We start from the raw sequence: 53613 nt of genomic DNA, 5'->3' as shown, positions 1-53613 counted from the left end.
TGCTGCTGGTGCCGTCCAACGTCGCGCCCTGGCTGTGGGGCTGGCCTCACCGCTTCGTCGCCCGGATGGAGGCGGCGGGCACGCCGGTCTTCCTGATCGCGCCTTGGGGCGGCGGCTTCTCCGAAGGCATCGACGATCCGGCGCTGATCGCAGACCTGGTCGCCGACGGCTACGCCGGCGGCATCGAGACCGACCGGATCGACCGCTTCGGCTCCGCGCTGAAGAAGTGAATCGAGGCAATCCATCCTTGCCGCCTGCGGACTCCAGTCGATTCCATGTTTTCATCGTACAAATAATCGATTCAGTTTTAGGTATTATTGCCGAACTATCCTTCGCGATGCTGCGGATAATTCGACACGAAATTATGTAACAACGGAGGTGCGTTTTTTCCTTTCCCTCCTAAGATGCCGGCCGACGGGCTTCAGGCCCGAAGAAACCAGGAGGAAGCGCGATGGGCCCTATGAGCCAATCGTCCGGTACCGGAGCGGAGGGCGGCGATCTCGCCCGCCGGCTGAAGAGCCGCCACATCCACATGATCGCGATCGGCGGCGCCATCGGCGTCGGCCTGTTCCTCGGCTCCGGCAAGGCGATCGCCAAGGCCGGGCCGGGGCTGCTGCTGAGCTATGCCATCGGCGGCATCGCCATCTTCTTCATCATGCGGGCGCTGGGCGAGCTTCTGCTGCACAAGCCGGTGGCCGGGTCCTTCGCCACTTATGCCGAGGAGTTCGTCGGCCCCTTCGCCGGCTTCGCCACCGGCTGGTCCTACTGGTTCATGTGGGTGGTGATCGGCATGGCCGAGATCACCGCGGTCGGCGTCTATGTCCACTACTGGCTGCCGGACGTGCCGCAATGGATCCCGGCGCTGGTGACGCTGGCGGTGCTGACCGTGGTCAACATCGTGGCGGTGCGGCTGTTCGGCGAGCTGGAATTCTGGTTCGCGTTGATCAAGGTCGTGACCATCGTCGCGCTGATCCTGGGCGGCCTGGCCGTGATCATCTTCGGCATCGGCGACCTGGGGCAGGGGGCCAGCGTCACCAACCTGTGGTCGCATGGCGGCTTCCTGCCCTTCGGCGTGCTCGGCGCCGTGCTGGCGCTGCAGATGGTGATGTTCGCCTATCAGGGGGTCGAGCTGATCGGCGTCACCGCCGGCGAGGCCGAGGATCCGGCGAAGGTGCTGCCGCGCGCCACCAACGGCATCATCTGGCGCATCCTGATCTTCTACCTGGGCGCGCTGGCGGTGATCATGTCGCTGCTGCCCTGGACCCAGCTGGACCCGAATGCCAGCCCCTTCGTCTTCGTGTTCGACAAGCTGGGGCTGTCCGCCGCGGCCGACGTGATCAACCTCGTGGTCATCACCGCCGCCGCCTCGTCCTGCAACAGCGGGCTGTTCAGCAACGGCCGCATGCTGTTCACCCTGGCCCGGTCCGGCCAGGCGCCGCGCGCCTTCGGCCGGGTCAGTCGCAACCACGTGCCGGTGGCGGGCATCGCCGCCTCGGCCGCGGTGATGCTGATCGGCGTCGGGCTGAACTATGTGGTGCCGGAGGAGGCGTTCATCTGGGTCACCAGCATCTCGCTGGTCGGCAGCCTGTGGACCTGGGGCATCATCATGATCGCCCATCTCGGCTACCGCCGCGCCGTGGCCGAGGGCCGGTCGGCACCGGTCGCCTTCCGCATGCCGGGCGCGCCGGTCGCCAACTGGCTGGTGGTGGCCTTCCTGGTGCTGGTTGCGGTGTTCCTTGGCTTCGACCCGTCGACCCGGGTGGCGCTCTATGTCGCCCCGGTGTGGTTCGGGCTGCTGATCGTCGGCTACCTGCTGACCGGCGGCCGTCGCCGGCCGGCGCTCGGCCTGTCCTGAGCGTCGCACCCCTTTGCGCCGGCCCGACAGCCGGCGCATAAGGGGCGGCGACACGAAGGGAGACTGTGATGCGCGCGGACGGACCGATCGGGCTGATGGCGGCGATTCCGCAGGAGCTGGCGGCGCATGCCGACCTGGTGGTGCGCACCGAGCGGGAGATCGCCGGCTGCCGCTTCCGCCTTGGCCGCCTCGGCACCCGCGACCTGGTGGCCGTCGAGGCCGGCATCGGCAAGAGCCATGCCGCCATGGTCGCGACCCTGCTGCTGCAGGAGTTCGGCTGCGCCTCGCTGCTGTTCTCCGGCGTCGCCGGCGGCCTCGACCCGGACCTCGCCATCGGCGACGTGGTGGTGGCGGACCGGCTGGTGATGCACGATTACGGTGCCCGGGTCGACGGCCGGCTGAAGCCGTATCAGCCCGGCGTGCCGCCGCTGCCCGGCTTCCCCGAGGAGACCGGCTACGGTCTGGATCCAATGCTCAGAGAGAAGATCAAGGACGCTCTCGAAGGCCTTGATATCGGTGGATTCGACGCCACCGCGACCGGTGGCGAGTCGCACCGGTCGCGGTTGATCTTCGGCACTGTCCTGACCGGCGACATCTTCCTCAACGACGCGCAGGAGCGGGAGCGGCTGCACCGCGAATTCGGCGGCGTCGCCATCGAGATGGAGGGTGCGGCGGTGGCGGCGGTGGCCGAGCGCTTCGGCGTGCCCACGGTGGTGGTCCGGGCGCTCAGCGACCTCGCCGGCAGCGAAAGCCACATGGATTTCCCCGCCTTCCTCGACGCCGCCGCCCGCATCGCCGCCCGCGTCGTCGGGCGCATCTCGACAGTGCTGTAGCCGCCCCTCACAGGGTCATCAGCCGCTGCGTCAGGTCGCGGACCAGCCCGGTGAAGCCCGGGTCGTCCGGCCCGGAGGCCTGGCCGAGAGTGCCGGTGGCGGCGGATTGAGCCTGCCCGTCCAGGCAGGTCGCGGCCCGCACCACGATCGGCCTCATCGCCGGCTCGGTGGCGATCGTATCGCCGCTGCACAGCGCATCCGGCAGCAGGCCGTGCGCCGGGTTGAGGACCACGGAATAATAGGGCGTATGCGCCGGTCCGGCAGTCGGCGTTGCGACGGGCACGAAGCGGGTGTGCCCGCCGCCGAAGCCTTGGGTCATGATCCGTGTCACCGCATCGGCGATGCCCGACGCCATGAACGGATTGCCCTGCACCGAGACGGGCAGTTCGGCCCTGCCCGAGGCGACGCTGAACGGGATCAGCGTGACCGGGTCGATCTCGTCTGTCACCACGCGTGGCACCGCGGCGAGGGTGGGCAGGGCGCCGCCGGCCAGCGCGAGGATTGCGGCCACCAGGATGCGGGCCGGCCGGCGCGGGTGAAGCGGGGAGAGCAGGAAGCGGGTCATGGAGAGGTCCATGGCTGGTGGGGAGACGATGCCTTATGGACCTCGCCCGGCCCGGCCTTATTCCGGCCTGCCGCATGAAGTCTTTGTCATCTCCGCCACGTGGATTTCGACTCTCTCCCTAACCTTCTTGATGGTTATAGTGCCGGATGGGGCCGGCGACACGGCCCGAAGCAACAGCCAGGAGGAACGCCATGAAGTCGGGTCTCTTGCTCACCACCCTCGCGCTCGGCATCGCCCTGTCGCTCGGAGCCGCCGCGGCGACGCCGGAACAGGACCTGGCCTCGGCCAGGCCCGAGATCGACAAGGCCAATGCCGACTGGGTGCCGGCGCTGCAGGCGGGCGATGTCCGGAAGGCCGCCGAGCCGTTCGCCGACGACGCCATGTTCATCCTCGGCAGCGGCAAGACATATGTCGGCCGGGCGGCGATCGAGGCCTTTCTCAAGGAGCGTCTGATCCCCGGCACCAAGATCACCGGCGGCACCATCCAGCAGGAGGGGATCCAGGTCATCCGCGACGGTCTGATCTATGAATGGGGTCATGGCGACAGCACCAAAGTCGACGCCAGCGGCAAGAGCCAGACCTCCTCGGGCCTCTACCTGACGGTGTGGCAGCGCGGCGCTTCCGGGCACTGGCAGATCATCCGCAACCTGAACTTCTGACCGGGAGGTCCCGTTTCCTTCCGGAGGCGGCGCCGCCGGCGACGGTCGGTGCCGCCAGCAAGCCGGTGGAGACGGAGCATGCTCCAGACCCTGCAGGTGGTGAGCCTTTGCCTGGTTGCGCTGGCGCTGACCCCGGCGCTGGCGCATGCGCTCGAGTGGCCGGGAAAGATGCGCCTCGACCGGGACGCGTATCTGGCCGTGCAGCCGATCTACTACCCCGGCTTCACCGTGGTGGGTGGCTTCGGCGAGGTCATCAGCATCCTTGCCGTGCTGGTCCTGCTGGTGATGACCCCGGCCGGCGATGCCGGGTTCTGGTGGATGGCGGCAGCGCTGGTCGCCCTGGCGGCGATGCATGCCGTTTACTGGCTGCTGACGCATCCGGTGAACCGCTACTGGCTGCGGAACCGGGCGATGGGGCGGGCAGGCACCGGGTTCTTCGCCCAGGATCCGCTGCACCGCGAGAGAGCCGCGGATGCCGGCGAGGAGAGCTGGACGAGCCACCGTGATCGATGGGAGCGGTCGCACGCCGTCCGGGCGGTCCTCGCCGCGATCGGCTTCGTCGCCTTGGCCATCGGCGTGGCCGGGTAGAAAAGGCCGTGCGGTTTCGTGAGATGCGGCTCGACAGGCGCATTGCGGATGACAACATCATGGCTGAGACCGTCGGCCCCGCGGGCCGGCACGGAGGAGGCCATGGACGCAGCGATCATCGAGGAATACGCCCAGAAGCTCCGGACCGCCGGCGCCGGCGCGTCGCTGGTGCTGTTGACCCGCGGCGGGCACGAGCTGCCGGCCCGCGACGCCCGCACGGCGCGCGACCTTGTCCACCTGACACATGACGGCGGCGAGACCGTCGTCCTGCGGTCGGAGATCGTCGGGATCCGCCTCCTGGGCGCCGGGGGCGTGGCGTCGAAGATGGGGTTCTGACCGCCAAGGTGCATGGCAGGGCCCGGCCGGGCTCATGGATCGGACGAGATCCGGCTTTGCCAAGCCTGCGGACGGGCCCGAGGATATCCGGCAACGACCGGAGCGCCGATGAAACCCCGCCACATCCTCCTCGCCCTGCTGGTGGCTGCCATCTGGGGCTTCAACTTCGTGGTCATCCGCATCGGCCTCGGCAGCTTCCCGCCGCTGCTGCTGGCCGCGCTGCGCTTCATCCTGGCGGCGCTGCCGGCGGTCCTGCTGCCGCGTCCGCAGGTGCCGTGGCCGCGCATGCTGGCGATCGGCCTGACGCTGTTCGTCGGCCAGTTCGCCTTCCTGTTCCCGGCCATGCAGGTTGGCATGCCGCCCGGCCTGGCCTCGATCGTGCTGCAGTCCCAGGCCTTCTTCACCATGCTGGTGGCGGCGATGGCGCTGCGCGAGCGGCCGACCGGCCGCCAGATCGGCGGCGCGGCCGTCGCCTTCGCCGGGCTCGCCGTGATCGCGACCACCGCGGGGGGCGGCGACGTCACCGCCCTCGGCCTGGCGCTCTCCCTGGCCGCCGCGCTCAGCTGGGCTTGCGGCAATGTCCTGCTGCGCGGCGCCGGCAAGGTCGACATGCTGCCGATGATCGTCTGGCTCAGCCTGATCCCGCCGCTGCCGCTGCTGGCCCTGTCCGTCGCGATCGAGGGGCCGGCGGCGATCGGCCAGGCCCTGGCCTCGGTCAGCTGGACCGGTGTCGGCACCGTGCTCTATCTCGCCGTGCCGACCACGCTGCTCGGCTTCGGCCTCTGGGGCCATCTGCTGAAGCTGTATCCGGCGGCGACGGTGGCGCCGTTCTCGCTGCTGGTGCCGATCTTCGGCGCCGGCTCCGCCGCCCTGGTGCTGGGCGAGCATTTCGGCCCGGCCCGGCTGCTCGGCATGGTGCTGATCCTGCTCGGCCTCGCCACGGTCGCCTTGCCGGTGGCCCGGCTGCTGCGATTGCGCTTGGCGGCGGGACGCTAGGCCGGATCTGGCGGGCTGGGGCCGCGCTGGCTTATCGTCCACGGGAGCATGTTTTCGGCCGGGGCCACGCCGTATTTCGAGGCCCTGCATGGCATATCGGAGGGGGAGATTATGCGCTGTCTGGCATTGGCGGTTCTGTGCCTGGTCGCGGCGGGTTGTGCGCCGAAGGTGATACGGCCGCAGGCGCCGTTCGTCGAATCAGAGTATGCCGCCTACCGCGGCAGCGGCACGGGCACGATCGAGGGGCAGGGCTTCTTGCGCCAGAACGGCGGCGGCGTCGTCACTTGCGCCGGGTCGAAGGTCTGGGCGGCGCCGGCCACCGCCTACAGCCGGGAAATGACCGGGATCTTCGAGGCGGGGTGGAGCCAGCTCACGGCCGACTTCGTGACCATCGACAATCCGAACCAGGGTCGGCTGTTTCGCGAAGGCATCGAGCGCGAGACGCAATGCGATGCCCAGGGCAATTTCGTGTTCCGGAATCTCCCCGCCGGCCAATGGATCGTCTCGACCGCGGTGACCTGGCAGGTGGGGTACGAGGCTCAGGGCGGCTATGTCCGTCAGGAGACCGCTCTCGCCGACGGGCAGACCGTGAGGCTTCTGCTCACCCGGTGAGGTCGATGCGGATCGGGGTTCGGTCCACGCCAGCTTGATCCGCCGGCGCGGGCCGCCCAGCTATCAAGTCTTCGGAACCACGAGACCGGTCCATGGATTACGAACCCCGGCTGCGCAACCACGGCCTGCCGCACGACCCGTTCAAGGCGCTGGTGGTGCCGCGGCCGATCGGCTGGATCAGCACGCTCAGCCCCGAGGGCGTGGTCAACCTGGCGCCCTACAGCTTCTTCAACGCGGTGTGCGACCGCCCGCCGATGGTGATGTTCGCGCCCAGCGGGCCGAAGGATTCCCAAGCCAATGCCGAGGCCACCGGCGAGTTCGTGGCCAGCCTCGCCACCTGGGACCTGCGCGAACAGATGAACGCGACCTCGGCCGCGGTCGGGCCGGAGGTCAGCGAGCCCGAGCTGGCCGGGCTGGCGATGACGCCGTCGCGGCTGGTGAAGCCGCCGCGGGTGGCGGCCGCCGCCGCGGCGCTGGAATGCCGCTGGGTCAAGTCGGTGCCGATGACCACCGCTTCCGGCGAGACCGTGCCGGGCGCCATCGTGATCGGTGAGGTGGTGTCGATCCATATCGACGAGTCGGTGATCGTCGACGGGCGCGTCGACCTGTCGACCCGGCGCGCGATTTCGCGGCTCGGCTACATGGAGTACGGCGTGCTCGACACCGTGTTCAGCATGCAGCGCCCGCGCTGAATCGCTTCCGACCGATCCTGCCGGCTGTCATCCGTGCTATCGTCTCCAAGCTGTCGGGGAACCCATCGCGCTTTCGTACCGTTCCGTCTGTCGGGACGCCTGCCGTGCCAGGGCGAAAGGGAAGGGGGACAGCATGGGTCTGCGCACCGGGTTGTGGTGGTCTTCGGTTTCAGTCGCGGCCGGCCTCACGCTGCCGATCGCTGCTCCGGCCCAGGACGTGCCGGCCGAGCCGAAGCGGCCGGCTGTGATCACCTCGACGCCGCAGGCGCCGCGGCCGTTGCACGAGGATCCCGGGGCCTTCATCAGCTTCGAGCTCGACAACGACGTCTTCGCCAACACCGATCGCGGCTACACCAACGGCTTCCGCTTCGCCTATACGAGCTCGGAGACCGGGACGCCGGACTGGCTGGCCGACGCGGCCCGCGCCTTTCCGCTGTTCCCCGACGCCGCGCCGATCCGGTCGACCCTCTCCTTCGGCCAGAGCCTGTACACGCCGAAGGACCTGACGCTGCGCGACCCCAACCCGGATGACCGGCCCTACGCCGCCTGGCTCTACGGCAGCGCCGCGGTGCTGGCGGATTCCGGCGACCGGCTGGACCGGCTCGAACTGCAGATCGGCGTCGTCGGCCCCTATGCGATCGGCGAGCAGGTGCAGAACACGGTGCACAGCCTCATCGGCTCGCAGAAGGCCCGCGGCTGGAAGCACCAGCTGCACAACGAGCCCGGCGTGATCCTCAGCTACGAGCGGACGTGGCGCAGCCTCTACGCCGCGGCGCCGCTGGGCATCGGCTTCGACCTGTCACCCTATGTCGGCGCCAGCCTGGGCAATGTGCTGACCCAGGCCTCGGTTGGTGCCACGGCGCGGCTCGGCTTCGACCTGCCGGCCGATTACGGCCCGCCGCGGATCCGGCCCAGCGTGCCGGGGTCGGACTTCTTCATCCCGACCAGCGGCTTCAGCTGGTACCTGTTCGCCAGCATCGAGGGCCGGGCCGTCGCCCGCAACATCTTCCTCGACGGCAACACCTTCGAGGACAGTCCGCACGTCACCAAGAACCCGCTGGTCGGCGACCTGCAGATCGGCCTCGCGGTGCAGGTCTACGACCTTCGCGTCGCCTACACCCATGTGTACCGGACGCAGGAGTTCGAGGAACAGAACGACCATTTCAGCCAGTACGGGATGTTCACCGCGTCCTGGCGGTTCTGAAGGCCACTCCTCTTGTGTCATTGCCGGGCTTGACCCGGCAATCCAGAAGATGTTGACGCTCTCTGGATGCCCGGGGCGAGCCCGGGCATGACAAAAATGGGTGCTCAGCCGAGCGCGGCCAATGCCTTCGCGATCCGGGCGCCGACCCGGGCGTTGTTCTCGACCAGGGCGATGTTGGCGGTCAGGCTGCGGCCTTCGGTCAGGGCGACGATCCGGGCCAGCAGATAGGGCGTCACCGCCTTGCCGGCGATGCCATCGCGATCGGCATCGGCCAGGGCGCTGGCGATGGCGGCGTCGATCTCCGCCTCCGGCAGGGCATGCGCCTCCGGGATCGGGTTGGCGATCACGGCCCCGGCCGGGAAACCCAGCGCCGCCTGGGCCGCCAGCACGGCGGCCACCTCCTCCGGCGTGTCGCGGCGCAGGGCCAGGGCCAGGCCGCTCGACCGGCAGAAGAAGGCGGGCAGGGTGTCGGTGCCGTAGCCGATCACCGGCACGCCACGGGTCTCCAGATATTCCAGCGTCTTCGGCAGGTCGAGGATCGACTTGGCGCCGGCGCAGACCACCGCCACCGGGGTGCGCGCCAGCTCCTCCAGATCGGCGGAGATGTCGAAGCTGATCTCGGCGCCGCGATGCACGCCGCCGATGCCGCCGGTGGCGAAGACGCGGATGCCGGCGAGATTGGCGGCGATCATGGTCGCCGCCACGGTGGTGGCGCCCAGCCCGCCCGAGGCCAGGATCGCGCCCATGTCCCGGCGCGACAGCTTGGCCACGTCCTTGGCCGTCGCCAGCCGTTCGAGCAGCGCGTCGTCCAGGCCGACATGGATGCGGTTGTCGGCCACGGCGATGGTCGCCGGCACCGCGCCCTCCTCGCGGATGATGGCCTCGACCCGGCGCGCCATCTCCAGATTCTGCGGATAGGGCATGCCGTGCGAGATGATGGTGCTCTCCAGCGCCACCACCGGGCGCCCGGCGGCCAGGGCGGCGGAGACCTCGGGGGCGATCGACAGCAGGCTGTTCATCTGGATCCTCACGTGGAAAGCAGGGCGCGCCGGCGCAGCGCGTCGGCGGTCAGGGTTACGGGCACGGCGCTCGGCGCCTCCAGCGCCAGCGCCGCGGCGGCGCGGCCGAGCCGGGCGGCCTCGGCCAGCGGCAGGCCGGTGACCAGGCCGTAGAGCGTCCCGGCCATGGCGGCATCGCCGGCGCCGGTGACGTCGACCACTTGGGCCGGGCAGGCGGGGACGGTCGCCTCGCCCGCGGAGTCGGCGATCAGGGCGCCGGCGTCGCCGCGGTTCAGCACCACACGGCCTACGCCCTCGGCGCGCAGCCGGCGCAGCGCCGCCCAGGCGGTCGTCTCGTCGGTCACCGGTTGGCCGGTGATCGCCTCGGCCTCGTCGCGGTTGAGGCACAGCAGGTCGATGCGGCCCAGCAGGCCGCACAGCTTCTCGGCTTTCGGCGAGGATACGGCGTCGACCGCCACCAGCCCCGGCCGGCCCGGATGGGACAGCACGGCCGCCAGCCCCTCGGCCGGCAGGTTGGCGTCGACGAACCACGCCGAGGCCGGCCGCGCCGCCGTCAGGGCAGGGGCGAGGGCCCCAGGTCCCATCTCGTCATAGATGCCCATGTCGGCGATCGCGACCGCCATGTCGCCGTCCGGCTCCAGCACCGCGGTGTAGCTCGCGGTGCCGCTGGTCTCAGACCGGCCGACCAGGGACAGGTCGAGCCCCAGCCGTGCCATCTCCGCCAGGATCCGGTCGGCCGACGGGTCGGACCCCAAGCGGCTGACCAGGCCGACCGGCAGGCCCAGCCGGGCCAGGGTCTCGGCCACGTTGCGGGCGACGCCGCCCAGGCTGGTGCGGATCGTCACCGGGTTCGAGGTGCCCAGGCGCACGCCGCGATGGGCGCGGGCCTGGCGGTCGATATGGGCGGCGCCGAAGCACCAGACGGGCAGGGGCATGCGGTCTCTCTCGCGAACGGCCGCACCCTGCTTCGGCCGCCGCCGAAAGGCAAGATCCGGGGTTGCGAAGCGGCGCCGCAGCCGGCAGCATCCGGGGCCATGCGACGCATCGCCCTCCTGGTCGTCCTGCTGCTCGGCTGCGCGGTCCCCGTCCTGGCGGCGGACCCGCCGGCCCCGGCCGGTACCTATCGCGGGCAGGTCACCTCGGGCGGCGTGCTGGCGCCGGCAGTGCTGACCTTCCTGCCGGACCGGCATGGCGGCTGCTATCACGTCGTCGATGCCTCGGCCGGACCCTATGACGGCACGCTCAGCGACGGCCAGGCCCTGGGCGGCGGCCTCTACCGCTTCACCTGGAGCGACAAGTTCGGCATCGGCACCGTGACCTTCGCCTTCCAGGACGGCGCCGCCGCCTTCAGCGGCAAATGGTACTTCGCCGACCAGTTCGCCGGCGTCTGGCTGGCCAAGCGGGCCGAGGGCGACGATCTCTCGTGCAAGCCGGTGCCTGTGGCATCGCAGGACTGACGGCCGATTTGGCGCCGCCTCGATCCGTCCCATATCCTTGAGGCCATGCCGAGCCTTCGCCCCGACCAGTGGATCCGAGTCCAGCCCGAAGGCCTGCTGGTGGTGCCCGGGGGCTTCCATGTCGACCCGGTGCGGCCGGTCGAGCGGGCGCTGGTCACCCATGGCCATTCCGACCACGCCCGGCCGAACAACCGCGCGGTGCTGGCGACGGCGGAGACGCTGGCGATCATGCGCGCCCGCTATGGCGAGGAGGCCGGCCGCAGCCTGGAGCCGGCGACGCTCGGCGAGACCCGGCGGATCGGCGAGGTCGATGTCACCTTCGTGCCGGCTGGGCACGTCCTGGGCTCGGCCCAGATCGTGCTGGAGCATGCCGGCAGCCGCGTGGTGGTCTCCGGCGACTACAAGCGCCGGCCGGACCAGACCTGCCTGCCGTTCCAGCCGGTGATCTGCGACGTCTTCGTCACCGAGGCGACCTTCGGCCTGCCGGTGTTCCGCCACCCGCCGGACGGGGAGGAGATCGGCAAGCTGCTGCACTCCGTCGCCCTGTTCCCGGAACGCTCCCATCTCGTCGGCGTCTATGCCCTCGGCAAGGCCCAGCGGGTGATCCGGCTGCTGCGCCAGGCCGGCTGGGACCGGCCGATCTACGTCCACGGCGCGCTGCAGGCCTTGTGCGATCTCTACGAATCGCTTGGTGTTCCGCTCGGACCGCTGCGGCCGGCCACCGAGGCGTCGAAGGCCGAGCTGGCCGGGCAGATCGTGCTGGCGCCGCCCTCGGCGAGCGCCGACCGCTGGTCGCGGCGCCTGCCGGACCCGGTGGTGGCCGCCGCCTCGGGCTGGATGCGGGTGCGCCAGCGCGCCCGGCAGGGCGGGGTCGAGCTGCCGCTGATCATTTCCGACCACGCGGACTGGGACGAGCTCTGCGCCACCATTGAGGAGGTCGAGGCCGGCGAGGTCTGGGTGACCCATGGCCGGGAGGAGGCGCTGATCCATCAGGTCCGCAAATCGGGCCGCGCCGCCCGGGCCCTGGCGCTGATCGGCTTCGAGGAGGACGACGCCGCATGAAGGCGTTCGCCGCGCTGATCGAGGGGCTGGTCTATCGGCCGTCGCGCAACGGCAAGATCCGGCTGCTCACCGACTATTTCGAGCACACGCCGGACCCGGACCGCGGCTGGGCTCTGGCGGCGCTGACCGGCAATCTGAGCTTCGCCGCCGCCAAGGCCTCGACCATCCGCAACCTGACCATCGAACGGGTCGACGAGGCGCTGTTCGGCTGGTCCTACGACTTCGTCGGTGACCTGGCGGAGACCGTCGCCCTGATCTGGCCGTGGAAGCCGGGCGCCAACCGGGAGCCGAGCATCACCGAGGTGGTGGAGGAACTGCGCGCCACATCCCGCGCCGCGGCGCCGCTGCTGATCGAGCGCTGGCTCGATTCGCTGGAGGCGTCGGAGCGCTTTGCCCTCCTCAAGCTCATCACCGGCGCGCTGCGGGTCGGCGTCTCGGCCCGCCTGGCCAAGGTGGCGCTGGCGGAATGGGGCGGCCAGCCGGTCGATGACATCGAGGAGCTGTGGCACGCGCTGGAGCCGCCCTATGAGGAGCTGTTCGTCTGGCTGTCGGGGCAGGGGCCGAAGCCGGAGATCGGCGACCGCGCCACCTTCCGGCCGCTGATGCTGGCGCATCCGCTGGAGGCCGAGGATATCGCCGGGCTGGACCCCGCCGCCTACCGGGCCGAGTGGAAATGGGACGGCATCCGGGTGCAGGTGGTCGGCCGCGGCGACCGGCCGCCGCGAATCTATTCGCGCAGCGGCGACGACGTCACCGGCGCCTTTCCGGACCTGGCCGACACCGTCCGCTTCCACGCCGTGCTGGACGGCGAGCTGCTGGTGGCGCGCGATGGGGCGGTGGCGCCGTTCAACGACCTGCAGCAGCGGCTGAACCGCAAGGCGATCACCGCGCGGATGATGGAGGACTATCCGGCCTGGGTGCGGCTCTATGACATCCTGTTCGAGGGCGACGAGGATCTGCGGCCGCTGCCGCTCGACGCCCGGCGCGTCCGGCTGGAGTCCTGGATCGCGCGGGAGCGCCCGGCGCGCATGGACCTGTCGCCGCTGATCCCGTTCGAGAGCTGGGACGAGCTGGCGGCGCTGCGGGATGGCGCCCGGGCCCAGGCGATCGAGGGGCTGATGCTGAAGCGCGGCGACAGCGACTACGTCGCCGGCCGGCCAAAGGGGCCATGGTTCAAGTGGAAGCGCGGGGCGCTGACCCTCGACACCGTGCTGATGTACGTCCAGCGCGGCCACGGCAAGCGCTCCTCCTTCTACTCCGACTACACCTTTGGCACCTGGCGGACCGAGCCGGAGGGCGAGCGGCTGGTGCCGGTGGGCAAGGCCTATTTCGGCTTCACCGACGAGGAGCTGGCCCAACTCGACCGCTGGGTGCGCAACCACACGGTCAAGCGCTTCGGCCCGGTGCGCGAGGTCGAGCCGCGTCTGGTGCTGGAGGTCGCCTTCGACAGCGTCCACCGCTCCACCCGGCACAAATCCGGAGTCGCGATGCGATTCCCCCGGATCCACCGCATCCGCTGGGACAAGCCGGCGGCGGAGGCCGACCGGCTGGAAACGCTGGAGCGAATGATCGTCGAGTAATACTTCGATTTAACAACACTTTCATTTGACAAGAAATTTTATTCACATTGCCCGCGTATTCAGCGTTGACAGTCATGGCCCTCTGCGCGAGGGTCGTCTCCAAGAGTGGCCCCTCATGAAGGCCGCCGAGCACTTGATGCCAGCAGACGAGTCGCGCCCCGAAGAGGGCGAGGAGCCGTGCGCTTTCCTTGGGGAGCCTCGGCAAGGACACGGAAGGATGACATGTTGGCGAGAGACCCCAGACCGACCTCCGATCGTTCGGCCGGGCGGTGGCGGAACTGACGGCATGGCCGTCCTGTTCCCCCATCGCTTCCGTCACCGTCCGGCGCTTGTCACGCCGTCTCCCCAGAGGTCCATCATGGTTCGTTCCGAAGCGTTCACGATCGAGGTCGCGGGCGAGGCGATTGGTATCGTCGTCGCCCAGAAGCGCGGCTTCCGCTTCTACGCTTCCGATTCCCGCTTCCAGCATCTCGAGGGCCAGGAGTTCCGCTCCGTCCCGGACGCGGAGCGCGCAGCCCGGGATCTCGGGCGCACAGCACCTCTGCCGCGGGCTGTAGGCCTCGCCAGCTGAGGTCTGCCGGCCCCCCTCAGCGGGCCGGGTCGAGGACGGTGCGCAGGATCGGCGAGGCGAGGAACCGCCGGCCCAGGGCGCGCCCGGGCATCTCGATCGCGGTATAGGCCAGCCAGGTCACGGCGGCGACGATGGGGATGGTGACCGCCATCGTCAGGGCGAAGCGGATCGGCGCAGGCGTCGAGGCGCCCAGCGTCGTCGCCGCGAAGCCGGCAGCGGGCAGCAGCACCAACAGATGCGACAGGTAGATGCCGTAGGACGCCTCGCCCAGCAGGTGGAACGGGCGGCTGCCCAGCAGCGCCGACAGCCGCGACAGCACCCGGGCGAGGATGCCGCCGAGCGCGGCATGGTGGATCAGGCCGAACATCCCGAACGCGATCATCGCCCGCGCCGGCAGGGCGATCGGTCCGATCCGCCCGCCGATCGGCAGGGCGGCGAGCAGGCCGGCCAGCAGGGCGAAGAGCAGCACGGTCCGGCGCGACCGCCCGATGGCTGCGGCGCACAGCATCCCGGCCAGGAAGACGTGCAGCTTCAGCACCAGCACGGACGGCATCTCGTAGGTGGCGAAGAAGGCCGGGCTGATGCTGAACAGCAGGATGCCGGCGGCGGCGATGGCCAGGGCGCCGGCCAGCCAGCCGATGCGGCCGATGACCAGCATCAGGAATGGCAGGGCTAGGTAGTACTGCATCTCCAGCCCGATGCTCCAATCCGGCAGTGCCGTGCGGAAGCCGTAATCGGGCAGCGCGCCGAACACGAGGGAGAGGTGCAGCAGGATGTTCTGCAGGCTCTGGTCGGTGTACCGCTCCATGCTGGTCATCGAGCCCGGGACGACGGAGGCGATGTCCACCCGCGCCTCGCCGAGCCAGGGGCCGATGGCTATGGCCACCGCCAGCGCGGCGTAATAGAGCGGCGCGATCCGGAAGAATCGCCGGATCCAGAAGGCGATCCAGGTCGACGGCGCCTCCCACGGCTCGCGCGACCGGCGCTGCACGTAGTGGAACGCCATCAGGAAGCCGGAGATCATGATGAACAGGTCGACCCCGAAATCCGGGGAGGCGACCAGCGGGATGTGCCATCCGGTCAGCAGCAGCCCGTGCCCGACCAGCACCCAGAGCGACGCCAGACCGCGCAGCCCGTCCAGGCATCCGATCCGGCTGTTGTCGCCGCGGTCGGCGTTCTGCATGTGGTTCACCTGAATGCGGGCCGGTTGCCGAAATACAACGCCGCCCTACCAAATGGCTGCCGAATTCGTTGAGAGTGTGGCGGCTCAGGGGAAAACAGCGAGCCCGGCCGAGGCCGAGCGGACATTCAGGGATGTCCGGGGATCGCTGGTGCTGCCGCTGAGGATTGAACTCAGGACCTCTCCCTTACCAAGGGAGTGCTCTACCACTGAGCTACGGCAGCCCGCCCGTTCAAGGCGGCGCGGAACCTGCCATAGCGTCGGGGGTGGTGCAAGCGCTTTTCCGAGGGTGATGTCGATTACGACGCTTCCATGTCTCCCACCCTTGCGCTCCGGTTGCGAAACGGCGTCGCATCGGCCATACCAAAGCCGAAATGACCGATCAGCGTCGTCCCCCGAACGCCAAGCCCGCATCGCCGTCGCGCCAGGAGCGCGAGGCGGCGGCGCTGCGCGCCAACCTGGCGCGGCGCAAGGCGCAGAGCCGGGGGCGGGCGGCGGTCGAGGACGAGGCGGGCGCGCCGGGCGGGGAGTCCGGCCGCGACGATCGAGAGACGAGGGGTTAAGGCCGTGGCGATCATGTCCGATATCTGGATCCGCGAACGGGCGCTCCAGGACAAGATGATCGAGCCCTTCGTCGAGCAGCAGAAGCGCGAGGGCACCATCTCCTTCGGCCTGTCGAGCTACGGCTACGACGCCCGCGTCTCCGACGAGTTCCTGGTCTTCACCAATGTCGACAGCGCCCTGGTCGACCCGAAGAACTTCGACCCGAAGAGCTTCGTCGAGCGCAAGGGGCCGGTCTGCATCATCCCGCCGAACAGCTTCGCCCTGGCGCGGACGGTCGAATATTTCCGCATCCCGCGCGACGTGCTGGTGATCTGCCTGGGCAAGTCGACCTATGCCCGCTGCGGCATCATCGTCAACGTCACGCCGCTGGAGCCGGAGTGGGAGGGCCATGTGACGCTGGAGTTCTCCAACACCACGCCGCTGCCGGCGAAGATCTACGCCAATGAGGGCGCCTGCCAGTTCCTGTTCCTCAAGGGCGACCAGCCCTGCGAGGTCTCCTATGCCGACCGGGCCGGCAAGTATATGGGCCAGCGCGGCGTGACGTTGCCGAAGCTGTAGCCGCACCGCATTCCAGGGCCCGGGGGAGCCAGTATGGACAAGATTCGTATCCGGGGCGGGCAGCCCCTGCGGGGCCGGCTTCCGATCAGCGGGGCGAAGAACGCGGCGCTGCCGCTGATGACGGCGGCGCTGCTGTCGGACGAGCCGCTGACCCTGACCAACCTGCCGCATCTGGTCGACATCTCCACCCTGGCGACGCTGCTGGCCCAGCATGGCGTCGAGATCGCGCTGAACGGCGCCGATTCCGACGGCGCCCAGGGCCGGGTGATCGAGCTGACGGCGCGGCGCATCCGCAGCACCACCGCCCCCTACGACCTGGTGCGCAAGATGCGCGCCAGCGTGCTGGTGCTGGGGCCGCTGGTGGCGCGCGAGGGCCATGCCAAGGTGTCGCTGCCCGGCGGCTGCGCCATCGGCACCCGGCCGGTCGACCTGCACATCATGGGGCTGGAGCAGCTCGGCGCCGAGATCGAGGTGACCGAGGGCTACATCAACGCCCGCGCCCCGAACGGGCTGCAGGGCGCCCGAATCGTGTTCCCCAAGGTCTCGGTCGGCGCCACCGAGAACCTGATGATGGCGGCGTCGCTGGCCCGCGGCGAGACCGTGCTGGTCAACGCCGCGCGCGAGCCGGAGATCGTCGACCTGGCCGCCTGCCTGACGGCCATGGGCGCCGAGATCGAGGGCGCGGGCACCGACACCATCCGAATCCAGGGCCGGGAACGGCTGCACCGGGCGACGCACCGCATCGTCGCCGACCGGATCGAGACAGGCACCTACGTCATGGCCGCCGCCGCGACCGGCGGCGAGGTCGAGCTGGTCGGCACCAGCCTGCACCTGATCGAGGCGGCGGCGGATTCGCTGCGCGGCGCCGGGGTCGAGTTCGAGCCGACGGCGGACGGCTTCAAGGTCCGCCGCAGCGGCGACCTGATCGGCGTCGACGTGATGACCGAGCCCTATCCCGGCTTCCCGACCGACCTGCAGGCCCAGATGATGGGGCTGATGACGGTGGCCAAGGGCGCGTCGATGATCACCGAGACGATCTTCGAGAACCGCTTCATGCATGTGCCGGAGCTGGCGCGGATGGGCGCCAACGTCACCATCCACGGCGCCTCGGCCCTGGTGCGCGGCGTGCCGAAGCTGACCGGCGCCCCGGTGATGGCGACCGACCTGCGGGCCAGCGTCTCGCTGGTCATCGCCGGCCTCGTCGCCCAGGGCGAGACCGTGCTGAACCGGGTCTACCACCTCGACCGCGGCTATGAGCGGCTGGAGGAGAAGCTGGCCGGCTGCGGCGCCGACATCACCCGGCTCAAGGGCGACTGAGATGGCCGCCGACACGACCGTTCCCCTGCGCCTGCGGGCCCGCGACGCCGACGACCTGGCGGTGCTGTCCGCGGCGCTGCAGGATGCGATCGTGCCGGTGCACGACATCACCTTCCTGCGGCGCGAGCGCAGCTTCGTCATGGCGGTGAACCGCTTCCGCTGGGAGGAGCCGGCGCAGCTGGTCGAGGGGCAGGAGTTCTGGCAGCGCACCCTGTGCGGCGTGCGCTTCCAGGGCATCGAGTCGGTGCAGAGTCGCAAGCTGGACCTGCAGGATCGCGGCCGGATGCTGGACCTGCTGGCGGTGACGGCAGAGGAGGGCGGCATCCTGCTGAGCTTCGCCGACGACGTGGCGCTGCGCCTGGCCGCCCCGGCCATCGACGTGATGCTGGAGGATCGCGGCGAGCCCTGGCCGACCCCGCTGAAGCCTCAGCACCCGGAGGACTGACCCGGCGGTCAGTCCAGCCCGCCCTGGGCGCGGAAATGGCCGCGGATGCGCTGGGTCAGCTCGACGAAGCGCGGATCGCCCATCACGTCCAGCGACCGCGGCTTCGGCAGCGGCACGCCGTAGATCGCGGCGATCGATCCCGGCCGCTCGCTCATCACCAGCACCCGGTCGGCCAGGAACACCGCCTCCGGGATCGAATGGGTGATCAAGAGGATGGTCTTGCGCGTCTCGCGCTGGATCCGCTGCAGCTCGACATTCATCCGCTCCCGCGTCATGGCGTCGAGCGCGCCGAAGGGCTCGTCCATCAGCACGATCGACGGGTCGGTCACCAGCGCCCGGCACAGCGACACCCGCTGCTGCATGCCGCCGGACAGCTGCCAGGGCAGCTTGGTCTCGAACCCCTCCAGCCCGACCATGCGCAGCAACTGGCGCGCCCGCTCCAGATGCGGGGCGCGGGGCAGGCGCTTGACCTCCACCGGCATCATCACATTGGCCAGCACGTTGCGCCACGGCAGCAGCAATGCGCTCTGGAACACGATGCCGGCATCGCCATGCGGCCGGTCGACGGCGCGGCCGCCCAGCCGGATCCGCCCGGTGCTGGGCGGCAGCAGGCCGGCGATCATCCGCAGCAGTGTGGACTTGCCGCAGCCGGACGGGCCGACCAGCACCAGGAACTCGCCCTCGTCGATGGTGAAGTCCAGCGGCGCCAGCGACGGCACTTCGCCGTCGCGGGTCCGGTAGGTCTTCGACACGCCCTCGACGGCGATGACGGCGGGCCTGGATGCCCCCGCCGTCTCGACCATCTGCAGTTTCGCCTTCCCCATCCGCGTCACTTCGGCAGGAAGTCGTTGGTGTAGAAGGCCTTCGGGTCCTTCGCCGCGTCGGCGTCGACGCCGCCATACTCGACCAGCAGCTTGACCGTCTCGGCCATGTTGGCGTCGGTCACCTGGAACGGCCGCCGGCCCTGCGTCTCGTCGGTCCGGTACAGCGGGATGGTGCGCTCGAACCCTTCCTGCAGCGTGTCCGGCTTGCCGGCCTTGGGCAGGGCGGCCAGCACCGCGGCGGTGGCGTCGGCCGGCGCCTTCTCCGCCGCCTCGACCGACTGGGTGGTCGCCGTCATGAAGCGCCGGATCAGGTCCGGGTTCTCGGTCACCAGATCCTTCTGCACGACGATGCCGGAGGACACCATGTTCACCCCGTAATCGGCGAACATGATCGGGGTGACGTCCTTGCCGGTCGCGTCCTTGATCTTCATGCTCTGGTCCATCGAATAGCCCAGCAGCAGGTCGGCCTGGCCATTGATCACGGCGTTCAGCTTGGTCTGGGCGTCGCCCGAGACGGTGCGGAAATCGCTCTCCTTCAGCCCGGTCTTCTGCAGGAAGAAGGGCCAGATCTGCGACATCGAATCGCCGGGCGTGGTGGCCACGGTCTTGCCCTTGATGTCCTCCGGCTTGCGGATGTTCTTGTCGGTGAAGCCCATCACCGACATCGGGCTCTTCTGCAGCAGCACGCCGACCGAGACCAGCGGCGCGCCCTTGGCCGCCGCCTTGATCATCGTCGGCACGTCGAAATAGCCGAACTGGACGGTGCCGGCGGCCACCGCCTGGGCGGTCATGGCCGAGCCGCGGCCCTCCTGGATCTCCAGGTCGATGCCCTGGTCGGCGTAGAAGCCCTTGGCCTTGCCCAGGAAGAACGGCGCGTGCTCGCCATACACATACCAGTTCAGCATCAGCACGACCTTGTCGGCCGCCATGGCCGGGCCGGCGGCGAGCAGCACGCCGAGGGCGATCAGCAGGCTCCGGATCATGATTTTGCTCCCTCCCTGTTGTTCGTATCTGCCGCCTCAGGCGGCGAGAACCAGGTCCCGCCGCCGGCTGGCATGCCACGGGATCACCAGCCGCTCGACCAGGTCGACCAGCCAGAACAGCACCACGCCCAGCACCGCCAGGATCACCAGCGCCGCGAACATGGTCGGCAGCTCGAAATTGCCGATCGAGCGCTGCAGCACGAAGCCGATGCCGGAATTGGCGCCGACGAACTCGCCGACCACGGCGCCGACCACCGCCAGCGTCACCGAGACCTTGAGGCCGGAGAAGATCGCCGGCATCGCCGCCGGCAGCCCGACCATGCGGAAGATCTGCCAGCGGCTGGCGGCCATGGCCCGGGCCAGGTCCAGCGTGTCGGGGTCGAGCGACTTGAAGCCCTGCACGGCCGAGACCACCACCGGGAAGAAGCCCAGCAGGAAGGCCGAGATCACCTTGGGCTCCAGCCCGAAGCCGAACCACACGACGAAGAGCGGCGCGATCGCCACCTTCGGGATCGACTGCGAGAACACCAGCAGCGGGTAGACATAGGCCTCGACCGTGCGGGAGCCGGCGATCAGCATCGCCAGCGGGATGCCGATGACGGCGGAGAGCAGGAAGCCCAGCACGGTGGCGACGGTGGTGGGCACCGCCTGCGACAGCAGCTCCGGCCCGTCGCGCCACAGGGTGACGATGACGTCCTTGGGCGCGGGCACCTGATAGGGCGGCAGGTGGAACAGCCGAATCGCCAGGTCCCACAGCGCGATGATGATCAGCAGCAGGATCAGGGGCCGGACCCAGCCGGCCTGCAGCAGGCCAAAAGCGCGGTCACGGGCGCTTCGCGATCCCATCGGCGTCTCCCGGTCTCGGGCTTCTGGCTGGCCCGGCAGAAATTAACTCGTTGGTTAAAATCCTGCTGTGGAGACGGGCAGGGGTCAAGAGGGGGATCGAGGCGGGAGCGTCCTGTGTGCGACCTTCCCCGTCGGCCGGAGAGGGCGGAATCGCGTGAGCGGCACCGGGTGAGGGCGGAGCCCGGCCTCGACAAAACCCCTTCACCCGGAGGCGCAAGCGCCTCCGACCTCTCCCGCAGGCGAGACCTTTTCAAAATGTCTTTCGGATCGTCTCGGAGGCTCTCAACGATCTTGGCCAGGAGCAAAATGAGTCCCCCCTCCCCCTGCGGGAGGGGGTAGGGGGAGGGGGTTCGTGCCTGTGCAACCGGAGAGATGGTTGACACTATGGACCGGGGACATGGTTGACAGTTTCCACGGTTTGTTCTGGTGCTGCAGGGCGGCCCGGCCGGGCCGCCCTATAGCGGCGAAGCGTTCGAGTGTTACGGTCGATCAGGCCGAGATCGACGTCTGCGAAGCGGACGATCCAGTCGCCGGACTGGGTCTCGGCGACGCCGACGGTTTCGCCGATCAGGGCCTGGGAGATGAAGACCTTGTCGCCCTGCCATTTGATGTCGCCGGCGGACCGGACACGGCGGACGGCATGATCGGGATCGTACCAGGGCTCCTCGATCCGGTTGGGATAGAGCCGTGGCGAGTGGCAGTAACGGCTGGCTGGGGTGTTCTGGTCGAGAGCCTCGTGTGGACGGATGTGATTGAAGCTGTGGCGGAAGGCATCGAACCGGGCCTGCTGCGCGGCGATGCAGTCGGCCNGTTCGAGTGTTACGGTCGATCAGGCCGAGATCGACGTCTGCGAAGCGGACGATCCAGTCGCCGGACTGGGTCTCGGCGACGCCGACGGTTTCGCCGATCAGGGCCTGGGAGATGAAGACCTTGTCGCCCTGCCATTTGATGTCGCCGGCGGACCGGACACGGCGGACGGCATGATCGGGATCGTACCAGGGCTCCTCGATCCGGTTGGGATAGAGCCGTGGCGAGCGGCAGTAACGGCTGGCTGGGGTGTTCTGGTCGAGAGCCTCGTGTGGACGGATGTGATTGAAGCTGTGGCGGAAGGCATCGAACCGGGCCTGCTGCGCGGCGATGCAGTCGGCCGGCGGCCGAGCCGTCTCCCGCTTCAGCGTGCCGTGCATGCGCTCGTGCCGGCCGTTCTGCTGCGGGCACCCCGGCGCGATCCGCTCCAGCCGCAGGCCGAGCTTGATCCAGGACACCGACAGCCGGCTCAGACCGCCGGCCCCGGAGGTGGCGAAGGGCGGCCCGTTGTCGCTGCGGATCGCCCGCGGCAGCCCATGCTCGCGCAGCGCCCGCTCGACCACCGGCGCCACCCCTTCGGTGGTCGGCGCCACCACCTGGCAGGCGATCAGGTAGCGGCTGTCGGCATCGCTCAGCGTCAGCGGATCGCAGCGCTCCCCGTCTCGGGTCCGGAACCAGCCTTTGAAGTCGATGCACCAGACGTCGTTCGGCGCCGACACCTCCAGGAATGGCCGGGTCACAGGCTGTGCCGTCCGCCGCCGCCGGCGCGGCTCGCTCAAACCCTCCCGCCGCAGCAGATCGCCGATCGTCGATGCTGCCGGCCAGACCTGGCCGGGCTCATGCCGCTTCAGCCACGCCTGCAGCTTCTTCGGCCCCCAATAGGGCCACTGCCGCCGCAGCTCCACGATCCGCGCCGCCACCCCCAGCTCCAGTGTCTGCGGCCTGACATGCGGGGCCCGCGACCGCGCCTGCAGTCCCGGCCAGCCCTCCGACCGCCAACGCCGCACCAGCTCGTATCCCGTCTCACGGCTGATCCCGAAGCGCTCACACAGCACCGTCATCGGCTCGCCTCCCGCAAGATACGACACGATGAACCCTATCTTCTCGTCCTCCACGCAGGTCTCCATCCACGGCATCGGCAAGCCCTCCCTTGCCGTCCAGGAAACCTGTCAACCATCTCTCCGGTCCAATCTGTCCAGACTCTCGCCGGTTCGGACCGNCCCGCAAGATACGACACGATGAACCCTATCTTCTCGTCCTCCACGCAGGTCTCCATCCACGGCATCGGCAAGCCCTCCCTTGCCGTCCAGGAAACCTGTCAACCATCTCTCCGGTCCAATCTGTCCAGACTCTCGCCGGTTCGGACCGTGCCGCAGGAACCGGCGTCCCAGCGCCTCAGCCGCCGAAGCGCTTCTTCAGGGCGTCGAAGCCGGTCTGGAACACGCCCTGGCCGATCAGCTTGCGCATCGCCGCCTCGTTCTCGGCGGTCACGTCGAACTCGGCGGTCCATTCGGCGAAGCTGCGGTCGCCGTCGGTCACCGGCAGCAGGCGCAGCGTGGCGACGTAGTTCTCGACCGGCATCGGCGCCGCCAGGATGGTGTAGGTGACGCTGTGGTCGGAATCCGACAGGGTCAGCAGCTTCTCGCGGATGGTGCCGCCATTGCCGGCCAGCTCCATGCTGCGGACGCAGCCGATGCGGTCGGACGAGCCGCCGTTCTCGACCTTGCTGCTGGCGATGGCGGGATGCCAGTCGGGCAGGGCGTTGAAGTCGCGGATCGCCTGCCACAGCGTCTCGACCGGGGCGTTGATCACGCTGCTGGTGGTCACTCGGATCATGACGGCGTTTCCTCCTGGCGCGATGTTTGGCTGCGAGCTTACGGGAAACCGGGCGAAAAGAACTTCGCCCTTAGAACGAGACCTGCTTGAAGGCGCGGGTCTGGGCGGTCAGGGCCTGCTCGGTCGGCAGCCGCTCCATCGAGCTGGCGCCGTAGAAGCCGTGACAGTGCCTGCAGCGCTGCAGCACATAGGCGGCGTCCTCGGGCATCGCGATCGGCCCGCCATGGCACAGCACGATGATGTCTGGCCGCACCGCCAGCGCCGCCGCGGCCCAGTCGTCGATCAGGGCCACGCAATCGTCCAGCGTCTTGGCCGTCTCGGCGCCGATCGCGCCGCCGGTGGTCAGGCCCATATGCGGCACGATGATGTCGGCCCCGGCCTCGGCCATCGCCACCGCCTCATCGGCCGAGAACACATAGGGCGTGGTCAGCAGGTCGAGGGCATGGGCGCGGGCGATCATCTCGACCTCCAGCCCATAGCCCATCCCCGTCTCCTCCAGGTTTTGGCGGAAGGTGCCGTCGATCAGCCCGACGGTGGGGAAGTTCTGCACCCCGGCGAAGCCCATGGCCTTGAGCTCGGCCAGAAAATGGTCGGTCAGCAGGAACGGATCGGTGCCGTTGACCCCGGCGATGACCGGCGTCTTCTTCACCACCGGCAGCACCTCGCGCGCCATCTCGACCACGATCTCGTTGGCGTTGCCATAGGCCAGCAGGCCGGCGAGCGAGCCGCGGCCGGCCATGCGGTAGCGGCCGGAATTGTAGATCACGATCAGGTCGATGCCGCCGTCCTCCTCGCATTTGGCGGAGAGGCCGGTGCCGGCGCCGCCGCCGACGATCGGCTCGCGCCGTTCGACCATGCGGCGGAATTTGGCCAGGAGGTCGGCGCGGGCGAAGCGGGTCATGGCGGCATCCTCAATGATGGGCGATGGCCCGGAACTCGCGCACCAGCGCGGCCGCGAAGTCCGGGTCGTTGATGGCGTGGGGCAGGCGGATCAGCCGGCGGTTCGGGGTCTGCCGCACCGTCGCCTCCAGCGCCTGGAACAGGGCCTCGTCCGCGGCCGGGTCGTGGAAGGGCTGGCCCGGCGCGTCGATCAGCGACACGCCGCCTTCGGGGATCAGGAAGCGGACGGGCCCGTCCATCCGGTTCAGCTTGGCGCCGATCCAGCGGCCCATCTCGACATTTTCCTCCACCGTCGTCCGCATCAGCGTGACCTGCGGGTTGTGGACGTAGAGGGTGCGGCCCAGGAACTTCTCCGGGACCGTCTCCTTCGCCCCGAAATTGATCATGTCGAGTGCGCCGCAGGAGGCGACATAGGGCACGCGGGTGCGGATGATGCTGTCGAACCGGTCCTCGCCGCAGGCCAGGACGCCGCCGAACAGCAGGTCGCAGATCTCGGTGGTGGTGATGTCGATGACGCCGCCGACCAGCCCGGAGTCGATTAGCTTCTCCATCGACCGGCCGCCGGTGCCGGTGGCGTGGAACACCAGGCAGTCATACTCGTCCTGGAAGGCCCGGCTAACCTGTTCGACACAGGGGGTGGTGACGCCGAACATGGTCAGGCCCAGGGCCGGCTTGTCGGCCTCGCTGCGCGGCGCCGGGTGCGCCACCATCCCGGCCAGCGCCTCGGCGGCGTTGCCCAGCACGGCGCGGGAGATGCGGTTGATCCCGGACACGTCGGTGACGGAGTACATCATCATGATGTCGGCCGGCCCGACATAGGGCGCGACATTGCCCGAGGCGACGGTCGACACCATGATCTTCGGCACCCCGACCGGCAGGTCGCGCATCGCCGGGGTGACCAGGGCCGTGCCGCCCGACCCGCCCAGGCCGATGACGCCGCCGACATCCGCCCGGCTGGCCAGGAAGCCGCGCAGCGCCTCGGCCATCGCCCCGACCGCCCGGCCGCGGTCGTCGCCGAACACGGCGTCAATGCCGCCGGGATGGTGCAGCGCCACCTCGCGCCCGGTCACATCGACCGCCACTCCGGGCTCAGGCCCGCCGGATCCGGTGCCGACATCGACCAGCACCGCCGGGACGCCGCGCGCCTCGATCAGCCCCTTCACATAGGCCAGCTCGCGGCCCTTGGTGTCGCAGGTCCCGATGACATAGGCCTTCATGGCGCATCCTTCCCTGGTGGCCGCCGGCATCGCTGCGCCGGTTCTTGCCTCCGGTTGTCGCCCCGCGGCGGCCCCCGGCGCAAGGGGGCGCGGACACAGGTTCCGGCTTCATTGGTCCGACAATCCGGGTCTATGCTGGCGGCAAGCACCGAAGGATTCAGCCGGGAGAGCGCCCATGACCAGCCTGACGCGACTGGACCACGTCAACATCTGGACCGCCGACCTGAAGCGGCTGATCCGCTTCTACCGCGACGCGCTGGGGCTGGAGGCCGGGCCGCGGCCGGACTTCCCGTTCCCCGGCGCCTGGCTGTATCTCGGCGACCAGGCGGTGGTGCATCTGGTCGGGGTGAAGGAGCAGCCGCATCCGGACCAGGTGCAGCTGTCGCATTTCGCCTTCCAGAGCAGCGGCAAGCTGGAGGACTTCCTGGCCCATCTGAAGGGCCTCGGCGTCGAGACCGAGCTCGGCCGGCCGCCGCGCAGCGGGCTGGTCCAGGTCAATTTCCACGACCCGGACGGCAACCACGTCCATGTCGATTTCCGGGACGGGACCACGCCCGACCTGGTGCCGTACCGGGAGTAGCCGGGGGATGAGGCGGGTCAGCCGCGCCGCGCTGCTGGGCCTGCTGCCGGCGCTGCTGGCCGGGGCGGCCCGGGGCGAGGAGACGCTGGTCTTCCTGCGCCATGGCGAGAAGCCGGCCGAGGAGATCGGGCAGCTCGACTGCCGCGGCCTCAACCGGGCCCTGGCGCTGCCCGATGCGCTGGCCCGGTTCGGCACGCCCGACGCCATCTTCGCCCCGAACCCAAGCGTGCAGATCCACGAGGGCGACGGGCCCGGCGTCAACTATTTCCGGCCGCTGGCGACGATCCTGCCGACAGCGACCCGCCTCGGGAAGACCATCGACATCCGCTTCGGCTACGACGACATCGCCGGGCTGCAGCAGGAGCTGCTGAGCCCGCAATACCGTGACGCGCTGGTCTTCGTGGTATGGGAGCACAAGGCGCTCGACAAGCTGGTCCGCGCCATCGTCAAGGAGAGGGGCGGCGATCCGAAGGCGGTGCCGCACTGGCCGGGCAGCGATTTCGACAGCCTCTTCGTGCTGGTCCTCGGTGCGGATGGCGGCGTGCAGTTCCGCCACGAGCAGGAAGGCATCGCCGCTCTCGGCGATGCCTGCCCGGGCTGATCCACGCCCGCCGCGTCGGCTCCAGGCATTCCACCGTCGCAATCAAGCCGCAGCCGGAGGGCGCGGCCGTGCTAGGTGTCGGTCATTGGCTCACGGCCGGTCCCCGGCCCTTCAGCGAGACGACGTGGCATCATGGCGAAACGGCTGATCCTCAAGCTCTCCTGCACCGACGTCCCCGGCATCGTCGCCCGGATATCGGATTTCGTGTTCCGCTCCGGCCTCAACATCCTCGAGAGCGCGCAGTTCTTCGACCGCGACACCGGCCGCTTTTTCATGCGGGTGGTGGTCGAAGCGGTGGAGGGCGCGGCCGATCTCGACGCCCTGCGCGAGGGCTTCTCGCCGATCGGCCACGACTACGGCATGGACTGGGAGCTGCACGACGCGGACCGCAAGATCCGCGCCCTGATCATGGTCTCGAAGTTCGACCACTGCCTGGTCGACATCCTGTACCGAGTGCAGATAGGGGCGCTGCCGCTGGAGATCCCGGCCGTGGTCTCGAACCACCGCGACAGCTACCAGCGCGTGGCCGCCGCCGGCATCCCGTTCCACCACCTGCCGGTGACCCGGGACAACAAGGCGCAGCAGGAGCGCCGGCTGCTGGACCTGGTGGACGAGGAGAAGATCGACCTCGTCGTCCTCGCCCGCTACATGCAGGTACTGTCCTCCGACCTGTGCCGGAAGATGGAGGGGCGGGTGATCAACATCCACCACTCCTTCCTGCCCAGCTTCAAGGGCGCCAAGCCGTACCACCAGGCGCATGCCCGCGGCGTCAAGCTGATCGGCGCCACCTCGCACTACGTCACCGACGACCTCGACGAGGGTCCGATCATCGACCAGGACGTCACCCGGGTCGACCACACCGCCACGGCCGATGACTGGGTCGCCACCGGCCGCGACGTCGAGAGCGTGGTGCTGGCCCGCGCGCTGAAATACCACTCCGAGCATCGCGTGCTGCTGAACGGGCCCAAGACCGTCGTCTTCAAGTGACCGGCCCGGTTTGACAGACGCCCGTCTCCTGCCATAACTTAACTGAAAAGTTAAATATGGGATCCGCCGGACCAAATCATAACAACCGGTCCGGCGGGGCGAGGGAGACACGAGCATGGCACACCGCATCCTGGTCCTGATCGGGACCAAGAAGGGCGCGTTCATCGCCGAGAGCGATCCGGCGCGCCGGTCCTGGCAGCTGCGCGGCCCGTTCTGTGAGACTTGGCCGATCAACCATGTCGTCGCCGACCCGGCCTCGGGCACGATCTACGGCGCCGGCGGCAATGAGTGGTTCGGCCCGGCGGTCTGGAAATCCACCGATCTCGGCGAGAGCTGGACCCATTCCAGCGACGGGCTGGCCTATGCCGCGGGGCAGGAGCCGGTCAAGGCGGTCTGGAGCCTGGGCGTGCGCGACGGGCGGGTCTATGCCGGGGTGCAGCCGGCCGGCCTGTTCGCCAGCGATGACGACGGGCAGTCCTGGAGCCATGTCGAGGGGCTGCAGCGCCACCCGACGCGGCCGGAATGGAATCCGGGCGGCGCCGGGCTGATCCTGCATTCGCTGGTGCTGCACCCGCATGATCCGGGCAAGATCTGGGTCGGCATCTCCGCCGCCGGGGTGTTCCACACCGCCGATGGCGGCGAGACCTGGGAGACGCGCAACCGCGGCACCCGCGCCGATTTCATGCCCGAGGACCAGCGCTATCCGGAATTCGGGCAATGCGTGCACTGCTTGGTGATGGCACCGGGCGGGACGGACCGGCTGTACCAGCAGAACCATTGCGGCATGTACCGCAGCGACGATGGCGGCCGGCGCTGGGACAGCATCGAGGCCGGGCTGCCCTCCAGCTTCGGCTTCCCGGCCGCGGCCCATCCGCGCGACGCCGACACGCTGTTCCTGCTGCCGCTGAACGGCGACATCAAGGGCCGCTACGTGCCGGACGCCAAGGCCGCGGTCTGGCGCACCCGCGATGCCGGCGCCAGCTGGCAGGATCTGCGCCGCGGGCTGCCGCAGGAGAACGCCTTTTTCGGCGTGCTGCGCCAGGCCATGGCGACCGACCGGCTGGACCCCGCCGGCGTCTATTTCGGTACCTCGGGCGGCGCCCTGTTCGCCAGCGCCGACGAGGGCGAGAGCTGGGACTGCGTCGCCCAGCACCTGCCCTCGATCCTGTCGGTCGAGACCCTGGTGGTCGACCGCTGAGCCATGGCCGGGCTGGAGACACAGGAAGCGCCGGCCGTGCGGGTGCGGCTGCCGACGGCGCTGACCATCCTGTTCCCCGGCGCGCCGCCGCGGGTGGAGCTGCACGCCGCCACGGTCGCCGAGGCGATCGACGGGCTGAATGAGCGCTGGCCGGGGATGGGCGACCGCATCCGCGACACCCGCCCGGCGATCCGGCGCCACATCAACATCTTCGTCGACGGCCGGAAGGCCAGGCTGGACACGCGGCTGGCGCCGGGGGCGGAGGTGTTCGTCCTGACCGCGATCAGCGGCGGCTGAGCGCCGCGGCGCCGTTCGGGCCGCGCTGCGCCAGGGTGAGCAGCAGCAGGCACAGCGCCGAGGCGACGAGGCCGGCGCCGGCCGCGGCCGGCCAGCCGAGATGGCTCACCGCGGCGGCCAGCAGCGGCGGCCCCAGCAGCGACCCGGAGGCGCCGCCCTGGGCCAAGAGCCCGTTGGCGGTGGCCATGTCGCCGCCGGGCCCGACCGCGTCCGGCAGCCGGGCGAAGACCACGGCCGGCACGGCGCCGGAAATGGCGTTCAGCAGCGTCGCCGCCGCGGCGGGCCACAGCCAGGATCCCGCCGCCGGGGTGAACACGGCGAACAGCAGCAGGGCCGGCACGGCGACGCCGAAGGCGGTGAAGCCGCCCAGCGGCCGGTCCCGGCGCATCCACCAGGCGGCGGCCAGCCCGCCCAGCACCGAGGCGAAGGCGGCCACGCCGCTGATCAGCCCGGCCGTCGAGGCCGACACGCCGTGCTGGCCGGTGAAATAGGCCGGCATCACCGCCAGCAGCCCGACCTCGAAGGTGGTGTAGCAGGCGAAGCCCACCGCCATCAGCCAAGCGCCGAGCGGCGCGCGGGCGGGCCGGGCGCCGTTGGTCGCGGCGCGGCGCGGCATGGCCTCCGGCGGCGTCGGCAGGCGCCAGGATGGCAGCAGCAGCAGGGCGGTTAGCGCGGCGCTGCCCAGCAGCACCCAGCGCCAGGGCGCAACCTCGACCCCCAGCCCGGCCAGGATGCTGCCGGTGGCGAAGCCGACCGGGAAGAAGGTGCTCCACAGCGCCAGGGCGCTCGACCGCTGCGCCGGGGAGGCCGTGGCGATGGTCAGGGTCGGGGCGGCGACCGCGACGGCGAGATAGGCCGCGGCCTCGACGATGCGCCACAGGAACATCCCGATCACGGCCGAGGTGGCGGCCATGCCGGCGGCGGCAATGGCCAGCAGCAGCAGGCCGGCCAGGAGGGCGCGGCGGGCGCCGACGCGGCTGATCACCACCCCGGCGAACAGCCCCAGCGTGGCGCCGCCGATCTCCAGCAGCGACACCAGCAGCGCGGCGGCGGTGAGGTCGAGGCCGAGGTCGCGCTGCATCGGCGGCAGCAGCGCCGACAGCTTGCCGAGCTGCGCCGCCGCGGCCACGCCGGCGGCGTAGATCACCAGGATCGCGGCCCAGGATCCGCGGGACGACATGATCACTCCGTGTTCAGGGACGGCGCGATCCTAGCGGCGGAGCGGGGAGGGGCGGCTGAATAAGATATTCACATGATGGTCTCGGCCAGGCGCACGAAGGCGCCGTCCGACAGCTGCAGCCGGGTCCAGCGCATGCGGCCCTGGCGGATCGGCACGATCGGCGAGTCGTTGGCGCTGGTCGCGATCTCGACCGTGGACGGGTCGGGCTCGAACCAGCCATCGTCGGTCAGGGCGGCCTCAGCCGCCTGGATCTCCGGCGTGGCGAAGCGCCAGAGTGAGACGCCCAGCAGCTCCGGCGTGCGGAAGTTCCAGTCCTGGCTGCGGCCGCGCGAGGCGGCCAGCAGCCGGTGCGTCAGGTCGCAGACCAGATGGGCGCTGCCGGCGGAGCCGGTGACCAGTCGGGCCAAGGCGTGGTCCGCGGCGCTGTCCAGCCGGGCGGCCATCAGCCGGCGCAGCCGCGCCTGCTCCTCGGCATCGGGGACCAGCGTGCCGGCCTCCCAGCGCGACACCATCGCCTGGGACACCTGCAGCAGCTCGGCGGCATGCGCCTGCTTGACCCGCCGCAGCGCGCGCCACAGCCGCAGCGACCGGCCGAGGCCGTCGGCGGCGCAGATGCTGTATCCCCTGGCGGTCATGATGCCCTGAAGATGGGCTCGGCGGGGCCGGCTGTCCAGGGCGACGGTCCGCTCTTCGCGGTCATTGCAACGAGGCGAAGCCGACGAAGCAATCCAGGGGCCGGTGCGCACCGGCCCCTGGATTGCTTCCCCCGGCTCAAGGCCGGGGTCGCAATGACGGAGTGGGGAAGGGGAGAGCCTCAGCTCTCCCAGTCCGAGTTCAGGATCACATCGGTGAAGTCGACGCGCTTGTAGGTCGGGTCCATCCGGGCCAGCACATCGGCCTTCACATTGCCGAAGGTCGTGTCCGGCTTGTGGATGGTGCCCTGGGCGAAGGCCTCGATGATGCCGTGCTTGAAGTCGTGGCCGCGCGGATGGGCGTGCACCACCTGGCGGCGCTGCTCCTGGGTGAAGTCGTGGAAGGCGAGGCCCAGCACGTCCATCTCCACCCCGGCGGTCACCAGCGCCACCACCGGGTGCTTGTGCTCCGGGATGCCCGGGGTGGTGTGCAGGGCGATCGAATCCCACACCAGGTCGATGTCGGCATCGGCGATGCCGTGCCGCTTCAAGAAGTCGCGCGCGGCGTTGGCGCCGTCCACCTCGAAGCGCAGGTCGGGGCTGGCATAGGCCTCCGTCAGCCCCATGTCGTGGAACATCGCCCCGGCGTACAGCAGCTCGGGGTCGAACTTCAGGCCCTTGCGCTGACCGGTCAGGGCGCCGAACAGGTAGACCCGGGTCGAGTGGTGGAACAGCAGGTCGCTCTCGGTGTCGCGCACCAGCTCGGTGATCTCGCGCGCCATGGCGCTGTCGGGGATGCGGATGCCGGCGATGGAGTCGGTCATGGTCCTGTCCTCAATCGATGCTGCGGGCGGCGATCGGGTCGCTGGCGGGGAAGGTCTCCTCCAGCGCCTCGTCCAGCCAAGGATCCTGCCGGTCGGGGGCCGGCGCGGTGGGGGTGTCCTGGGTGTCGCTCATGGTCCGGCCCTCTCTCGGTTCAGGTCGTCGGCGGTCGCCGCCGGCCCTTCCTATGTGCGTCCGGGCGGCCCTCCGCCTCAACGCGGCGGGGGCGCCGCTTCCGGACAAGCGCACGCGCAAATCGGACATTGCGGCCAGGCGGCGGCCGTGGGATCGGTCGGCGGGTGCAGAGAGGGGGCAGACGGATGCCGGTGCGGACGGTCGCGATCGCCATCTTTCCGGGCGTGCAGGCGCTGGATGTCGCCGGGCCGGTCGACGTCTTCGCCGAGGCCAACGGCTTCATCGCCGGTGCCGACCGCTACGAGACGCTGCTGGTCGCGGCCGACACCGCGCCGTTGCGCGCCTCGAACGGCATGCAGATGGTCGCCGACCGCAGCTTCGCCGACGCCGCGGAGCCGTTCTCGATGGTGCTGGTCGCCGGCGGCCCCGGCCTGCCGGCGGCGGCGCCGGATCCCGGGCTGTCGGATTGGCTGAGAGCGGCCGCGGGTCGGGCGGAGCTGCACGGGTCGATCTGCACCGGCGCCTTCGCCTTCGGCCATGCCGGGCTCTTGGACGGCCATCGCGTCACCACGCATTGGCAGAACGCGCCGCGGCTGGCCGAGCTGTTCCCGAAGGCGCGGGTCGAGCTCGACCGGATCCATCTGCGCGATGGGGCGCTGGTGACCTCGGCCGGCGTCACCGCCGGCATCGACCTGGCCTTGGCGCTGGTGGCGGAGCATCACGGCGCCCGGGTGTCGCTCGCGGTGGCCAAGCGGCTGGTGGTTGTGGCGCAGCGCCAGGGCGGCCAGTCGCAGTTCAGCCCGTTCCTGACCGCGCCGGCCGACCCGGAATCGCCGATCGCCAGGGTCCAGGCCCATGTCATGCAGCATATCGGTGCGACCTTCACGGTCGAGGATCTGGGCCGGGTGGCGGGGATGAGCGGCCGCAACCTGGCCCGGCTGTTCGTGCAGGAGACCGGGGTGACGCCGCATGAATTCGTCGAGCGCGCCCGGGTCGACGCTGCGCGCAACCTGCTGGAGGGCAGCGACCGGGCGCTGAAGGCCGTGGCCTATGATTGCGGCTTCGGCAGCCCCGACCGCATGCGCATCGTCTTCATGAAACGCCTCGGCGTCACCCCCGCCCAGTACCGCGCCAGCTTCCGGGTGCCGGGGCAGGGCGGCGCGGGATAGCCTGCGATGACAGACTCTGACCGGTGTCGTGATAGGCTTTTGACAGACGGTTGCGGCGATCCAGTATGGCCACTTCAGAAGAAAATAAAACTCTTTTTAGGTATCTTGAGATCATGTTTGGTAAATTTCTCGAAATAGAGGAATATAAAGATGGATATGAAAATAGTATTGTGAATATTGTAAAAGCTTCAGGTGTTCCTCATCAAAACATAAATACCTATTCGACAATCGGATTATCGGACGCTTCGATCGGCCTCGTGGTCGAAGGTGTGCCGCTTGGTGTCGAGATCGTCTTATCCGCTCGATCCAATTATGATTTTGCCGCAAATATATTATCAACCTGTGCCTTCAGTATCATCAATTTAAAGATGCCGTGTAAGCCGGACGCCATTTATCGCGACGTCGTCGAGATGTATCGGCCGGATCTGGCAATGAAGCATGTCATGTTCGTGGACCCATTCTTGTGGCCGTTGCGATCCCATAAATTCTCGTCGAAGGTGGCGGCCTGGCTGTTTGCCGTTCCAATCTCGGAAAAGGAATTCGAGTTCGCGGAGAAGAATGGCGGCGGCGTGCTCTCGAAGGCGTTCGAGAAGCACCAGATCGACGTCTTCAACCTGCATCGGAAATCGATCTTCTGAACGGCCGATGCCCGGTCAGGCATCGGCGTAGACGCCGGCTTCGATATTGTTGCCGTCGGGGTCGATCAGGAAGGCGCAGTAGTAGCGCCCTCGCCGGACGCCCGGATCGCCATTGTTCCGGGCGCCCGCCGCCAGGCCCGCGGCGTGAAAGGCGTCGACCGCGGCGCGCGACGGCGCCTGGAAGGCGAGATGCGCGGGGCTGCGGCCAGCCTCATGGCCGTCGCCCCAGAAGCTCGGCCGGCCGGCCGCCACCACGAAGAAGGGCGATTCCCGCTTGCCGGTGGAGAACACCAGCCAGCCGGTGCCGTCCGCCTGGGTGTGGTCCTCCATCAGGGTGATGCCTAGCGGCGCCAGCGCCGCCCGATAGAAGACGCCGGCGCCCCGCAGATCCCGAAAGACGAGTCCCAGATGGTCGAAGATCGGCCGCTCCTCGATCTCCGACAGACTATAGGTTTGAAACCAGCCTATCCGGCGCTCTGTTCCACGTCATGGCCGAAGTCCTGGCCGATCCAGCGCCCGGCCAGGAAATCGGCGAACAGGCGGATCTTCGGCGACAGTAGGCGGCTGGGCAGGAACAGGGCCTGCACCGGCGCCGAGGGGCGCTCATACCCTGTCAGCACCGCCGTCAGCCGGCCGGCTGCGACCAGATCGGCGACCTGCCACGACGGGGCGCGGACCAGCCCGGCGCCGGCCAGCGCCGCCGCGACCGCGGCGTCCAGGTCGTTGGCGCGGAGCCGGGCTTCGACCGGGACCGTCACCCGCCCCGCCGTCGTCTGGAATGGCCAGGACACCGGGCCCGGGGCGGTGGCGAAGACCACGCAGTCATGCCCGGCCAGATCCGCCGGTTCGGCCGGCGCGCCGCGGCGGGCGAGGTAGCCGGGCGCGGCGCAGACCCGCATGCGGATGCCGCCCAGCCGGCGGGCGATCAGGCTCGAATCCGGCAGCCGGCCGATGCGGAGAACGAGGTCGACGCCGTCCTCGACCAGATCGACCGGGCGGTCGGTCAGGGTCAGGTCGATGGCCAGGCCGGGATGGCGCGCCAGGAACTCCGGCAGCAGCGGTGCCAGCTTCAGCCGGCCGATCAGCGTCGGCGCGGCGACATGCAGCCGGCCGGCAGGCTCGGCGTGATGTGCGGTCAGCGCCTGCTCCGCCTCCTCGACCTCGCCGAGGATGCGGCGGGCCTGCTCGTGATACAGCCGCCCGGCCTCGGTCAGGGCTAGGCGCCGGGTGGTGCGCAGCACCAGCCGCGTGCCCAGCCGCTCCTCCAGCGCCGCGAGCTGGCGGCTCACCGAGGTCAGCGACAGGCCCAGCGCCCGCGCCGCCGCCGACAGGCTGCCGGCCTCGGCCACCTTGACGAAGACGGCCATCGCCTCGAAGCGGTCCATACGCATCCTTGCGGTTTTCGGAAGGATGAAATCCGAAATGGCACGATACTCCCGGATCTGGCATTGGCATACCGTCGGTCCGACACCATGATGGAGGGTCCGATGGTCATCCTGTCCCAACCCCTCGACCGGGCCGCCGACGAGAGGGCGACCCCGTGCCGGCGGGCGGAGGCGGCGGAGGAACGGGCATCCCTGGTCTGCGTCTGCGCCGTGTCCGCGGCGGGGCTCATCCTCGGGCTGGTCGCGACCTTCGGCCCCGCGGGATCCGGTCAGGCGGTCGCAACGGCGCTGGTCGCCGGCCTCGGGGGCGCTGGGATGGTCGGCCTCGGCATTGGCCTGGCCGCGGCCCTGTCGCGATGAAGTGCTGCCGGCACGGTCGCACGGCTGGGCGAAGCGCGACCTGCTCCGACGCCGTCGTCGCGGCGCTGCGCCGCGGGCCGGGATCGTGTAAAGCTGCGGCAACACGGGACGCCACGGCCATGCGCCGCAGGATGACAGATGGACGATTCGAAGATCGCCGCCCTTGCCGAATGGACCACCGAGGCCGGTCTGCTCGGCCTGCTGGAGACCGAGCTGCTGGCCGGCTTCTGCGCCCGGGCCGTGTTCGCCGGCCTGCCGATCGCCAGCGGACTCCTGGTGATCGACACGCTGCATCCGGTCTATGAGGGCAACGCCGTGCGCTGGCGCCGCGGCGAGCCGGAGGCCAGCTTCACCGGCTATGGCCGCACCACGCCGGGCCTGAACGAGGACAGATGGCGTGCCAGCCCGTTCTTCCACCTGATCGACACCGGCGAGGACTGGATGCGCCGGCGGGTGACGCCAGACAGCTGCGCCGAGTTCCCGGCGGTGGCCACGGCGGCGGAGGAGGGGATGACCGACTATCTCGGCGTCCTCAACCGCTTCGAGCCGGAAGGCGCGATCGCCGACTGGGACGGGCTGTTCTCCGCCTGGACCACGGACCAGCCGGGCGGCTTCAGCGCCGAGGAGATCGCCGGGCTGCTCAAGGTCCTGCCCGGCCTGGCGATGGCGATGAAGGCGATCACCCTGGCGCGGATGGCCTCGACGCTGCTGGAGACCTATCTGGGCCGCGACGCCTGCAACTCGGTCTGGTCCGGGCGGATCGCCCGCGGCGTCGCCGACCGCATCGACGCGGTGCTGTGGTTCAGCGACCTGCGCGGCTACACCCGGATCACCGACAACGCCCCGCCGGAACAGGTCATCCCGCTGCTCAACGACTATGCCGACGCCGTGATCTCGGCGGTGCAGGAGGCCGGCGGCGACGTGCTGAAGCTGATCGGCGACGGCGTGCTGGCGATCTTCCGGCCGGAGGGGGGCGACGCCGAGGGCCGCGCCCGGGCCTGCCGCGCGGCGCTGGCGGCGGTGCGCGAGGCCCGGGCTGCGATCGCGATGCTCAACCCGCAGCGCGCGGCGGCTGGCCAGCCGGTGACCGAGATGTATGCCGGGCTGCATATCGGCGAGGTGTTCTTCGGCAATATCGGCAGCGCCCACCGTCTCGACTTCACCGTGGTCGGCCCGGCGGTGAACGAGACCAGCCGGATCGCCGAGATGTGCCGGTCGGCGGACCAGCCGATGCTGGTCTCCTCCGCCTTCGCCGCGGCGGCGGGCGGGGAAGCGGCCGGCCTGGTCTGCGTCGGCCGCTACGCCCTGCGCGGCGTGCGCCTGCCGCAGGAGCTGTTCACGCTCGAGCCGGACCCGTCATAGCCATCAGGCTCTCGGCGCAGTCGACCACCGTGATGGGGCCGGGGCGGGGGGCGAAGCCCAGCACCCGCCGCGCCTTGTCCGAGGTCAGCCGGAACTTCCGCCCCAGCATCGGCGCCAGCGGCCGGAACTGCGGCAGAAATGGCAGCAGCAGCCGCAGCAGGAAGGCCGGCAGCGTCCGGGTCGGCACCTTGCCGCCCCGCGCTCCGAGGCCGGCGCGCAGCGCCCGGGCGATGTCGGCCATCCACAGGAAGTCGCCGGCGGCGATGAAGCGCTGGCCGGCCGCCTCCGGCACGGTCATGGCCCGGATATGGGCGTCGGCCAGATCGCGGACATCGACCACCCAGAATCCGAGCGGTGGGATGATGGGGGGACGGCCCTGGGTCAGCCCCTCGATGATGCGGACCGAGCCGAGCGTCTCCACCGACAGGATCGGGCCGAACACCGCGCCGGGCAGGACCGTGGCGAACTCGGTCGTCCCGCCCTCCTGGCGCATGAAGTCCCACGCCGCGCGCTCGGCCAGGATCTTGGAGACGCGATAGGCGTCGAATTGCGGGTCGTCCGGATCGGCCCACATGGTCTCGTCGCTGACCACGTCCAGGCGCAGCGGCGGCCGGGCGGTGGCGGCGGCGGAGGTCATCACCACGCGCCTGACCCCGGCCCGCACCGCGGCGCGCAGCACCCGCAGCGTGCCGTCGCGCGCCGGGGCGACGAAGGCGTTCCGGTCGGCCGGGTCGGCGCCGCCGAGGGGTGAGGCGACATGCAGGACATAATCGCAGCCGGCCATCGCCTCGTCCCAGCCGTCACCCGCCGTCAGGTCGGCCATCGCGAAGCCGAGGCGATCCGCCGGCCCGCCGGCGCGGGCCACGGCCTGGCGGACCGCCAGCTCCTTGGCGCGGCTGCGGATGGTGGTGCGCACGGCGTAGCCGCGGTTCAGCAGCGCGACGATGCACCAGCCGGCGACGAAGCCCGTGCCGCCGGTCACTAGGACTGTCTCGGTCATCCCATCTCCATCGCCCGGGGCGCACACGCGGTTGCGCTGAAAGTCTACGGCCGTATACATTGGGGCAGAGCATAAGTCTACAAGTGTGTGATTAGTGATGGCGAAGACGGACAATCCGGAGAGCGCTCGCCGGCGGCGGAACGCTGCGGCGACGCGTGACGCGATCCTAGACTCGGCGCGGCAGGCCTTTGCCCGGTCGGGCTATGCCGGCGCCGGGGTGCGGGAGATCGCGGCCGGGGCGGGGGTCACCGCGATGCTGGTGAACCGCTATTTCGGCTCGAAGGAACAGCTGTTCGCCGAGGTGGTCGCGACGACCATGGCGGACCCGACGATCCTGACCCGGGCGAATCTCCACTCCCCCCGGCTGGGTGAGACCATCGCCCGCGCGCTGGTCGACATCACCCGCGCTGGCGACACGCCGCTGGACGGGTTCCTGATCATGATCCACTCGGCCTCCAGCCAGCGGGCGGCAGAGATCGCCCGCGGGCAGATCGAGCAGGGCCACCAGAGCACGCTGGCCGACGCGTTGCAGGGCGATCTGGCGCCGCAACGGGCGGCGCTGATCCTGGCCTTCGTCGCCGGCGTCCAGATCATGCGCCAGGTGATCGGCCTGCCGGCCCTGGCCGAGGCCGAGCCCGAGGAGTTGGCGAGACTGATGGCGCCGTTATTGCAGCGGCTGGTCGACGGCGCCGCCTAGCCGGGCAGGGGCGTCGGAGGCGAGAGGCAGCATGGACAAGGCTGTCCGTCCCCCCTAGGGTCGGCGCCGATCGGATCGATTCGACACCGGGGGACGCATGGCGGAGATCGCTGTTTTCTCAGGCACCGCGCATCCCGCCCTGGCGGCCGAGATCTGCGCCGCGCTGGGGGTGCCGCTCAGCCCCTCCCGGGTCCAGCGCTTCGCCAATGACTGTCTCGGGGTCCAGCTCCAGGCGAATTGTCGCGAACGTGACGTCTTCCTGGTCCAGACCCTCAGCCCGCCCGTGCAGGAGCATCTGGTCGAGCTGCTGCTGATGATCGACGCGGCCCGCGGCGCGTCGGCCTCGCGCATCACCGTGGTGATGCCGCACTACGCCTATGCCCGGTCGGACAAGAAGGACGCGCCGCGGATCTCGATCGGCGGCCGGCTGGTGGCCGACCTGCTGGTCGCGGCGGGCGCCGGCCGGGTGCTGACCACCGCGCTGCATTCGCCGCAGGTGCACGGCTTCTTCAGCGTGCCGGTCGACCACCTGCATGCCCTGCGCGAGCTGGCCGGCCATTTCCGCCGCACCGACATGGCCAACGCCGTCGTGGTCTCGCCGGATCTCGGCTATGCCAAGGAAGCGGCCGCCTTCGCGCGGCTGCTGGGCGCGGGCGTGGCCATGGGCGCCAAGCAGCGCTATGAGAACGACCGGGTCGAGATCAGCACCATCATCGGCGAGGTGCGCGGCAAGGACGTCATCGTCATCGACGACGAGATCGCCAAGGGCAGCACGATCCTGGAGCTGCTGGGCCATCTGCGCCGCCAGGGCGCCCGGTCGATCCGCGTGGCCTGCACGCACGGCCTGTTCTCCGGCGGCGCGCTGGAGCGGCTGGGCGGCCAGAAGGACATCCTGGAGATCGTCTGCACCAACACCGTCCCGGTGAACGGCGCCGCGCACCATCCCAAGCTGACCGTCCTGTCGATCGCGCCCGCGATGGCGGAGGCGATGCGCCGGATCCATGCCGGCGAATCGGTCAGCGAGCTGTTCCACGCCTAGGTCGATCCGGCCTCTGAGCCCACCGACGAGGCCGGGGACCTAGAGACGCCAGACCCGGAGGCCGCGCATCCGGTCGCCATGGATCAGCACCGCCGACAGGCAGCCGGTGGCGAAGGCGCCGGTGTCGACGTCGATGCGGTGCGGATGGTCCAGGTCCAGCCGGTCGACCGGGGTGTGGCCGTGGATCACCGCGACGCCTTCCGGGAAAGGGCCGGGCCAGGTCAGGAACGGGTCGCGGATCCACAGCAGAGTGTGGCGCTCCTGCTGCGCCAGCGGCAGCTGCGGGTCGATGCCGGCATGGACGAAGACCAGGTTGCCGATCCGGTGGGTGACCGGGCAGCCGCGCAGCCAGCCCAGCAGGTCGGGCCCGATCGCCGCGCGGACCCGGCCGCGCCAGTCGGGGTCGAACTCGGTGACGCCGCATTCGTCCAGCACGCGGTCGCCGCCATAGGTCAGCCAGAACTGCAGGGTGTTGTGGTCGGCGGCGCCGTCCAGCAGCGCCAGCATGCGGTCGTCGTGGTTGCCGAACAGGGTGACGGTCTCCGCCCCCGCGACGCCCTGCCGCGCCAGGGCCAGGGCGCGCAGATTCTCCGGCCCCCGGTCGACCAGGTCGCCGAGATGGATCAGCGTGCGGCCGGTGCCGGCGGGCAGGGCGCTGAACTCGTCCGCCACCAGCCGGTGCATCGCCTCCAGCAGGTCGGCTTGGCCGTGCACGTCGCCGATCGCCGCCACCGCGCGGTCGGGCGGCAGCGGCCGGATCGCGGGCCGCCAGGGGTCGCGGCGCGGGTCGAGATGGCGCGGCAGCCGGTCGAGATCCTCGGGCTTCATCGGGTCGTGTCGCATGTCGATCGGATCATGCACCTATCATAACAACGGTCCGCCGGGGTTGCAGGATGCAGTTCATCGCTTAGGTAAGTCGTGCGGACGGCCGTTATCGCACCACCCGGAGGGTGGGAGGCCCCGCGACGCGCCGCGGCATGCGGCCCGGCGCGACCCGATCGACAGGCCGCCGAAGGGGCGGCTCCATCGACAGGAGCAATGCGATGAAGCTCAACACCGCGCTGGTCGACAGGACGGTGACCCGGTTCGGGGCCCAGGCCGTGCCCGACAACCACCCGGCCATGGCCCAGCTCAACACCATGTTCGGGGAGCACACCTTCTTCCTCGACGGCAACGGACTGCACATCGTCGAGGCGGTCGAGCTCGCGCCGACCGGCGCCCCGGCGGGACAGGTGATCAGATTGGCCAGCTGGGCGGATGCCGAGCGGACAACGCTGGCGCCGCACGAGCCGGAGCCGACCGATGTCGTGATCGAGCTCGGCCCGATCGATCCGGACAAGGAGGCCTGAGGTCGCCGGGCGGCCGGGCCGCAGCCCGGCCSCCCGCCTCCTTCGCGGCTCGCCCTCGGCGCGAATCGGGTAGGATCGCGGTCCCATGGCCGGCTGACGGCCTCCGCATCCACCGGAAGGAATCGCTCCGATGACTCTCCGCGCGCGACTGTTCTGCGCTTCGGTCCCGGCGCTGGCCGTGCTGCTTGCCGCCGCGGCGCCGGCCTATGCTGACCGGGATACCAGCTGGGACTACGCCAAGCTCTACCGCAAGCTGCGCCAGGGCGACAAGCCGACCGTGGTGATCGACCTCGCCCGATGCCTCGATTCGGCCGGCGCCGGCGGCCCGCCGGTGGTCGCGGTGCCGACCTTCACCACCTACAACCTGACGGCGCAATTCATCGCCACCTCCGAGACCCACGCCTTCGAGGCGTCGAACGGCGCGATGTCGCTGGAATACATCCGGCTGCGGATCTTTCCGGACAACAGCGCCGAGCTGGCCCTGAAGCACCTGAACCCGGCGACCTATGAGACGGTCGGGCCGGTCACCACGCTGCGCTGCCGGCTGACCGACGGCTCGCTGACCCTACACGACGACTGAAGCACCCGGCACATCGGCGGCGCGGCTGTGGCAGGATCGGTCCCGAAGATTCTGAGGAGGGAACCGATGACCGGGATCGACCATGCCGCCCGCACCGCCGAGCTGGAGGCCGAGGAGGCGCGGCTCGCCTTCGACCGTTTCGACTTCGCCGAGGCCTGGGCGATCGGGCGCAGGCTGGTCGAGGCCGCGCCGGCGCCGGTCGCCATCCGCATCCAGGTCGCCGACCGGGTGCTGTTCGCCTCGGCGCTCGATGGCACCTCGGCCGACAACCAGGTGTGGCTCGACCTGAAATCCGCCGCGGTCCGCCAGTTCGGCCACAGCACCCTGTGGCTGCACCACCGGCTGAGGGCGCGCGGCCGGACGCTGGCCGAGAGCCCGTCGATCCGGACGCCGATGATCGACCATGGCGGCGGCTTTCCGATCCGCATCGGCGCCCAGGTGGTCGGAATCATTGGCGTCTCCGGCCTGCCGCACGAGGACGATCACCGGCTGATCACCAGCGCGATCGGGGCGTACCGGGCCGAACGGGCAGGTTAGCCGTTCCGCTCCCGCCACAGCGCCGCCGCCCGGTCCAGGTGGCGGGCATGGGCGGCCTCGCCGCTGTCACCGGCGATCACGGCCAGCGCCACGGCGGCGGTGCCTGTCACCGTCGCCTCGGCGGCCGGGTCCTCGGCGGCGCCGGTCCAGACGGCGCGGAAATGCTCCAGGTCGCGGCGCTCCAGCCGCTCGCCGCGGCCTTCGCCCAGGATCGGCGGCACCGTCTCGTCCAGCGCCTCGCCCGCCACCAGCCGCTGCAGCGACAGCGCCTTCAGCGGCGTGCGCTCGGCCTCGCCGCCGGCGCCCTTGACCACGCACAGGTCGCCCTGCTGCAGCAGCCGTGCCGTATCGCGGTGCAGATCCTGATAGGCGGGGTGGAACACGCCGACGAAGCTGGCTTTGGCCTCGAACGGGTTCAGCAGCCGCGCGGCTGAGTTGACCGGGCTGCGCAGCCCCAGCACCGGCCGCAGCTCCATCAGCTCGGTCAGGGTGCGGCTGACCGCGCGCAGCGGCAGATAGGCGAAGCGGGTGGCGTCGAGCGTCCGTGCCGCCTCGGCCGGGGTCTCGCCGACCGGCAGGCCCAGCGCCCGCACCGCGTCCTCGGTCTCGATGCCCTCGGTGACCCGGACATTGATGCCGTGTATCAGCACCGGATGGCCGGCGCGGGCCACCAGCAGGGCGGACAGGAGGAACCAGGGCGCGCCGCGGGTCTTGCCGGCGGCGTAGGACGGCCAGTCCAGAGCCGGCCGGGTGGCCGGGGCGGCGGTGACCACGGCCCGGCCGGCGCGGATCATGCCGGCCAGTTCCGCCGCCGTCTCGCCGCGATAGCGCTCCAGCAGCAGGAAGGCGCCGACCTGCATCGGGTCGGCCTCGCCGGACAGGATGATGCCGAAGGCGTCCTCCGCCTCCGCCTCGGTCAGCGGCCGCGACCGGCCGGGGCCGCGGCCGATCGCCGCGAGATGCGCCGCCATGCGCTGGCGCGGCGGCGAGTCCGCGGTGGCGGTCACGGTTTCGACGTCGCTGGCCATGCCGGTGCTCTCTCGAAGGTCTGACCCGGGAATGGTTAGCGCCGGGAGGCCCACCCGTCGAGCGTCTGCGGAACGTCCTTGGGGGTCACGGCCGTTGCGGCTGCCATGATTGTATGGCCGCGGACCTTGTAGGAAGATCGGCCGGGAACCGGATCGGGGGGCGGGAATGATGCTTGGGACGATAGCGGGCCGATGACGCGGACGATCGGGACATTCGACACCGTCATCGTCGGCGCCGGCTCCGCCGGCTGTGTGCTGGCCAACCGCCTGTCGGCCGATCCGAAAAGCTCGGTGCTGCTGCTGGAGGCCGGGGGCAAGCCGAACACCATCTGGGTCCACATCCCGGTCGGCTATCTCTACACCCATGGCGACCCGCGGCTGGACTGGTGCTTCAAGACCGAGCACGAGGCCGGGCTGGGCGGCCGGGCGATCAACTACCCGCGCGGCAAGGTGCTGGGCGGCTGCTCCGCCATCAACGGCATGATCTACATGCGCGGCCAAGCGCGCGACTACGACCAGTGGCGGCAGCTCGGCAATGCCGGCTGGGGCTGGGACGACGTGCTGCCGCATTTCATCCGGTCCGAGGACCACTGGCAGGGCCGCTCGGCCTTCCATGGTGCGGGCGGCGAATGGCGGGTCGAGCCGCAGCGCCTGTCCTGGGCCATCCTCGACGCCTTCCGCCAGGCCGCAGGCGAGGCCGGCATCCCGCCGACCGACGACTTCAACACCGGCGACAATGAGGGCTGCGGCTATTTCCAGGTAAACCAGCGCCGCGGCATCCGCTGGACCGCGGCCAAAGGGTTCCTCAAGCCGGTGCTGAGCCGGCCGAACCTCAGCGTCGAGACCCATGCCCAGGTGCTGAAGCTGCATCTCGAGGGCAAGCGCGTCGCCGGGGTGGTGTTCCGCCGGCCGGACGGCACCGAGGCCTATGCCGCGGCGGGCGAGGTGGTGCTGGCCGCCGGCGCCGTCGGGTCCCCGGCCATCCTGCAGCATTCCGGCATCGGCTCGGCCGACCTCCTGGCCGCGCATGACGTGCAGCCGCTGCACGACCTGCCCGGTGTTGGCGAGAACCTGCAGGACCATCTGCAGCTCCGCCTGGTCTACAGGGTCAAGGGCGTGCCGACGCTGAACGAGCGGGCGAACAGCGTGATCGGCCGCATCGGCATGGGCGTCGAATACGCGCTGTTCCGCCGTGGCCCGCTCAGCATGGCGCCGAGCCAGCTCGGCGCCTTCGCCCGCAGCGATCCGGCGCAGGAGACGGCCAATCTCGAATACCACGTCCAGCCGCTCAGCCTCGACCGCTTCGGCGAGCCGCTGCACCGCTACCCGGCTTTCACCGCCTCGGTCTGCAACCTGCGGCCGCACAGCCGCGGCTCGGTGCGGATCAAGAGCCCGGACCCGACCGCGGCGCCCGCGATCCGGCCGAACTACCTGTCGGAGGAGGCGGACCGCCGGGTCGCGGTCGACGCCATCCGGCTGACCCGCCGTATCGCCGCCGCCCCGGCCCTGGCCGGCTACGCGCCGGAGGAGGTGCGGCCCGGCCCGGCGCTGCAGGACGAGGCCGATCTGGCGCGGGCGGCGGGCGACATCGCCACCACGATCTTTCACCCGGTCGGCACCTGCAAGATGGGCCAGGACCCGCTGGCGGTGGTCGATGAACGGCTGCGGGTGCGCGGCCTCGCGGGGCTGCGCATCGCCGACGCCTCGATCATGCCGACCATCACCTCGGGCAACACCAACTCGCCCACCATCATGATCGCCGAGAAGGCTTCGGCGATGATCCTGGAGGATCGTCGCCGGAGCTGAGGAGGAAGCATGGAGTTCCAGGATCGTCATGTGGTCGTCACCGGCGGCACCGGCGCGCTCGGCGCGGCGGTGGTCGGGCTGCTGCTTGAGGCCGGGGCCACCTGCCATGTCCCGGTCCGCGACGTGAAGGATTCGCGCCGCTTCGCCCATCGCGGCCACGACCGGGTGGTGCTGTCGCCGGTGCCGGATCTGGCCGACGAGGCGGCGGTGACCGCGTTCTACGCGGCGTTGCCGGGGCTCTGGGCCTCGATCCATGTCGCCGGCGGCTTCGCCATGGCGCCGATCGCCGAGACCGGCCGGGGCATGCTGCAGCAGCAGCTCGACACCAATCTGGTCACCGCCTTCCTGTGCTGCCGCGGCGCGGTACAGGCGATCGGCCGGGGCGGCGCCGGCGGCCGCATCGTCAATGTCGCGGCCCGGCCGGGGCTGGAATGGCGCCAGGGCGCCGGCATGACCGCCTACACCGTCTCGAAGGCGGCGCTGGCGGCGCTGACCGTGGCCCTGGCGCAGGAGGTGGCGGGGCAGGGCATCCTGGTCAACGCCGTGGCGCCGTCGACCATGGACACGCCGGCCAACCGCGCCGCCATGCCCAAGGCCGATCACTCTGCCTGGCCGAAGGTGGAAGAGGTGGCGGCCACCATCCTGCATCTGGCGTCACCGGCGAACCAGGTCGCCCGCGGCGCCGTCATGCCGGTCTACGGGCGGGCCTAAGCCCGCGACGCCAGCAGCTTCATGAAGTTGCGCTTGGCCTTGTGCCGGGTCTTCAACTCCGCCACATAAGCCGCATGGATTGCCGTCTCGGTCCTGTCCTTGCGGATGCGGCCGATCGTGTCGATCAGCCGGCAGGCCTCTTCGTAGCCAGCCTGTGTCGTGTGCCCGACATGGCGTTCGACCAGCTGCTCATAGAGCGCAACCACCTTCGCTGGTTCCGTCGTCTCGCTGGCGGCGGCGACGGCGAGAACGGTGCGTGCCTGGCAATCATGCGCGTCAGTGACGGCCCAGGCCTCCGCCAGCCGACCTTGGGCCAGAAGGATCTCCACCAAGAAGTCGGCATCGGAAAAGCCGCCCCACCACTGCCCGGTTTTCTGCCGGCCGGCGAGACGCTGCCGCATGACGGCAACGGCGCGGTCGAGCACTGCCCCGCCCGCGTCGCCGCCAGCGAGAACCTTGAGTTCATTAAGGAGATGGGAAGAGGGTCGGCGGTCGAAGCAGCGCCACAGCAGTGCCTCCGCCTCTGCCGTCCGGCCGGACCGGCGATAGAGGCTCACCGCCTTTCGACTCAGCAGTTCGGCGGAAACGCCCTGGAACAGCCAGAGGCCTTCCTCGGCCCATTTCACCGCTGCCTCCGGCCGGCCATGGGCGAGGCATAGATCGACGAGCTTCTCATAGCCGCTGACCGACGACAGATCCTTGGTCAGCAACGCGACCCGTCGGTCGAAGTCACCATCCGTTTCGGCGAGGTCGTCCAGGATGGAGAACAGCGCGTGGCGCTTCGATGCATATTCATGGTCTTGGGAGGCCCGCCGATCATCGGCCCGGCGTGACGGAAGCTGGGCCCAGGCCGCCTCAGCGAGCCGCCTGTATTCGGCCAGGCCCTCGCGGCCCAGCACATCACCGTAGGTGCCTGTAGAGCCGGAAAAGGCATCCGTCAGCGATTCGGTTTCCCGCCTGAACAGCCGGCGCGCCAAGGCGACCGGATCCGGCCGTACGGTCTGGCAGGCCTGCAGGTGGAGCTTCTCCGCCCGTCCGAACAGCGCCATGCCGTCGCCGTCGGAATCGTCGATCTCGGCGAGCGCCGGCGCCATCCGGTCCAGGACATGTTCGAGCAGATCCAGGCCCAGCTGGGCCCGGCCGCCGTCCAGCAGATCCTCGATCCGGTCGAGGAAATCGCCGATACCCCGCACCCAGCTTCGCACCCGCCGGTACTCGATGCCGTCCGTCCGCGTCGCCGCCGTGATGGCCTTCTTGAGGTGAGCGTGAATCATGGCGTCGTCGCCCTGGGTCATCGCGGCGGCGAGTTCGAGGCGCCGCCGCAATCCCGGATCCTTCCCGGCCTGTTCCAGGACCATCTCGACCAGCGTTTCGGCGCTCAGGCTGCGGAGATGATCGCGGACGGGGTCGGGCCGGCTGCCCGACGTCTCGCCGTCCGCGAGGTCGTTGGCGGCGAGGGCCACGGCAACCAGATGCTTGCACCAGCCGATACCCGCGAAGGCGGGGCAGGAGCAGTCGCCGGCCGGATGGTCCACGCCTTGCGCCAAGCTGGCGTCATAGGTTTCCGAGCCGAAGACCTTGGCGGTGATCCGGCCGGCATGGCTGGACAGGATCGCGACCCGCCCCGCCGCGTGATAGGCCGAGCCGCGGGCGAAGGTGGTCTCGCCGGAGAGACGCCGTATGGCATCGATGTCGAAGCGCTGTGCCGCTTTCCGAGTGGAGGTCTTCGCCATGTCCGGTCCAGAGGTTTCGCTGGCAGGATAGTCAGCGGCATCCGACCGGGGAATGGGCGATCCTTCACGGCCGCTTCGTCATGCGACGCAGGAGCCCATGCGAACCGATCCACCCCTGAAGATCTCGCCCCGCATCCGGGCCGCGGTCGGCCTGCTGGCGCCGCGTGCGGGGGAGAGGCTGCTGGAGATCGGCTGCGGCACCGGCCAGGCGATCCAGGCCGTGATCGAGAGCGCACCGACCGCGACCGTTGCCGCCATCGATCGCTCCGACACCGCCGTGGCGCGGGCTCAGGTCGTGAATGCGCCGGCGATCGCGGCTGGGCGGGTGACCGTCGCCAAAGGCGACATCGAGCATGGACCGGTCGCGCCGGGCGGCTTCGACCGGATCTATGCCATCCGCGTCAACAGCTTCTGGACCCGCCCCGGCCTGGCCCTGCCGCATATCGCCGGCAGCCTGCGTCCCGGCGGCGAGGTCTGGATCCTCTATGACGAGCCGGCCGCCCGCATCATCGAGATGATCCAGGCGTCTTTCACGGCGTTCGGGCTGCGGGACATCCGGACCGCGGAGCGCCCCGGCGCGCTCGCCGTTATTGCTGTGGCGCCGCCGTGGGGCTGACGGCCGACGGGGCCGCCGCGGCCCGGACCAGATGGCCCTGGTCGTCGCGGAGCTGCCCGCCGGCGACCAGCCGGCCGATCTCGCCGTCCAGCACCGCCTTCAGCGGCGCGCTGGTCGCGGCGAAGCCGAACAGCCGGGCCACGGCCGTGACAAGCTCCTCCCGCCCGGCGCCGAAATTGCGGTCGATCACCGCCAGCATCGCCGCCGCGATCTCGGCCGGCGGCAACATGTCCGGCTTGCGCAGCCCGGCCGAGGCGACGCCGGACCGGTCGCGGATCCGCGCCTCCCGCCCCGGGATGTCGCAGAAGCCCTCGCCGGCGATCGACTGCTGTCGCCGGGCCAGCGCGACGGCGCGGCCCACCGCCTCGCGGATGCGGCTGCCGGCCCGCTGCAGGCCCCACAGCGTGCGGATGCGGGTGACAATCTCGTCCTCATGCACCGGCCCCTCCGCCTCGACGATGCGCAGGACGTGCTGCGCCATCTCGCCGACCGGCACCTCATGCGGCTCCAGCGTCGCGGCAACGGCGAAGGATGCTTCCTCGTAAGGCTGCGCCAGCGGCGCGGGCGGCTTCTCCCCGATCCGGGCCTGGACGATCTCGGTGTCCTGGTCGACCGGCTGGAAGCTGAACTCGATTGGTGCCGGCTTCGCGGGCGCCACGGCGGCGCCCTCGTCGCGCTCCCGCCATTCCGCCTGCGCCGCGGCGATGGCGTCCTCCAGCCTCCGCAGCTCCTCGGCTGGGCGCATGTACCAGTCCAGGCTCCAGATGCGGTGGATGATCCAGCCGTGATCCTCCAGCACCCGCTGGCGCAGCCTGTCGCGGTCGCGGGCCGAGCGCGAGGCGTGGTAGGGCGCGCCGTCGCATTCGATGCCGAGCACGAAGCGGCCCGGCTTCTCCGGGTCGACCACGGCCAGGTCGACGAAGAAGCCGGCGGTGCCGATCTGAGCCTTCACCTCATGGCCGCGCGCCGCCAGCGCCCGCGCCACATGCTCCTCGAAGGCCGAATCCGCGCCGCGGCCGCTGGGCTGGGCGACGTCGAGTCGGCCGGTCTGGGCGTAGCCCAGGAACAGCTTCAGCGCCGTCACGCCGCGCGACCGGGTGCGCTCCAGGTCGATGTCGTCGCCGGTGATCGAGGAGAACACCTCGCACCGCTCCTTGGCGCGGGAGATCAGCACATTCAGCTGGCGCTCGCCGCCCTCGCCGCTGAGGGGACCGAAGCTCATCGCCATGTAGCCGGACGCGGTGCGGCCATAGCCGACCGAGATGAAGATCACGTCCCGCTCGTCGCCCTGGATGTTCTCCAGGTTCTTGATGAAGAACGGCTCGGAGCCCGTATTGCGGAAGAACTCCTCCGTCTCCGGATGGGCGCGGCGCAGCAGCTCCAGGTCCTTCTGGATCGCCTGGCGCTGGGCGACCGAGAAGGTGGCGACGCCCAGCGACTTCTGCGGCGTCTCCCGCGCGTGGCGGATCACCGCCTCCGCCACCGTCCGGGCCTCGATCGGGTTGGTGCGGGTGTTGCCGCGGTCGTAATGCGCGTCGGGCAGATGGTTGAACTTCAGCCCCATGCCGGCAACCGCGTCATACGGGCTGGGCACGATGAAGAGCCGGTTCTCGTAGAATTCGCGATTGGAGACGGCGATCAGCGACTGGTGCCGGCTGCGATAGTGCCAGTTGAGCATCCGCGCCGGCACGCCCTTGGCGAGGCACAGGTCGAGGATGCTTTCCGCGTCCCGCGCGGCGACGGTCTGCTCGTCATCCTCGTCCCGCTCCTCGATGTCGCTGGTCAGCTTGGCGAAGAAGCGGGTCGGCGGCAGCTGGCGCTCGTCGCCCACCACCGCGATCTGCCGCACCCGGGCCATCGCGCCCAGCGCGTCGATCGGCTCCACCTGCGACGCCTCGTCGATCACCAGCAGGTCGAAGGACAGCGCCCCCGGCTTCAGGAACTGGGCCACCGACAGCGGGCTCATCATGAACACCGGCTTCAGCTGCTGGATCGCCGGGCCGGCTTTCTCCAGCAGCTGGCGGATCGGCAGGTGGTTGCGCTTCTTCGCCAGTTCGCCATTCAGCACGCCGAGCGGCCCGATGCCGGCATTGCCGCGCGGCAGCCCGTCCCGATGCCGCTGGCCGATGACCGACCGGGCCAGGCCGATGCGGTTGACGTCCAGGGCGCGGAAACCCTCGACCACGCGCTGCTGCAGCTCGCCGTCGAAGCGCTTCAGATCGGGCAGGCGGGCGAAGATGTCGGTGCGGATCGCCTCCAGCGCGGCGCGCTCGAAGGTCGGGGGCAGGGCAGGGGCGTCGAGCGTCCCATCCAGCACGCCGTCGACCAGGGCGCCGAGCCCGAGCCGGGCGGCGGCCCGGCCGCGCTCGGCGAAGGCGACCCATTTCGTCACCTGCTCCGGCTGCCCGCGCCACAGCTCCAGCCGCCCGGCCAGCCCGTCGAGGGGGATCGCGCCGGTGCTCTCGACGCGGAAGGCGCGCCGCAGGTCGAGGTCGAGCCAGGCGGCGAGATCGTCCAGCCCGGCCCGGGCCGGGTCGAGCGTCTCTTCCAGCACCGCGAGCGGCGGTGGGATCACCGCGGGGTCGGGCAGGGTTGCGAGCCGTCTGAGGAAGCCGTCGGGCAGCGCCGGCTCGGGCAGGGCGGCGCGCCAGGCGGCGAGGGCCGCCAGCGCGTCCCAGTCGCTCCGCTCCTCCTGCCACAGCGTGCCGAAGGCGGGGCCGAGCGGCTTCGCCTCTTCATAGGCCTTGCGGGCGGCCTGTGCCGCGATCATCCGATCGACCAGGTCGAGCCGGGCCTGCTGCCCCTTCGGCAGCGGTGCCTTGAGCAGCGACCGCAGCAGGCCGATCTGGGCCCGGTAGGTGCCGTCGAGGAAGCGGAACAGCGAGCCGCCCCTGGTGGCGATCGCCATGCAGCAGGGCATCAGGTCGACCTGCCAGGCGGCGTCGACGAAGGCGTCCTCCGCCGCCGCGCGGGTCTCGGTGGCGCGGCGGCCGCGCTCGGGCAGGTCGGCGAGGCGGGCGGCGTCGTTGGCCCAGGCCGGGTGCGCCAAGGCCGCGCGGTCGCAGGGCGGCAGGGCCGCCGCGGCGCGCAGCACCGTTCGCAGCCGCGCCAGCTCGTCCAGGGTCCCGGCCGGCAGGCCGAAGATCGGCGCGCCGGCGGTCGCTTCCTCCCGCAGCCGCGCCACCGGGCCGGCGAGGTCGCGCAGACGGACGGTGAGCGAGTCGACCTCGCTGGGGTCCAGCGCCTCCCGGCGGACGCCGCGCCAGGGATGCTCCTGCGGCGCGCCGATCGAGCCCAGCCGCTGGGCGATCTCCTCGACGATGTCAGCGCGCCGCTCCCGCTCCAGCGGCGGCCAGGTCTCCGGCGCCTCCAGCACGACGCCGGCCCGGGCCGGGCCCTCGCGCAGCGCCGCCAGCCGGCCGATCACCTGATAGGCCGACAGCCCGTGCGGGTCGTGGCGCCGGTGCAGATCCTCGGCATGGGCGTTCAGCCGGTCGCGGGACTCGGTCAGCTTCTCGACCACCGAGCCGCCGTCGGGCGCGGCGGCCGGCGCCAGCTCCTTGGTCCGCTTCAGCTCCTCCAGCAGGCCGCGCTTGGTCGCCTTGCTGCTGTGCAGCTCCAGCGTCAGGGGGCCCAGCCCGGCATCGCGCAGCCGGCGGTGGACGACGTCCAGCGCCGCCATCTTCTCGGCGACGAACAGAACCTTGCGGCCCTCGGCCACGGCAGCCGCGACGATATTGGTGATGGTCTGCGACTTGCCGGTGCCCGGCGGGCCCTTGACCACCAGGTTGCGGCCGCCCGCCGCCTCCTCGATCACCACCGTCTGCGAGCTGTCGGCGTCGACGATATGGTTCATCCGCGCCGGCGGGATCAGCGCGTCGATCTTGGTGTCATGGCCGGGGATCAGCGGCTCGCTCTCCGGAAAGCCGTCGCGCAGCAGGCCGGTGACGATCGGGTGCTGGTCGATCGGCGAGGCCGCGGGCCAGTTTTCCGGGTCGAGGTCCCGGTACATCAGGAACTTGGCGAAGGAGAAGAAGCCCAGCACCATCGCGTCGGGCAGCACCTCCCAGCGCTTCTGCTTCGACACCGTCTCCGCCACCCGGGCCATGTAGCCGGCGAGGTCGAGCTCGTCCTCGTTCTGCACATCCTCGATCAGCAGGCTGAACTCGGCCCGCATCTTGGCCTGCAGCGTCAGGTTCGGCGACGCCGGCTCGCCGCGTCCGCGCAGCTTGAACTTCTCCGCAGCGCTGGTGCGCTCCAGCCGCACCGGCAGCAGGATCAGCGGCGCGTGCCGGGCGGGCGCATCCTCGCCCTCGCCATCGAACCAGCGCAGCAGGCCGATGGCCAGGTACAGGACGTTGACGCCCTGCTCCTCCTCCAGCGTCTGGGCGTCGTACCAGATGTCGAACAGGCGCTTCTGCAGGCCCTCCGAGGTCAGCCGGGTCTGCAACTGCAGGTCGCTGTGGCGGCGGGCGACGCCGTTCTCGTCGATCTCGTCCGCCTCGGGCTGCGGGATGCCACCGGTCTCGGTGTCCTGCGGGTCGAGCGCGGCGCGCTCCTCCTCGCTCAGCTGCCGGCCGGGGGTGAAGGCCAGCGCCTTGCCCTCATGCAGCAGCCGGTACACCTCGGCCGAGACCTCGTCGACGATCTCGATCGTCCGCACGTTGCGGGTGCGCAGCGGGACATTGACCAGCCGGTTGCGGGTGCTGAGGTCCAGCAGGGCATGCCTGTCCTTCAGGAGGCGGTCCCGGATCGAGATGCCGGCATCGTTCATCGGGCAATCCTGCTGCTGAATCGTTCGTCACGCGGCGATGGTCCGCCGGAAATAGGCTATCGGGCAATCGGGGCGGCATCATGCCCGAGGCGGCGGGCGGCGCAGCAACGCCGGGTCATGATCATCTCCATCGGGCCGCCTTGCCGGATTTGTCCGATCAGTCTAGCGTTCCGCGACGCAAAAAATGATCAGATGGGGACGGCTGAATGTGGCGGGAGATCGCGCCGGATCGGCGGGACGAGATTCGCGTGGATGGCCACACCGTGGTGGCCTACAGCTTCGGCTCGGGGCCGGAGACGGTGCTGTGCCTCAATGGCGGGCCGGGGCTGCCCTGTGACTATCTGCGCGACGCGCATTCCTGCCTGATCGACAAGGGTTACCGCGTCGTCGCCTTCGACCAGCTGGGCACCGGCGCGTCGGACCGGCCGACCGACCCGGCCTTCTGGACCATCACCCGCTATGTCGCGGAAGTGGAGACGGTGCGCCAAGCGCTCGGCCTCGGCCGGGTGCATCTGCTGGGCCATTCCTGGGGCGGCTGGCTCAGCGTCGAATACGCGTTGACCCATCCCGAGGCGCTGAAGACCGTGATCCTGGAGGACACGGCCGCCGACATCCCGCATCTGATCGGCGAGCTGGAGCGGCTGCGCGCGGCGCTGGGCCCCGAGACCGTGGCGATGATGCAGCGGCACGAGGCCGAGGGCACGCTGGACCACCCGGTGTACCAGGCGGCGATCACGATCCTGAACCACCGCCATGTCTGCCGGCTGGACCACTGGCCGGCGCCGGTCAAGCGCTCGCTCGACGACTGGAACATGGGTCCCTACGGGACGATCCAGGGCCCGAACGAGTTCCTCTACACCGGCAATCTGAAGGACTGGAACCGGCTGCCCG

General features: G+C 70.3%; 57 protein-coding genes, 1 tRNA gene and 1 pseudogene (2 of these 59 running past the window's edge). 36 read left to right on the top strand and 23 right to left on the bottom strand.

Annotation, left to right across the window (positions count from 1 at the left end; translation table 11 throughout):
* From BWR60_RS11310 to BWR60_RS11300, 3 genes are all read left to right on the top strand, one after another.
* Window positions 1-230 carry the 3' portion of a glycerophosphodiester phosphodiesterase family protein gene (locus BWR60_RS11310; protein WP_088151120.1) on the top strand. 757 nt of this gene lie to the left of the window's left edge, so the window shows 230 of its 987 coding nt (coding positions 758-987); its start codon lies off the left edge, out of view; it ends in the stop codon at window positions 228-230.
* A gap of 230 nt (window positions 231-460) precedes the next feature.
* Window positions 461-1855 carry an amino acid permease gene (locus tag BWR60_RS11305; RefSeq protein WP_088151119.1) on the top strand — a complete coding sequence of 465 codons (1395 nt, stop codon included), beginning with the start codon at window positions 461-463 and terminating at the stop codon, window positions 1853-1855.
* A 68-nt stretch (window positions 1856-1923) separates the two neighbouring features.
* The gene (locus BWR60_RS11300; protein ID WP_088151118.1) at window positions 1924-2688 is read left to right on the top strand and encodes a 5'-methylthioadenosine/adenosylhomocysteine nucleosidase; all 765 of its coding nucleotides are present in this window, start codon (window positions 1924-1926) and stop codon (window positions 2686-2688) included.
* 7 nt (window positions 2689-2695) lie between these two features.
* Here the strand turns inward: BWR60_RS11300 and BWR60_RS11295 are convergent, their stop codons facing one another.
* Window positions 2696-3253: a hypothetical protein gene (locus tag BWR60_RS11295; protein ID WP_144445589.1), complete on the bottom strand. Its 558-nt coding sequence runs from the start codon at window positions 3251-3253 to the stop codon at window positions 2696-2698.
* Window positions 3254-3444: 191 nt separating this feature from the next.
* Between BWR60_RS11295 and BWR60_RS11290 the strand changes: the two genes are divergently transcribed.
* From BWR60_RS11290 to BWR60_RS11260, 7 genes are all read left to right on the top strand, one after another.
* On the top strand, window positions 3445-3912 hold the full coding sequence (locus BWR60_RS11290) for a YybH family protein (protein ID WP_179221719.1): 468 nt from the start codon (window positions 3445-3447) through the stop codon (window positions 3910-3912).
* A gap of 78 nt (window positions 3913-3990) precedes the next feature.
* Entirely contained in the window at window positions 3991-4500 is a 510-nt protein-coding gene (locus tag BWR60_RS11285) for an anthrone oxygenase family protein (protein WP_088151115.1), read from the top strand.
* 102 nt (window positions 4501-4602) lie between these two features.
* Complete coding sequence (locus BWR60_RS11280) at window positions 4603-4836, top strand: hypothetical protein (protein WP_088151114.1); 234 nt, start codon at window positions 4603-4605, stop codon at window positions 4834-4836.
* Between the two features lie 108 nt (window positions 4837-4944).
* Window positions 4945-5832 (top strand): EamA family transporter, encoded by an 888-nt coding sequence (locus BWR60_RS11275; protein ID WP_088151113.1) that lies wholly within the window; start codon window positions 4945-4947, stop codon window positions 5830-5832.
* A gap of 48 nt (window positions 5833-5880) precedes the next feature.
* The gene (locus tag BWR60_RS11270) at window positions 5881-6444 is read left to right on the top strand and encodes a hypothetical protein (protein WP_088151112.1); all 564 of its coding nucleotides are present in this window, start codon (window positions 5881-5883) and stop codon (window positions 6442-6444) included.
* 92 nt (window positions 6445-6536) lie between these two features.
* A complete protein-coding gene (locus BWR60_RS11265; protein WP_088151111.1) occupies window positions 6537-7136 on the top strand; it encodes a flavin reductase family protein in 600 nt (199 codons plus the stop codon).
* 133 nt (window positions 7137-7269) lie between these two features.
* Window positions 7270-8340 carry a lipid A deacylase LpxR family protein gene (locus BWR60_RS11260; protein WP_088151110.1) on the top strand — a complete coding sequence of 357 codons (1071 nt, stop codon included), beginning with the start codon at window positions 7270-7272 and terminating at the stop codon, window positions 8338-8340.
* A 104-nt stretch (window positions 8341-8444) separates the two neighbouring features.
* Here BWR60_RS11260 and BWR60_RS11255 read toward each other — a convergent pair whose 3' ends face one another.
* Window positions 8445-9359, bottom strand: coding sequence for a pseudouridine-5'-phosphate glycosidase (locus BWR60_RS11255; RefSeq protein WP_088151109.1), 915 nt, complete (start codon window positions 9357-9359; stop codon window positions 8445-8447).
* Between the two features lie 8 nt (window positions 9360-9367).
* Complete coding sequence (locus BWR60_RS36965) at window positions 9368-10294, bottom strand: carbohydrate kinase family protein (RefSeq protein ID WP_179221718.1); 927 nt, start codon at window positions 10292-10294, stop codon at window positions 9368-9370.
* Between the two features lie 99 nt (window positions 10295-10393).
* Here BWR60_RS36965 and BWR60_RS36960 point away from each other — a divergent pair, with 99 nt between their 5' ends.
* From BWR60_RS36960 to BWR60_RS11235, 4 genes are all read left to right on the top strand, one after another.
* Window positions 10394-10816, top strand: coding sequence for a hypothetical protein (locus BWR60_RS36960; protein ID WP_179221717.1), 423 nt, complete (start codon window positions 10394-10396; stop codon window positions 10814-10816).
* Window positions 10817-10861: 45 nt separating this feature from the next.
* Window positions 10862-11878, top strand: coding sequence for a ligase-associated DNA damage response exonuclease (locus BWR60_RS11245; RefSeq protein ID WP_088151107.1), 1017 nt, complete (start codon window positions 10862-10864; stop codon window positions 11876-11878).
* Window positions 11875-13458, top strand: a complete 1584-nt coding sequence (locus BWR60_RS11240; RefSeq protein WP_088151106.1) for a cisplatin damage response ATP-dependent DNA ligase — start codon at window positions 11875-11877, stop codon at window positions 13456-13458. The genes BWR60_RS11245 and BWR60_RS11240 overlap by 4 nt, the downstream gene beginning before the upstream one ends.
* Before the next feature lie 286 nt (window positions 13459-13744).
* Complete coding sequence (locus BWR60_RS11235) at window positions 13745-14029, top strand: hypothetical protein (RefSeq protein ID WP_230983021.1); 285 nt, start codon at window positions 13745-13747, stop codon at window positions 14027-14029.
* 16 nt (window positions 14030-14045) lie between these two features.
* On the opposite strand, the gene BWR60_RS11230 is transcribed toward BWR60_RS11235, so the two are convergent.
* Together BWR60_RS11230 and BWR60_RS11225 are read right to left on the bottom strand one after the other, a co-directional pair.
* Window positions 14046-15212: an acyltransferase family protein gene (locus tag BWR60_RS11230; RefSeq protein WP_088151105.1), complete on the bottom strand. Its 1167-nt coding sequence runs from the start codon at window positions 15210-15212 to the stop codon at window positions 14046-14048.
* Window positions 15213-15358: 146 nt separating this feature from the next.
* Window positions 15359-15433: transfer RNA gene (locus BWR60_RS11225), tRNA-Thr, on the bottom strand.
* Between the two features lie 150 nt (window positions 15434-15583).
* On the opposite strand from BWR60_RS11225, the gene BWR60_RS11220 reads away from it, so the two are divergent.
* The 4 genes from BWR60_RS11220 to BWR60_RS11205 are packed head-to-tail and all read left to right on the top strand — an operon-like array spanning window position 15584 to window position 18093.
* Window positions 15584-15772, top strand: coding sequence for a hypothetical protein (locus tag BWR60_RS11220; protein ID WP_088151104.1), 189 nt, complete (start codon window positions 15584-15586; stop codon window positions 15770-15772).
* A gap of 13 nt (window positions 15773-15785) precedes the next feature.
* Window positions 15786-16331 carry a dCTP deaminase gene (gene dcd, locus BWR60_RS11215; protein WP_429913022.1) on the top strand — a complete coding sequence of 182 codons (546 nt, stop codon included), beginning with the start codon at window positions 15786-15788 and terminating at the stop codon, window positions 16329-16331.
* 33 nt (window positions 16332-16364) lie between these two features.
* Entirely contained in the window at window positions 16365-17648 is a 1284-nt protein-coding gene (murA, locus tag BWR60_RS11210; protein ID WP_034844480.1) for a UDP-N-acetylglucosamine 1-carboxyvinyltransferase, read from the top strand.
* A gap of 1 nt (window position 17649) precedes the next feature.
* Window positions 17650-18093 (top strand): DUF2948 family protein, encoded by a 444-nt coding sequence (locus BWR60_RS11205; RefSeq protein WP_088151103.1) that lies wholly within the window; start codon window positions 17650-17652, stop codon window positions 18091-18093.
* A gap of 8 nt (window positions 18094-18101) precedes the next feature.
* On the opposite strand, the gene BWR60_RS11200 is transcribed toward BWR60_RS11205, so the two are convergent.
* From BWR60_RS11200 to BWR60_RS11170, 7 genes and pseudogenes are all read right to left on the bottom strand, one after another.
* On the bottom strand, window positions 18102-18917 hold the full coding sequence (locus tag BWR60_RS11200) for an ABC transporter ATP-binding protein (protein ID WP_088151102.1): 816 nt from the start codon (window positions 18915-18917) through the stop codon (window positions 18102-18104).
* 5 nt (window positions 18918-18922) lie between these two features.
* On the bottom strand, window positions 18923-19900 hold the full coding sequence (locus tag BWR60_RS11195) for an ABC transporter substrate-binding protein (protein ID WP_088151101.1): 978 nt from the start codon (window positions 19898-19900) through the stop codon (window positions 18923-18925).
* A gap of 36 nt (window positions 19901-19936) precedes the next feature.
* The gene (locus BWR60_RS11190) at window positions 19937-20746 is read right to left on the bottom strand and encodes an ABC transporter permease (protein WP_088151100.1); all 810 of its coding nucleotides are present in this window, start codon (window positions 20744-20746) and stop codon (window positions 19937-19939) included.
* Between the two features lie 800 nt (window positions 20747-21546).
* Window positions 21547-22689 (bottom strand): annotated as a pseudogene (locus BWR60_RS11185) (integrase core domain-containing protein); the annotation flags it as partial.
* A 259-nt stretch (window positions 22690-22948) separates the two neighbouring features.
* Window positions 22949-23389: an SRPBCC family protein gene (locus BWR60_RS11180; protein WP_088151098.1), complete on the bottom strand. Its 441-nt coding sequence runs from the start codon at window positions 23387-23389 to the stop codon at window positions 22949-22951.
* Window positions 23390-23459: 70 nt separating this feature from the next.
* On the bottom strand, window positions 23460-24290 hold the full coding sequence (locus tag BWR60_RS11175; protein ID WP_088151097.1) for a phosphoenolpyruvate hydrolase family protein: 831 nt from the start codon (window positions 24288-24290) through the stop codon (window positions 23460-23462).
* 10 nt (window positions 24291-24300) lie between these two features.
* Window positions 24301-25506 carry a Tm-1-like ATP-binding domain-containing protein gene (locus BWR60_RS11170; protein WP_088151096.1) on the bottom strand — a complete coding sequence of 402 codons (1206 nt, stop codon included), beginning with the start codon at window positions 25504-25506 and terminating at the stop codon, window positions 24301-24303.
* A gap of 175 nt (window positions 25507-25681) precedes the next feature.
* Here BWR60_RS11170 and BWR60_RS11165 point away from each other — a divergent pair, with 175 nt between their 5' ends.
* From BWR60_RS11165 to BWR60_RS11145, 5 genes are all read left to right on the top strand, one after another.
* Complete coding sequence (locus BWR60_RS11165) at window positions 25682-26086, top strand: VOC family protein (protein WP_088151095.1); 405 nt, start codon at window positions 25682-25684, stop codon at window positions 26084-26086.
* A gap of 7 nt (window positions 26087-26093) precedes the next feature.
* The gene (locus BWR60_RS11160) at window positions 26094-26687 is read left to right on the top strand and encodes a histidine phosphatase family protein (protein WP_088151094.1); all 594 of its coding nucleotides are present in this window, start codon (window positions 26094-26096) and stop codon (window positions 26685-26687) included.
* 132 nt (window positions 26688-26819) lie between these two features.
* Window positions 26820-27674, top strand: coding sequence for a formyltetrahydrofolate deformylase (gene purU / locus BWR60_RS11155; protein WP_088151093.1), 855 nt, complete (start codon window positions 26820-26822; stop codon window positions 27672-27674).
* A 115-nt stretch (window positions 27675-27789) separates the two neighbouring features.
* Entirely contained in the window at window positions 27790-28872 is a 1083-nt protein-coding gene (locus BWR60_RS11150; RefSeq protein WP_088151092.1) for a WD40/YVTN/BNR-like repeat-containing protein, read from the top strand.
* 3 nt (window positions 28873-28875) lie between these two features.
* Window positions 28876-29169, top strand: a complete 294-nt coding sequence (locus BWR60_RS11145; protein ID WP_088151091.1) for a MoaD/ThiS family protein — start codon at window positions 28876-28878, stop codon at window positions 29167-29169.
* Here BWR60_RS11145 and BWR60_RS11140 read toward each other — a convergent pair.
* The 4 genes from BWR60_RS11140 to BWR60_RS38650 form a co-directional block, all read right to left on the bottom strand.
* Window positions 29156-30349 (bottom strand): MFS transporter, encoded by a 1194-nt coding sequence (locus BWR60_RS11140; RefSeq protein WP_144445587.1) that lies wholly within the window; start codon window positions 30347-30349, stop codon window positions 29156-29158. The genes BWR60_RS11145 and BWR60_RS11140 overlap by 14 nt on opposite strands.
* A gap of 68 nt (window positions 30350-30417) precedes the next feature.
* Complete coding sequence (locus BWR60_RS11135) at window positions 30418-30984, bottom strand: helix-turn-helix domain-containing protein (protein ID WP_088151089.1); 567 nt, start codon at window positions 30982-30984, stop codon at window positions 30418-30420.
* Window positions 30985-31163: 179 nt separating this feature from the next.
* Window positions 31164-31805: an HD domain-containing protein gene (locus tag BWR60_RS11130; protein WP_088151088.1), complete on the bottom strand. Its 642-nt coding sequence runs from the start codon at window positions 31803-31805 to the stop codon at window positions 31164-31166.
* A 10-nt stretch (window positions 31806-31815) separates the two neighbouring features.
* Window positions 31816-31938, bottom strand: a complete 123-nt coding sequence (locus BWR60_RS38650) for a hypothetical protein (RefSeq protein WP_275542377.1) — start codon at window positions 31936-31938, stop codon at window positions 31816-31818.
* Window positions 31939-32123: 185 nt separating this feature from the next.
* Between BWR60_RS38650 and BWR60_RS11125 the strand changes: the two genes are divergently transcribed.
* Both BWR60_RS11125 and BWR60_RS11120 read left to right on the top strand, forming a co-directional pair.
* Complete coding sequence (locus BWR60_RS11125; protein WP_088151087.1) at window positions 32124-33107, top strand: GlxA family transcriptional regulator; 984 nt, start codon at window positions 32124-32126, stop codon at window positions 33105-33107.
* 65 nt (window positions 33108-33172) lie between these two features.
* Window positions 33173-33745, top strand: a complete 573-nt coding sequence (locus BWR60_RS11120) for a suppressor of fused domain protein (protein WP_088151086.1) — start codon at window positions 33173-33175, stop codon at window positions 33743-33745.
* Window positions 33746-33760: 15 nt separating this feature from the next.
* On the opposite strand, the gene BWR60_RS11115 is transcribed toward BWR60_RS11120, so the two are convergent.
* Window positions 33761-34075, bottom strand: a complete 315-nt coding sequence (locus tag BWR60_RS11115; RefSeq protein ID WP_343216397.1) for a hypothetical protein — start codon at window positions 34073-34075, stop codon at window positions 33761-33763.
* Window positions 34076-34209: 134 nt separating this feature from the next.
* Window positions 34210-35130, bottom strand: a complete 921-nt coding sequence (locus BWR60_RS11110) for a LysR family transcriptional regulator (protein WP_088151084.1) — start codon at window positions 35128-35130, stop codon at window positions 34210-34212.
* Between the two features lie 102 nt (window positions 35131-35232).
* On the opposite strand from BWR60_RS11110, the gene BWR60_RS11105 reads away from it, so the two are divergent.
* Window positions 35233-35490, top strand: a complete 258-nt coding sequence (locus BWR60_RS11105) for a hypothetical protein (protein WP_144445586.1) — start codon at window positions 35233-35235, stop codon at window positions 35488-35490.
* A 138-nt stretch (window positions 35491-35628) separates the two neighbouring features.
* Complete coding sequence (locus tag BWR60_RS11100; RefSeq protein WP_088151082.1) at window positions 35629-36852, top strand: adenylate/guanylate cyclase domain-containing protein; 1224 nt, start codon at window positions 35629-35631, stop codon at window positions 36850-36852.
* Here BWR60_RS11100 and BWR60_RS11095 read toward each other — a convergent pair.
* Complete coding sequence (locus tag BWR60_RS11095) at window positions 36827-37852, bottom strand: NAD-dependent epimerase/dehydratase family protein (RefSeq protein ID WP_088151081.1); 1026 nt, start codon at window positions 37850-37852, stop codon at window positions 36827-36829. The two genes, BWR60_RS11100 and BWR60_RS11095, sit on opposite strands and share 26 nt — an antisense overlap.
* Window positions 37853-37949: 97 nt before the next feature.
* Here BWR60_RS11095 and BWR60_RS11090 point away from each other — a divergent pair, with 97 nt between their 5' ends.
* Together BWR60_RS11090 and BWR60_RS11085 are read left to right on the top strand one after the other, a co-directional pair.
* On the top strand, window positions 37950-38549 hold the full coding sequence (locus BWR60_RS11090; protein WP_088151080.1) for a TetR family transcriptional regulator: 600 nt from the start codon (window positions 37950-37952) through the stop codon (window positions 38547-38549).
* A gap of 97 nt (window positions 38550-38646) precedes the next feature.
* The gene (locus BWR60_RS11085) at window positions 38647-39588 is read left to right on the top strand and encodes a ribose-phosphate diphosphokinase (RefSeq protein ID WP_088151079.1); all 942 of its coding nucleotides are present in this window, start codon (window positions 38647-38649) and stop codon (window positions 39586-39588) included.
* A gap of 39 nt (window positions 39589-39627) precedes the next feature.
* Here the strand turns inward: BWR60_RS11085 and BWR60_RS11080 are convergent, their stop codons facing one another.
* On the bottom strand, window positions 39628-40431 hold the full coding sequence (locus tag BWR60_RS11080) for a metallophosphoesterase (RefSeq protein ID WP_218823444.1): 804 nt from the start codon (window positions 40429-40431) through the stop codon (window positions 39628-39630).
* Window positions 40432-40631: 200 nt separating this feature from the next.
* Between BWR60_RS11080 and BWR60_RS11075 the strand changes: the two genes are divergently transcribed.
* The 3 genes from BWR60_RS11075 (at window position 40632) to BWR60_RS11065 (ending at window position 42054) form a co-directional block, all read left to right on the top strand.
* Entirely contained in the window at window positions 40632-40937 is a 306-nt protein-coding gene (locus BWR60_RS11075) for a hypothetical protein (protein WP_034842269.1), read from the top strand.
* A 130-nt stretch (window positions 40938-41067) separates the two neighbouring features.
* Entirely contained in the window at window positions 41068-41517 is a 450-nt protein-coding gene (locus BWR60_RS11070) for a VirK family protein (protein WP_088151078.1), read from the top strand.
* Window positions 41518-41583: 66 nt separating this feature from the next.
* Window positions 41584-42054, top strand: a complete 471-nt coding sequence (locus BWR60_RS11065) for a heme-binding protein (RefSeq protein WP_088151077.1) — start codon at window positions 41584-41586, stop codon at window positions 42052-42054.
* On the opposite strand, the gene BWR60_RS11060 is transcribed toward BWR60_RS11065, so the two are convergent.
* Window positions 42051-43082 (bottom strand): glycosyl transferase family protein, encoded by a 1032-nt coding sequence (locus BWR60_RS11060; RefSeq protein ID WP_088151076.1) that lies wholly within the window; start codon window positions 43080-43082, stop codon window positions 42051-42053. The genes BWR60_RS11065 and BWR60_RS11060 overlap by 4 nt on opposite strands.
* 192 nt (window positions 43083-43274) lie before the next feature.
* On the opposite strand from BWR60_RS11060, the gene BWR60_RS11055 reads away from it, so the two are divergent.
* Both BWR60_RS11055 and BWR60_RS11050 read left to right on the top strand, forming a co-directional pair.
* Complete coding sequence (locus tag BWR60_RS11055; RefSeq protein ID WP_088151075.1) at window positions 43275-44888, top strand: GMC family oxidoreductase; 1614 nt, start codon at window positions 43275-43277, stop codon at window positions 44886-44888.
* A 9-nt stretch (window positions 44889-44897) separates the two neighbouring features.
* Window positions 44898-45599: an SDR family NAD(P)-dependent oxidoreductase gene (locus BWR60_RS11050; protein ID WP_088151074.1), complete on the top strand. Its 702-nt coding sequence runs from the start codon at window positions 44898-44900 to the stop codon at window positions 45597-45599.
* Here BWR60_RS11050 and BWR60_RS11045 read toward each other — a convergent pair.
* Window positions 45596-47332 (bottom strand): SWIM zinc finger family protein, encoded by a 1737-nt coding sequence (locus tag BWR60_RS11045; RefSeq protein ID WP_088151073.1) that lies wholly within the window; start codon window positions 47330-47332, stop codon window positions 45596-45598. The two genes, BWR60_RS11050 and BWR60_RS11045, sit on opposite strands and share 4 nt — an antisense overlap.
* 97 nt (window positions 47333-47429) lie before the next feature.
* On the opposite strand from BWR60_RS11045, the gene BWR60_RS11040 reads away from it, so the two are divergent.
* Window positions 47430-47948 carry a class I SAM-dependent methyltransferase gene (locus BWR60_RS11040; protein WP_179221716.1) on the top strand — a complete coding sequence of 173 codons (519 nt, stop codon included), beginning with the start codon at window positions 47430-47432 and terminating at the stop codon, window positions 47946-47948.
* Here the strand turns inward: BWR60_RS11040 and BWR60_RS11035 are convergent.
* A complete protein-coding gene (locus BWR60_RS11035; protein WP_088151071.1) occupies window positions 47920-52722 on the bottom strand; it encodes a DUF3320 domain-containing protein in 4803 nt (1600 codons plus the stop codon). The genes BWR60_RS11040 and BWR60_RS11035 overlap by 29 nt on opposite strands.
* Window positions 52723-52970: 248 nt before the next feature.
* On the opposite strand from BWR60_RS11035, the gene BWR60_RS11030 reads away from it, so the two are divergent.
* Window positions 52971-53613: the 5' portion of a proline iminopeptidase-family hydrolase gene (locus tag BWR60_RS11030; RefSeq protein ID WP_218823443.1), read on the top strand. Its footprint extends 206 nt past the window's final position; the window shows 643 of its 849 coding nt (coding positions 1-643); its start codon is at window positions 52971-52973; the stop codon falls past the right edge of the window.

This window comes from Inquilinus limosus (assembly GCF_002195995.1).
GTDB classification, from domain to species: Bacteria; Pseudomonadota; Alphaproteobacteria; order DSM-16000; family Inquilinaceae; genus Inquilinus; species Inquilinus limosus_C.
The sequence above is the reverse complement of the archived record's forward strand: the minus strand, read 5'-3'. Positions and strand labels throughout refer to the sequence as shown.

What these genes read in the sequence shown, in the direction of transcription:
- BWR60_RS36960 (WP_179221717.1), top strand. Translation starts at nt 10,394, where the DNA reads ATGCGACGCATCGCCCTCCTGGTCGTCCTGCTGCTCGGCTGCGCGGTC.
- BWR60_RS11070 (WP_088151078.1), top strand. Translation starts at nt 41,068, where the DNA reads ATGACTCTCCGCGCGCGACTGTTCTGCGCTTCGGTCCCGGCGCTGGCC.
- dcd (WP_429913022.1), top strand. Translation starts at nt 15,786, where the DNA reads ATGTCCGATATCTGGATCCGCGAACGGGCGCTCCAGGACAAGATGATC.
- BWR60_RS11290 (WP_179221719.1), top strand. Translation starts at nt 3,445, where the DNA reads ATGAAGTCGGGTCTCTTGCTCACCACCCTCGCGCTCGGCATCGCCCTG.
- BWR60_RS11075 (WP_034842269.1), top strand. Translation starts at nt 40,632, where the DNA reads ATGAAGCTCAACACCGCGCTGGTCGACAGGACGGTGACCCGGTTCGGG.
- BWR60_RS11050 (WP_088151074.1), top strand. Translation starts at nt 44,898, where the DNA reads ATGGAGTTCCAGGATCGTCATGTGGTCGTCACCGGCGGCACCGGCGCG.
- BWR60_RS11170 (WP_088151096.1), bottom strand. Translation starts at nt 25,506, where the DNA reads ATGAAGGCCTATGTCATCGGGACCTGCGACACCAAGGGCCGCGAGCTG.
- BWR60_RS11235 (WP_230983021.1), top strand. Translation starts at nt 13,745, where the DNA reads ATGGCCGTCCTGTTCCCCCATCGCTTCCGTCACCGTCCGGCGCTTGTC.
- BWR60_RS11165 (WP_088151095.1), top strand. Translation starts at nt 25,682, where the DNA reads ATGACCAGCCTGACGCGACTGGACCACGTCAACATCTGGACCGCCGAC.
- BWR60_RS11040 (WP_179221716.1), top strand. Translation starts at nt 47,430, where the DNA reads ATGCGAACCGATCCACCCCTGAAGATCTCGCCCCGCATCCGGGCCGCG.
- BWR60_RS11270 (WP_088151112.1), top strand. Translation starts at nt 5,881, where the DNA reads ATGTTTTCGGCCGGGGCCACGCCGTATTTCGAGGCCCTGCATGGCATA.
- BWR60_RS11200 (WP_088151102.1), bottom strand. Translation starts at nt 18,917, where the DNA reads ATGGGGAAGGCGAAACTGCAGATGGTCGAGACGGCGGGGGCATCCAGG.
- BWR60_RS11120 (WP_088151086.1), top strand. Translation starts at nt 33,173, where the DNA reads ATGGCCACTTCAGAAGAAAATAAAACTCTTTTTAGGTATCTTGAGATC.
- BWR60_RS11055 (WP_088151075.1), top strand. Translation starts at nt 43,275, where the DNA reads ATGACGCGGACGATCGGGACATTCGACACCGTCATCGTCGGCGCCGGC.
- BWR60_RS11190 (WP_088151100.1), bottom strand. Translation starts at nt 20,746, where the DNA reads ATGGGATCGCGAAGCGCCCGTGACCGCGCTTTTGGCCTGCTGCAGGCC.
- BWR60_RS11095 (WP_088151081.1), bottom strand. Translation starts at nt 37,852, where the DNA reads ATGACCGAGACAGTCCTAGTGACCGGCGGCACGGGCTTCGTCGCCGGC.
- BWR60_RS11160 (WP_088151094.1), top strand. Translation starts at nt 26,094, where the DNA reads ATGAGGCGGGTCAGCCGCGCCGCGCTGCTGGGCCTGCTGCCGGCGCTG.
- BWR60_RS11135 (WP_088151089.1), bottom strand. Translation starts at nt 30,984, where the DNA reads ATGACCGCCAGGGGATACAGCATCTGCGCCGCCGACGGCCTCGGCCGG.
- BWR60_RS11145 (WP_088151091.1), top strand. Translation starts at nt 28,876, where the DNA reads ATGGCCGGGCTGGAGACACAGGAAGCGCCGGCCGTGCGGGTGCGGCTG.
- BWR60_RS11260 (WP_088151110.1), top strand. Translation starts at nt 7,270, where the DNA reads ATGGGTCTGCGCACCGGGTTGTGGTGGTCTTCGGTTTCAGTCGCGGCC.
- BWR60_RS11180 (WP_088151098.1), bottom strand. Translation starts at nt 23,389, where the DNA reads ATGATCCGAGTGACCACCAGCAGCGTGATCAACGCCCCGGTCGAGACG.
- BWR60_RS11150 (WP_088151092.1), top strand. Translation starts at nt 27,790, where the DNA reads ATGGCACACCGCATCCTGGTCCTGATCGGGACCAAGAAGGGCGCGTTC.
- BWR60_RS11280 (WP_088151114.1), top strand. Translation starts at nt 4,603, where the DNA reads ATGGACGCAGCGATCATCGAGGAATACGCCCAGAAGCTCCGGACCGCC.
- BWR60_RS11110 (WP_088151084.1), bottom strand. Translation starts at nt 35,130, where the DNA reads ATGGACCGCTTCGAGGCGATGGCCGTCTTCGTCAAGGTGGCCGAGGCC.
- BWR60_RS11045 (WP_088151073.1), bottom strand. Translation starts at nt 47,332, where the DNA reads ATGGCGAAGACCTCCACTCGGAAAGCGGCACAGCGCTTCGACATCGAT.
- BWR60_RS11125 (WP_088151087.1), top strand. Translation starts at nt 32,124, where the DNA reads ATGCCGGTGCGGACGGTCGCGATCGCCATCTTTCCGGGCGTGCAGGCG.
- BWR60_RS11035 (WP_088151071.1), bottom strand. Translation starts at nt 52,722, where the DNA reads ATGAACGATGCCGGCATCTCGATCCGGGACCGCCTCCTGAAGGACAGG.
- BWR60_RS11240 (WP_088151106.1), top strand. Translation starts at nt 11,875, where the DNA reads ATGAAGGCGTTCGCCGCGCTGATCGAGGGGCTGGTCTATCGGCCGTCG.
- BWR60_RS11285 (WP_088151115.1), top strand. Translation starts at nt 3,991, where the DNA reads ATGCTCCAGACCCTGCAGGTGGTGAGCCTTTGCCTGGTTGCGCTGGCG.
- BWR60_RS11140 (WP_144445587.1), bottom strand. Translation starts at nt 30,349, where the DNA reads ATGTCGTCCCGCGGATCCTGGGCCGCGATCCTGGTGATCTACGCCGCC.
- BWR60_RS11175 (WP_088151097.1), bottom strand. Translation starts at nt 24,290, where the DNA reads ATGACCCGCTTCGCCCGCGCCGACCTCCTGGCCAAATTCCGCCGCATG.
- BWR60_RS36965 (WP_179221718.1), bottom strand. Translation starts at nt 10,294, where the DNA reads ATGCCCCTGCCCGTCTGGTGCTTCGGCGCCGCCCATATCGACCGCCAG.
- BWR60_RS11265 (WP_088151111.1), top strand. Translation starts at nt 6,537, where the DNA reads ATGGATTACGAACCCCGGCTGCGCAACCACGGCCTGCCGCACGACCCG.
- BWR60_RS11100 (WP_088151082.1), top strand. Translation starts at nt 35,629, where the DNA reads ATGGACGATTCGAAGATCGCCGCCCTTGCCGAATGGACCACCGAGGCC.
- BWR60_RS11115 (WP_343216397.1), bottom strand. Translation starts at nt 34,075, where the DNA reads ATGGAGGACCACACCCAGGCGGACGGCACCGGCTGGCTGGTGTTCTCC.
- murA (WP_034844480.1), top strand. Translation starts at nt 16,365, where the DNA reads ATGGACAAGATTCGTATCCGGGGCGGGCAGCCCCTGCGGGGCCGGCTT.
- BWR60_RS11130 (WP_088151088.1), bottom strand. Translation starts at nt 31,805, where the DNA reads ATGACCGACTCCATCGCCGGCATCCGCATCCCCGACAGCGCCATGGCG.
- BWR60_RS11295 (WP_144445589.1), bottom strand. Translation starts at nt 3,253, where the DNA reads ATGACCCGCTTCCTGCTCTCCCCGCTTCACCCGCGCCGGCCGGCCCGC.
- BWR60_RS11080 (WP_218823444.1), bottom strand. Translation starts at nt 40,431, where the DNA reads ATGCGACACGACCCGATGAAGCCCGAGGATCTCGACCGGCTGCCGCGC.
- BWR60_RS11230 (WP_088151105.1), bottom strand. Translation starts at nt 15,212, where the DNA reads ATGCAGAACGCCGACCGCGGCGACAACAGCCGGATCGGATGCCTGGAC.
- purU (WP_088151093.1), top strand. Translation starts at nt 26,820, where the DNA reads ATGGCGAAACGGCTGATCCTCAAGCTCTCCTGCACCGACGTCCCCGGC.
- BWR60_RS38650 (WP_275542377.1), bottom strand. Translation starts at nt 31,938, where the DNA reads ATGAGCGACACCCAGGACACCCCCACCGCGCCGGCCCCCGACCGGCAG.
- BWR60_RS11255 (WP_088151109.1), bottom strand. Translation starts at nt 9,359, where the DNA reads ATGAACAGCCTGCTGTCGATCGCCCCCGAGGTCTCCGCCGCCCTGGCC.
- BWR60_RS11195 (WP_088151101.1), bottom strand. Translation starts at nt 19,900, where the DNA reads ATGATCCGGAGCCTGCTGATCGCCCTCGGCGTGCTGCTCGCCGCCGGC.
- BWR60_RS11085 (WP_088151079.1), top strand. Translation starts at nt 38,647, where the DNA reads ATGGCGGAGATCGCTGTTTTCTCAGGCACCGCGCATCCCGCCCTGGCG.
- BWR60_RS11245 (WP_088151107.1), top strand. Translation starts at nt 10,862, where the DNA reads ATGCCGAGCCTTCGCCCCGACCAGTGGATCCGAGTCCAGCCCGAAGGC.
- BWR60_RS11090 (WP_088151080.1), top strand. Translation starts at nt 37,950, where the DNA reads ATGGCGAAGACGGACAATCCGGAGAGCGCTCGCCGGCGGCGGAACGCT.
- BWR60_RS11060 (WP_088151076.1), bottom strand. Translation starts at nt 43,082, where the DNA reads ATGGCCAGCGACGTCGAAACCGTGACCGCCACCGCGGACTCGCCGCCG.
- BWR60_RS11305 (WP_088151119.1), top strand. Translation starts at nt 461, where the DNA reads ATGAGCCAATCGTCCGGTACCGGAGCGGAGGGCGGCGATCTCGCCCGC.
- BWR60_RS11275 (WP_088151113.1), top strand. Translation starts at nt 4,945, where the DNA reads ATGAAACCCCGCCACATCCTCCTCGCCCTGCTGGTGGCTGCCATCTGG.
- BWR60_RS11105 (WP_144445586.1), top strand. Translation starts at nt 35,233, where the DNA reads ATGGTCATCCTGTCCCAACCCCTCGACCGGGCCGCCGACGAGAGGGCG.
- BWR60_RS11300 (WP_088151118.1), top strand. Translation starts at nt 1,924, where the DNA reads ATGCGCGCGGACGGACCGATCGGGCTGATGGCGGCGATTCCGCAGGAG.
- BWR60_RS11205 (WP_088151103.1), top strand. Translation starts at nt 17,650, where the DNA reads ATGGCCGCCGACACGACCGTTCCCCTGCGCCTGCGGGCCCGCGACGCC.
- BWR60_RS11065 (WP_088151077.1), top strand. Translation starts at nt 41,584, where the DNA reads ATGACCGGGATCGACCATGCCGCCCGCACCGCCGAGCTGGAGGCCGAG.
- BWR60_RS11220 (WP_088151104.1), top strand. Translation starts at nt 15,584, where the DNA reads ATGACCGATCAGCGTCGTCCCCCGAACGCCAAGCCCGCATCGCCGTCG.